Annotated in this window: 54 protein-coding genes, 1 riboswitch and 1 other annotated feature; of the genes, 42 read left to right on the forward strand and 12 right to left on the reverse strand. The window is 44.5% G+C overall.

The annotated features are described in order from the left end of the window. The first annotated feature begins 695 nt into the window (after positions 1-695). From V6C11_RS05670 to ligA, 5 genes are all read left to right on the forward strand, one after another. Entirely contained in the window at positions 696-932 is a 237-nt protein-coding gene (locus V6C11_RS05670) for a hypothetical protein (protein ID WP_333530129.1), read from the forward strand. Next, positions 898-1506, forward strand: coding sequence for a UbiD family decarboxylase (locus V6C11_RS05675; protein WP_333530130.1), 609 nt, complete (start codon positions 898-900; stop codon positions 1504-1506). The genes V6C11_RS05670 and V6C11_RS05675 overlap by 35 nt, the downstream gene beginning before the upstream one ends. Positions 1507-1768: 262 nt before the next feature. Then, positions 1769-3946: a DNA helicase PcrA gene (gene pcrA / locus V6C11_RS05680; RefSeq protein WP_333530132.1), complete on the forward strand. Its 2178-nt coding sequence runs from the start codon at positions 1769-1771 to the stop codon at positions 3944-3946. 29 nt (positions 3947-3975) lie between these two features. Next, positions 3976-4854 (forward strand): lipid II flippase Amj family protein, encoded by an 879-nt coding sequence (locus V6C11_RS05685; RefSeq protein ID WP_333530134.1) that lies wholly within the window; start codon positions 3976-3978, stop codon positions 4852-4854. 126 nt (positions 4855-4980) lie between these two features. Next, on the forward strand, positions 4981-7179 hold the full coding sequence (gene ligA, locus V6C11_RS05690; RefSeq protein WP_333530135.1) for an NAD-dependent DNA ligase LigA: 2199 nt from the start codon (positions 4981-4983) through the stop codon (positions 7177-7179). Between the two features lie 88 nt (positions 7180-7267). Here the strand turns inward: ligA and V6C11_RS05695 are convergent, their stop codons facing one another. After that, on the reverse strand, positions 7268-7930 hold the full coding sequence (locus V6C11_RS05695) for an MCP four helix bundle domain-containing protein (protein WP_333530136.1): 663 nt from the start codon (positions 7928-7930) through the stop codon (positions 7268-7270). Positions 7931-8310: 380 nt separating this feature from the next. Further along, the gene (locus V6C11_RS05700) at positions 8311-9294 is read right to left on the reverse strand and encodes an ABC transporter substrate-binding protein (RefSeq protein WP_333530137.1); all 984 of its coding nucleotides are present in this window, start codon (positions 9292-9294) and stop codon (positions 8311-8313) included. Positions 9295-9571: 277 nt separating this feature from the next. Continuing rightward, positions 9572-9821, reverse strand: a binding site (T-box leader). A 221-nt stretch (positions 9822-10042) separates the two neighbouring features. Between V6C11_RS05700 and V6C11_RS05705 the strand changes: the two genes are divergently transcribed. Both V6C11_RS05705 and V6C11_RS05710 read left to right on the forward strand, forming a co-directional pair. Further along, entirely contained in the window at positions 10043-11203 is a 1161-nt protein-coding gene (locus tag V6C11_RS05705; RefSeq protein ID WP_333530278.1) for an outer membrane protein assembly factor BamB family protein, read from the forward strand. Positions 11204-11208: 5 nt separating this feature from the next. Next, positions 11209-12588, forward strand: a complete 1380-nt coding sequence (locus V6C11_RS05710) for an S-layer homology domain-containing protein (protein ID WP_333530138.1) — start codon at positions 11209-11211, stop codon at positions 12586-12588. Between the two features lie 182 nt (positions 12589-12770). Here the strand turns inward: V6C11_RS05710 and V6C11_RS05715 are convergent, their stop codons facing one another. Next, positions 12771-13217, reverse strand: a complete 447-nt coding sequence (locus tag V6C11_RS05715) for a RidA family protein (protein WP_333530139.1) — start codon at positions 13215-13217, stop codon at positions 12771-12773. Positions 13218-13387: 170 nt separating this feature from the next. On the opposite strand from V6C11_RS05715, the gene gatC reads away from it, so the two are divergent. The 10 genes from gatC to V6C11_RS05765 all read left to right on the forward strand — a co-directional run bounded on the left by gatC (position 13388) and on the right by V6C11_RS05765 (position 25552). Then, positions 13388-13669: an Asp-tRNA(Asn)/Glu-tRNA(Gln) amidotransferase subunit GatC gene (gene gatC / locus V6C11_RS05720; RefSeq protein WP_333530140.1), complete on the forward strand. Its 282-nt coding sequence runs from the start codon at positions 13388-13390 to the stop codon at positions 13667-13669. Between the two features lie 18 nt (positions 13670-13687). Beyond that, positions 13688-15151 (forward strand): Asp-tRNA(Asn)/Glu-tRNA(Gln) amidotransferase subunit GatA, encoded by a 1464-nt coding sequence (gene gatA / locus V6C11_RS05725; RefSeq protein WP_333530141.1) that lies wholly within the window; start codon positions 13688-13690, stop codon positions 15149-15151. A gap of 4 nt (positions 15152-15155) precedes the next feature. Beyond that, positions 15156-16598 (forward strand): Asp-tRNA(Asn)/Glu-tRNA(Gln) amidotransferase subunit GatB, encoded by a 1443-nt coding sequence (gene gatB, locus V6C11_RS05730; protein WP_333530142.1) that lies wholly within the window; start codon positions 15156-15158, stop codon positions 16596-16598. A 266-nt stretch (positions 16599-16864) separates the two neighbouring features. Beyond that, the gene (nifV, locus tag V6C11_RS05735; protein ID WP_333530143.1) at positions 16865-17998 is read left to right on the forward strand and encodes a homocitrate synthase; all 1134 of its coding nucleotides are present in this window, start codon (positions 16865-16867) and stop codon (positions 17996-17998) included. 1 nt (position 17999) lies between these two features. Next, positions 18000-19256 (forward strand): 3-isopropylmalate dehydratase large subunit, encoded by a 1257-nt coding sequence (locus V6C11_RS05740; protein ID WP_333530145.1) that lies wholly within the window; start codon positions 18000-18002, stop codon positions 19254-19256. 9 nt (positions 19257-19265) lie between these two features. Beyond that, positions 19266-19766, forward strand: a complete 501-nt coding sequence (locus V6C11_RS05745) for a 3-isopropylmalate dehydratase small subunit (protein ID WP_333530146.1) — start codon at positions 19266-19268, stop codon at positions 19764-19766. Positions 19767-19923: 157 nt separating this feature from the next. Continuing rightward, positions 19924-20313, forward strand: coding sequence for a carbohydrate-binding protein (locus tag V6C11_RS05750; protein WP_333530147.1), 390 nt, complete (start codon positions 19924-19926; stop codon positions 20311-20313). Positions 20314-20492: 179 nt separating this feature from the next. Then, positions 20493-21713 carry a glycosyltransferase family 4 protein gene (locus V6C11_RS05755; protein ID WP_333530148.1) on the forward strand — a complete coding sequence of 407 codons (1221 nt, stop codon included), beginning with the start codon at positions 20493-20495 and terminating at the stop codon, positions 21711-21713. 26 nt (positions 21714-21739) lie between these two features. After that, positions 21740-24208 carry a mannose-1-phosphate guanyltransferase gene (locus tag V6C11_RS05760; RefSeq protein WP_333530149.1) on the forward strand — a complete coding sequence of 823 codons (2469 nt, stop codon included), beginning with the start codon at positions 21740-21742 and terminating at the stop codon, positions 24206-24208. A gap of 147 nt (positions 24209-24355) precedes the next feature. Next, positions 24356-25552: an alanyl-tRNA editing protein gene (locus V6C11_RS05765; protein ID WP_333530150.1), complete on the forward strand. Its 1197-nt coding sequence runs from the start codon at positions 24356-24358 to the stop codon at positions 25550-25552. Positions 25553-25598: 46 nt separating this feature from the next. Here the strand turns inward: V6C11_RS05765 and trmL are convergent, their stop codons facing one another. Genes trmL through V6C11_RS05780 form a run of 3 tightly spaced genes read right to left on the reverse strand, consistent with a single transcriptional unit; the run spans position 25599 to position 27104 of the window. Continuing rightward, a complete protein-coding gene (gene trmL / locus V6C11_RS05770) occupies positions 25599-26057 on the reverse strand; it encodes a tRNA (uridine(34)/cytosine(34)/5-carboxymethylaminomethyluridine(34)-2'-O)-methyltransferase TrmL (protein WP_333530151.1) in 459 nt (152 codons plus the stop codon). Then, positions 26042-26692 carry an endonuclease III gene (nth, locus tag V6C11_RS05775; RefSeq protein WP_333530152.1) on the reverse strand — a complete coding sequence of 217 codons (651 nt, stop codon included), beginning with the start codon at positions 26690-26692 and terminating at the stop codon, positions 26042-26044. Before nth ends, trmL begins: the two co-directional genes overlap by 16 nt. Further along, positions 26682-27104 carry a CoA-binding protein gene (locus V6C11_RS05780; RefSeq protein ID WP_333530153.1) on the reverse strand — a complete coding sequence of 141 codons (423 nt, stop codon included), beginning with the start codon at positions 27102-27104 and terminating at the stop codon, positions 26682-26684. Before V6C11_RS05780 ends, nth begins: the two co-directional genes overlap by 11 nt. A gap of 91 nt (positions 27105-27195) precedes the next feature. Here V6C11_RS05780 and V6C11_RS05785 point away from each other — a divergent pair, with 91 nt between their 5' ends. Next, entirely contained in the window at positions 27196-27492 is a 297-nt protein-coding gene (locus V6C11_RS05785) for a LysO family transporter (RefSeq protein WP_333530154.1), read from the forward strand. 4 nt (positions 27493-27496) lie between these two features. Beyond that, complete coding sequence (locus V6C11_RS05790; protein WP_333530155.1) at positions 27497-28096, forward strand: lysine exporter LysO family protein; 600 nt, start codon at positions 27497-27499, stop codon at positions 28094-28096. Between the two features lie 36 nt (positions 28097-28132). Here V6C11_RS05790 and V6C11_RS05795 read toward each other — a convergent pair whose 3' ends face one another. After that, positions 28133-28810, reverse strand: coding sequence for a CPBP family intramembrane glutamic endopeptidase (locus V6C11_RS05795; RefSeq protein ID WP_333530157.1), 678 nt, complete (start codon positions 28808-28810; stop codon positions 28133-28135). 193 nt (positions 28811-29003) lie between these two features. Here V6C11_RS05795 and V6C11_RS05800 point away from each other — a divergent pair, with 193 nt between their 5' ends. The 18 genes from V6C11_RS05800 (at position 29004) to V6C11_RS05885 (ending at position 48196) form a co-directional block, all read left to right on the forward strand. Further along, a complete protein-coding gene (locus V6C11_RS05800) occupies positions 29004-29699 on the forward strand; it encodes a DUF4912 domain-containing protein (protein ID WP_333530159.1) in 696 nt (231 codons plus the stop codon). A gap of 14 nt (positions 29700-29713) precedes the next feature. Beyond that, positions 29714-31327, forward strand: a complete 1614-nt coding sequence (locus V6C11_RS05805) for a glycoside hydrolase family 57 protein (protein WP_333530160.1) — start codon at positions 29714-29716, stop codon at positions 31325-31327. 222 nt (positions 31328-31549) lie between these two features. Next, positions 31550-32242: a bacillithiol biosynthesis deacetylase BshB1 gene (bshB1, locus tag V6C11_RS05810; protein ID WP_333530162.1), complete on the forward strand. Its 693-nt coding sequence runs from the start codon at positions 31550-31552 to the stop codon at positions 32240-32242. 2 nt (positions 32243-32244) lie between these two features. Beyond that, on the forward strand, positions 32245-33384 hold the full coding sequence (gene bshA / locus V6C11_RS05815; RefSeq protein WP_333530163.1) for an N-acetyl-alpha-D-glucosaminyl L-malate synthase BshA: 1140 nt from the start codon (positions 32245-32247) through the stop codon (positions 33382-33384). Then, a complete protein-coding gene (locus V6C11_RS05820) occupies positions 33384-33695 on the forward strand; it encodes a putative quinol monooxygenase (RefSeq protein WP_333530164.1) in 312 nt (103 codons plus the stop codon). Before bshA ends, V6C11_RS05820 begins: the two co-directional genes overlap by 1 nt. Positions 33696-33737: 42 nt before the next feature. After that, on the forward strand, positions 33738-34538 hold the full coding sequence (locus tag V6C11_RS05825; RefSeq protein WP_333530165.1) for a C40 family peptidase: 801 nt from the start codon (positions 33738-33740) through the stop codon (positions 34536-34538). A gap of 240 nt (positions 34539-34778) precedes the next feature. Continuing rightward, positions 34779-35468 carry a DUF2225 domain-containing protein gene (locus tag V6C11_RS05830; protein WP_333530166.1) on the forward strand — a complete coding sequence of 230 codons (690 nt, stop codon included), beginning with the start codon at positions 34779-34781 and terminating at the stop codon, positions 35466-35468. Positions 35469-35704: 236 nt separating this feature from the next. After that, entirely contained in the window at positions 35705-39310 is a 3606-nt protein-coding gene (locus V6C11_RS05835) for a DNA polymerase III subunit alpha (protein WP_333530167.1), read from the forward strand. Between the two features lie 116 nt (positions 39311-39426). After that, positions 39427-40122: a cation:proton antiporter regulatory subunit gene (locus V6C11_RS05840; protein ID WP_333530168.1), complete on the forward strand. Its 696-nt coding sequence runs from the start codon at positions 39427-39429 to the stop codon at positions 40120-40122. Positions 40123-40183: 61 nt separating this feature from the next. Continuing rightward, a complete protein-coding gene (gene mtrB / locus V6C11_RS05845) occupies positions 40184-40417 on the forward strand; it encodes a trp RNA-binding attenuation protein MtrB (protein ID WP_333530169.1) in 234 nt (77 codons plus the stop codon). A 156-nt stretch (positions 40418-40573) separates the two neighbouring features. Further along, complete coding sequence (locus V6C11_RS05850) at positions 40574-40765, forward strand: glutamate decarboxylase (RefSeq protein WP_333530170.1); 192 nt, start codon at positions 40574-40576, stop codon at positions 40763-40765. Positions 40766-40802: 37 nt separating this feature from the next. After that, positions 40803-41663: an acetyl-CoA carboxylase, carboxyltransferase subunit beta gene (gene accD, locus V6C11_RS05855; protein WP_333530279.1), complete on the forward strand. Its 861-nt coding sequence runs from the start codon at positions 40803-40805 to the stop codon at positions 41661-41663. Between the two features lie 11 nt (positions 41664-41674). Next, positions 41675-42619, forward strand: a complete 945-nt coding sequence (locus V6C11_RS05860) for an acetyl-CoA carboxylase carboxyltransferase subunit alpha (protein ID WP_333530171.1) — start codon at positions 41675-41677, stop codon at positions 42617-42619. A gap of 66 nt (positions 42620-42685) precedes the next feature. Continuing rightward, positions 42686-43648 carry a 6-phosphofructokinase gene (gene pfkA, locus V6C11_RS05865; protein ID WP_333530172.1) on the forward strand — a complete coding sequence of 321 codons (963 nt, stop codon included), beginning with the start codon at positions 42686-42688 and terminating at the stop codon, positions 43646-43648. 40 nt (positions 43649-43688) lie between these two features. Beyond that, positions 43689-45440, forward strand: a complete 1752-nt coding sequence (gene pyk / locus V6C11_RS05870) for a pyruvate kinase (RefSeq protein ID WP_333530173.1) — start codon at positions 43689-43691, stop codon at positions 45438-45440. 250 nt (positions 45441-45690) lie between these two features. After that, on the forward strand, positions 45691-46629 hold the full coding sequence (locus V6C11_RS05875; protein WP_333530174.1) for a DMT family transporter: 939 nt from the start codon (positions 45691-45693) through the stop codon (positions 46627-46629). A 21-nt stretch (positions 46630-46650) separates the two neighbouring features. Continuing rightward, on the forward strand, positions 46651-47250 hold the full coding sequence (locus V6C11_RS05880) for a DedA family protein (protein WP_333530175.1): 600 nt from the start codon (positions 46651-46653) through the stop codon (positions 47248-47250). 22 nt (positions 47251-47272) lie between these two features. Further along, positions 47273-48196, forward strand: a complete 924-nt coding sequence (locus tag V6C11_RS05885; protein ID WP_333530176.1) for an SGNH/GDSL hydrolase family protein — start codon at positions 47273-47275, stop codon at positions 48194-48196. An 89-nt stretch (positions 48197-48285) separates the two neighbouring features. On the opposite strand, the gene V6C11_RS05890 is transcribed toward V6C11_RS05885, so the two are convergent. Further along, a complete protein-coding gene (locus V6C11_RS05890) occupies positions 48286-48519 on the reverse strand; it encodes an SWIM zinc finger family protein (RefSeq protein ID WP_333530177.1) in 234 nt (77 codons plus the stop codon). A gap of 28 nt (positions 48520-48547) precedes the next feature. Continuing rightward, positions 48548-48712, reverse strand: coding sequence for a hypothetical protein (locus tag V6C11_RS05895; RefSeq protein WP_333530178.1), 165 nt, complete (start codon positions 48710-48712; stop codon positions 48548-48550). A gap of 167 nt (positions 48713-48879) precedes the next feature. Between V6C11_RS05895 and sigI the strand changes: the two genes are divergently transcribed. Then, complete coding sequence (sigI, locus tag V6C11_RS05900) at positions 48880-49635, forward strand: RNA polymerase sigma-I factor (protein WP_333530179.1); 756 nt, start codon at positions 48880-48882, stop codon at positions 49633-49635. Next, positions 49628-50800: an anti-sigma-I factor RsgI family protein gene (locus V6C11_RS05905; protein ID WP_333530180.1), complete on the forward strand. Its 1173-nt coding sequence runs from the start codon at positions 49628-49630 to the stop codon at positions 50798-50800. The genes sigI and V6C11_RS05905 overlap by 8 nt, the downstream gene beginning before the upstream one ends. A gap of 157 nt (positions 50801-50957) precedes the next feature. Here V6C11_RS05905 and corA read toward each other — a convergent pair whose 3' ends face one another. Together corA and V6C11_RS05915 are read right to left on the reverse strand one after the other, a co-directional pair. Further along, on the reverse strand, positions 50958-51926 hold the full coding sequence (gene corA, locus V6C11_RS05910; protein WP_333530181.1) for a magnesium/cobalt transporter CorA: 969 nt from the start codon (positions 51924-51926) through the stop codon (positions 50958-50960). Positions 51927-52101: 175 nt separating this feature from the next. After that, a riboswitch (M-box (ykoK) riboswitch) is annotated at positions 52102-52273 on the reverse strand. Positions 52274-52395: 122 nt separating this feature from the next. Then, positions 52396-53109 carry a hypothetical protein gene (locus V6C11_RS05915; protein WP_333530182.1) on the reverse strand — a complete coding sequence of 238 codons (714 nt, stop codon included), beginning with the start codon at positions 53107-53109 and terminating at the stop codon, positions 52396-52398. Positions 53110-53397: 288 nt separating this feature from the next. Between V6C11_RS05915 and V6C11_RS05920 the strand changes: the two genes are divergently transcribed. The 3 genes from V6C11_RS05920 to V6C11_RS05930 all read left to right on the forward strand — a co-directional run bounded on the left by V6C11_RS05920 (position 53398) and on the right by V6C11_RS05930 (position 56608). After that, entirely contained in the window at positions 53398-54438 is a 1041-nt protein-coding gene (locus tag V6C11_RS05920; protein ID WP_333530183.1) for a [Fe-Fe] hydrogenase large subunit C-terminal domain-containing protein, read from the forward strand. A gap of 32 nt (positions 54439-54470) precedes the next feature. Then, on the forward strand, positions 54471-55151 hold the full coding sequence (locus V6C11_RS05925) for a (Fe-S)-binding protein (RefSeq protein ID WP_333530184.1): 681 nt from the start codon (positions 54471-54473) through the stop codon (positions 55149-55151). 161 nt (positions 55152-55312) lie between these two features. After that, on the forward strand, positions 55313-56608 hold the full coding sequence (locus V6C11_RS05930; RefSeq protein WP_333530185.1) for a two-component system sensor histidine kinase NtrB: 1296 nt from the start codon (positions 55313-55315) through the stop codon (positions 56606-56608). 66 nt (positions 56609-56674) lie between these two features. On the opposite strand, the gene V6C11_RS05935 is transcribed toward V6C11_RS05930, so the two are convergent. Continuing rightward, positions 56675-57547, reverse strand: a complete 873-nt coding sequence (locus V6C11_RS05935; protein ID WP_333530186.1) for a substrate-binding domain-containing protein — start codon at positions 57545-57547, stop codon at positions 56675-56677. Positions 57548-57671: the final 124 nt, after the last annotated feature.

Below are 57671 nucleotides of genomic sequence, written 5' to 3' on the forward strand. Positions count from 1 at the left end.
AATATTTTCAGGAACACGAAAAAGAACAAAACAGTACGCAGTTTTTAAACATTAAAAAAACTCTGGAATGCCCTATTTGCAAGGCTTCCCGGAGTTTTTCTTTGGTTTAAGTGTCAAATATAGGATTGTCAAGAAATCCTATTAATTCTCTGTTAAATATCTCTCAAAATACCGTTTCAACGGTTGACCCATAATAAACCCGTGCAAAAAGTCCAAGGGAGCAGGGTCAAGGGTTATTTCCCGACACTTAATTACTAGACAAAAAGAAGATGGTTTGGTTTTGAAAATCTATCGTTTTATTGCGACATTATTTGCACTTATATGAATAAGAGGAATCTAATCGCAATGTATAGAAATATTAAATTTGTTCTGGCTAACTCATTAAGATGGGTTAATTTACAGTAAGAGAACGAGTGTAAGAAGTATTCGTTTCGGTTAAAGTACCGTTATCTGCTCTTGTGCCATAGCGGGTTGACCAATCGTAGGAATATCAACCCCTAAATTATTTTTTAATACCTAGATACAGAAGGTAACTTTGGTTTCAAAAAAATTGTTTTTTACCAGAAAAGATTCTCCCTGCTGAGGGGGTCTGAAATATAATTAGGTTTGAAAGATAATCGTAAAGTTTAATTGTTTAGGTGTTTTCGCAAGATAAATATGATGTTCAGTGTTGAAAACGTAGGTGGTGGTGGGTCATGAGAAAAATTACCATGGATAGATTAATTAACAAGGACAAAAAAGCCAAAACATTACAGTTGCAACTTGCTTCTTTAGCCAGTTTGTCAAAGGATAAACGGATCGACCGAAAAAAAAGGCAGCCCGAAGAACTTGATTTGTTGGCTATGGCCATTACAAAAAAATACGAAAAATACTTGAAAGAAGGGATATTGATCAAGGATGGTAGAAATTGGACATTCAATTTTCGAAAATAATATAAAAGAAATCCAAGAAAAAATCACTTTTATTCAAGACCAACCCATGGAGTCCTTTCAAAAGAATATAAAAGTTATCAGTTACCTAACTTTCTTGCTTGAGAAGTTAAATATTCGTCCTATCATCGTTGGCGGGCATGCGGTAGAAATATATACAATGGGTCACTATACGACTGTTGACGTAGACTTAGTTCTAAATGGACGAGAATTGGCGGCAAAGGTTTTTGAAATGGTAGGTTTCAAAAAGGCACCGGGCTACCGACATTGGTATCACGAAGAATTAGGACTCCCTTTGGAGATACCGGATGATGTTTTAGCTGGAAACATGGATCGGATTCTTCAGGTTACGGTGGAGGATGATTTTCATGTTTATGTTATCGGCATAGAGGATCTTATTCTTGATCGAGTTAGGGCTGCAGTATATTGGAAATCCTCCGCAGATCAGGAGTGGGCATTACTATTAATGAAATCCCAGTTTGAAGAAATAGATTTCGACTACCTTGAGAGCGAGGCTGGCAAAGAGCCAGATATTAATATCATTAAATTAGTTAAGAAATTAAAGAAAGAGGTCTAAATGTTTGAGACGCCTCTGTGAGGAAAAAATATTTTAAGCTAAGACCAATGCCGAAGGCATGGTCCTGGTCAAGCGGTTGGGCGCATTTTAAAAAGCGGAAGGCGAATGGCTAAAGCAGCACCACTGCACAGGTGGTGCTATTTTTTGGTTTAATCGAAAAAATAGTGTGACGGTAACAGCAGGTAATCGATACTTTCTTTCGAATAACAATGTTGATATAATGTACAGTGTTTTCTTTTAATATTACCATTTGGAGGATAAGATGGATATTTTGGCAAATCTTAATGCCGCCCAGGCAGAGGCGGTTCAACATACGGAAGGGCCACTTTTGGTGTTGGCCGGTGCTGGCTCGGGAAAAACCAGGGTGCTGACAAACCGGATTGCTCAGATTTTGAGCCAGGGGGTACGTCCCTACAATATCCTGGCCATTACCTTTACCAATAAGGCGGCCAATGAAATGAGAAACAGGGTGGAAAATTTGGTGCCCCAGGCGGCCAAAGATCTTTGGGTTACCACTTTCCATAGTGCCTGTCTGCGTATTCTGCGCAGGGAGATTGATGTACTGGGCTATGGTTCGAACTTTTCTATTTATGATGATGCGGACCAACAAACCGTGGTCAAAGAATGCCTGAGGGAATTAGATATTGATGAAAAACGCTTTCAACCCAGGGCTATGCTGGCGGCCATCTCCGGCGCGAAAAATAAACTGCAAACCCCGGAACAGTTTGATCGCCAGGCCCTTGAATACTTTGAACAGGTGGCGGCCAGGGTTTATCGCCTGTATCAGGAACGGTTATTTAAAAACAATGCACTGGATTTTGACGATTTAATCATGCTTACGGTGCGCTTGTTCAAAGAACACCCGGATGTTTTGGCTTATTACCAAAATAGATTTAAGTATATTCTGGTGGATGAGTACCAGGATACCAACCACACCCAGTATGTATTGGTCAACTTACTGGCAGAAAGCCACCGCAATATTTGTGTAGTGGGGGACCCCAACCAGTCCATTTATAAATGGCGGGGGGCGGATATTAACAATATCCTTGACTTTGAACATGGTTACCCAGAGGCCAAGGTGGTCAAGCTGGAGCAGAATTACCGCTCCACCGGCAACATTTTGCAGGCGGCCAATGCTCTGATTAAAAACAACCTGGAAGCGAAGGAAATGAAACTCTGGACCGCCCAGGAGGCAGGAACTCTGCTGCATATTTTCCGGGCCGAGAACGAACGGTTTGAAGCCATGTATATTGCCGACCGGGTCAAAGACCTGCATTTTTCCCACAACCGTAAATACCGGGACATGGTCATTCTTTACCGAACCCATGCCCAATCCCGGGTTTTTGAAGAAGTTTTCCTACGCCAGGGAATTCCCTATAGCATCTTTGGCGGCCTAAAGTTCTATGATCGTAAGGAAATTAAGGACCTGCTGTCCTATCTCAGGGTAATTGTCAACCCAGTGGACAGCCAAAGCCTGCTGCGCATTATCAATGTACCAAAGCGGGGGGTGGGAGCTGCTTCCCTGGAAAAAATAAACAATTTTGCTGCTTCCCGGGATCTCACGGTCCTCATGTCTTTGGCCCTGGTGGATGATATTGCCGGGATACCAGCTAAGGCCCGCAAGCAATGCCGGGAACTGACTGACACCATCGCCAGTCTTAGAAAACAGGCGGAATTCCTTTCGGTAACAGAAATTACCGAAGAGGTTCTCAACCGAACTGGTTACAAGGCCGAACTGGAACTGGAAAATACCGTGGAAGCCAGAACCAGGCTGGAGAACTTGCAGGAATTCCTTACGGTAACCAAGGAATTCGACAAACAACAGGGAGAAGAAGCCGGGGGCCTGGCAGATTTCCTAGCCACCATTTCTTTGGTCACGGATTTAGACCGGCATGACCCGGCAAGTGACCAGATTACCCTAATGACCCTGCACAGTGCCAAGGGCTTGGAGTATCCGGTGGTCTTTTTGACTGGCATGGAGGAAGGGGTGTTCCCCCACAGCCGAACCCTTTACGACGAAGGGGAATTGGAAGAAGAACGCCGCTTAGCCTATGTGGGTATTACCCGGGCTGAAGAGGAGCTTTATATTACCCACTGCTGGGAAAGAACCCTGTTTGGCAGAACCAACATGAATGCCAAATCCCGGTTTTTAGAAGAAATCCCAGCGGAACTGACCGTTGGCCAAACGCCGGTGAAAAAATCCCTAGGAATTTCCGGTCAGCCAATCAAGCCAGGACTAGCCAATAAAACCAGTACAGCGGCAACCCCTACCACCCCTATGGACTTTAAGTTAGGGGACAAGGTACGTCATGCCAAGTGGGGGGACGGGGTTATCGTCAAGGTAAAGGGAGACGGCGGCAACGCCGAACTGACGGTGGCCTTCCCGGAACTGGGTCTGAAAACCCTGATTGCCCAGTTTGCACCACTAGAAAAGATCTAATCTGGAAACAATAATGGCGGAGGAAGAATATGGATCGCTTAATTGCCGTGGTGGTTTTAACCGCCATCATCCATTTAATTAATACCTTGATTTATGCAGTGCGACCAGCCGGGGTTATTACCAAACGGCTGGCCACTGCTTATTCCCTATTTAATGTCATCTTTTTAATTGCTCAGACCGCCAACATGCTGCAGGCACCGTTGCTTTCATCGATTATTGAGCATGCCATCGCCCGTGGGAACGAGGCTGCCGGTGCCGGGGCTAATTTGCTGGAAAACGCGATCTATCAACAGGAATTAGGGATTTTAAATATACAAATCCGTACGGTAATTTTGGGGGCAACCCTGGGTACACTGCTTGGTGCCGTCTTTATCCCCGCCTTTGTGACTGTCTTTACCCGCGGCATTGATCTCTTTGATCAGGTAAAATCGGTGCCTAAAATGATTGGTTTGGTGTTATTTTCACCCAAAAAAGCGGCCAAAATGATCCGGGCAACCATCAAGATACCCGGCAGACAGTACTTTCGTCGGGCCATACGGGAAAAATTGACCATCCCCAGAAAGTTTTTGGTCTTGAACATAATCGTAACGGGTGTCTATACAACGTCCGTACTTTCTTCACTCTATGCCGGGGCCTTATTTCCGGAATTCCGTGCCACGGCAACACTTCTTTCAGGCATTGTCAATGGTATCGCTACCATTTTATTTGCCACCGTGGTGGACCCCACGGCAGCAGGCATTACCGACCAGGCTTTGCGGGAAGAGCGGCCAGAGCAAGATGTGCAGCAAATGTCCTTTTATCTGGCGGTAACACGTTTGTTGGGAACCCTCTTAGCACAGTTGTTTTTTGTCCCGGCTGCCTATGTGATTAAATACGTGGCAGAGATTATCGCTTTTAATTTTAGATAGGGGTGAGGGTGTGGCAGAGCGAAACCATCAAATTAGGGGGAAACGAGCTCTTTAATCATGACTTAAGTACGCTTATTTATGCAGAAGCCGTTGGTTTTAAGTAAAGAAGCAGGAGGAGCTATTTTTATGGATATCGTTGATCGCATTAAAGAGCTGAGGGAGAAGATTGAGTACCATAATAAAAAATATTACGAAGAAGATACACCGGAAATAGGCGATTATGAATATGATTTGATGCTTCGGGAATTAAAGGACCTTGAACAACAATACCCAGAATTAGCAACTCCGGAATCACCCACCAAGAAAGTAGGAGGGAAAGCGAAAAGGGGAGCCAAAAAAATTGCCCACGACGTTCCGATGCTTTCATTGGATGATCGGTTTTCAAGGGAAGAAGTAGCGGAATTTATTGCAAAGATACAAAATGAGGTCAAAGACCCAGTATTTATTGTAGAATACAAAATCGACGGACTCGCCGTGGCGTTACGATATCGGGACGGAAAATTTTTGGAAGGTATGACGCGTGGCGATGGCGTAAGCTATGGGGAAGATATTACCGAAAACCTTAAGATGATCGATAGTGTGCCGCTCAGAATGCATGAAAAACTTCCATATCTCGAGGTACGTGGGGAAGTTTACATGAATAACGAAGTTTTTGAGGCAGTCAATGAGAGACAGGAAGAGATAGGGGCTAAAATCTTTGCCAATCCTAGAAATTGTGCGGCAGGCACGATGAGGCAATTAGACCCGAATGTAGTGGCAGAAAGAGATTTATCGATTCTCGTCTTTAATCTTCAGGCGGTTCAGGGGAAAGAATTTACTTCTCACGCGGAGACCCTTGACTGGTTGACCGCCCAAGGTTTCCCAGTACCCAAATATTTTAAGTGTACGAAGGAAGAAGAAGTTTGGGATGCTATTACCTTAATTGGAGAAACCCGTGGTGATCTGCCATTCGGAATTGATGGTGCGGTAGTAAAATTGGATAACCTAGCCGATCGTGAAAAACTGGGAGCTAGTTCAAAGGTGCCGAGATGGGCCATTGCATACAAGTACCCGCCGGAAGAAAAAGCGACGAAGGTGTTGCATATTGAGGTAAACGTTGGCCGGACCGGTAGATTAACACCCTTAGCCATATTGGAACCTGTTCGATTAGCGGGTACCACCGTCTCTCGTGCGTCACTGCATAATCAGGATCAAATTGATCGACTGGATATACGTATTGGAGACACGGTAATCGTACGTAAAGCTGCGGAAATCATTCCGGAGATTGTTCGGGTAATTAAAGATCAACGGCCCGAAGGTACGGTTCCTTTTCAAATTCCCGATCGATGTCCTGTCTGCGGCGCTCCTGCTTTTCGGGGTGACAACGTAGCTGATATCCGTTGCAGCGGAATTAACTGCCCGGCGCAGCTTGCACGACTCATTATACACTTTGCATCCAGGGGGGCAATGGATATAGAGGGCCTAGGTCCGGCAGCGGTTCATTCACTCATGGAGAAGGGATATTTAAAGGATATTGCGGATATATATTATCTCAAAAACCATCGGGAAGAATTTGTTGCGAATGGGATTACTCCGCGACCCCGTAAAAAGGTAGCTTCGGATGCGCGGCCCCAAAAGCAAAAGGAGAATCCGTATCAATCTAGCACCGATAATCTGCTTACGGCGATCGAACTTTCAAAGGATCAAAACCTGGAACGTCTTATAAATGGTTTTGGCATACCCAATATTGGTAAGCACACAGGGCGTATTTTAGAGGAAAACTTTCCTGACCTAGATGCTATTGCAAAGATTCGTTATGATAAGTATAAACAGTTGAAGGATAAAGAGAAGCAATTAAGGAAAGAGCGCAATAAAATTGAAAAGACGCTGAAGACTTCTGCCAGCCCAGAGGATTTAGAACGGCTTAATGAAGTGAATAAGCAACTACGTGAGGTTGAGAAAGAACGAAAGGCAAACGGAGACATCAAAGGGATTGGAGAAGTAGGTATAAAAGCAATTTCTGACTTTTTTTCTGAGCCTCAAACCAAAGCGATACTTGAACGTCTTGAAAAAGCCGGTGTTAATTTGAAATCAAGATCTTCAAGTAACGTAATGGATAATCGGCTGGAGGGTGCAACCTTTGTTCTTACAGGGACTTTGCCGACAATGAGTAGGGAAGAAGCGACAAGGTTAATTGAAGAACATGGAGGACGTGTTGTTGCAAGTTTATCCGGTAAGACAACCTATCTTCTTGCAGGTGAAAATCCGGGTGGGAAATTAGCAAAGGCGCAAAGTCTAAATGTAGAGGTTATTACGGAAGATAAATTAATGGCAATGTTAGTTTGATTGTATATAGAAACAATAAAAATCAGCCACCCAAGTCTTGGCATCAATCCAAATTATGATCAGTTGGGGTCAAAGGCTTATGAATTTTTCATTCCTTTCTACGCATTAAGTTAATCAATTCCCGAAATTCATTTGACGATGTCCATAGTACAATGATTACGATAAGAAGGATGGTAACTAGGTTTGAAAAAAGTATTAATAGGATTGTATATTCAAATAGATTAAAAGAACTCTGAGAAGCTCTTTGCGATTTCTTGTTATTATATATAATAATCTTATTAATGGTATCATTCGCTTCATACCAAATAGGGTAAGCCACTTTTATTTGTCTATTGGTAATATCATACTTTTTCTCTTTGCCAGCCTCAATGATTGTAGGTAATTTATCAAGGTATTCATGCCAGTTTTTTTCAAAGTATGCATATAAATCAGCCTCTTCCGAATTAGAAATATAGTGTTCTTCATAAATTTCAAGTTTTTCTTGTATTTCCTTTAATAAGGGTTTTAGTTCTTCGTTTTCAATCCTAGACATTTCCTGTGGGTTGTTTTCTAGGGTTAGTCTTAATACGATACTGGGAATATCTGAAACTGCACCATTAATCCACCCCATAAGCTGCAGATTGGGGACCCAAGTTTGTGCGATCTCTTTAGCATTCGAATGCATATTTAATAAATTTTTAATTGTAAATGTAGTAGAGGCTACGATAATTAAAATGATTAATAAAAAAGCCATGAAATACTTCTTACTCATGCCGGACTCCATTTCCCTTGTTTGTTATTTTGCTATGCTATTAAATAATATAACATGTTCGGAAATTTACTTAAACAAAAAACATTTTCTGTAAGGCTATGTCCTGTGTGGGTGGGGGAAAGGCTCTGGCAGTGTCAGCAAGAAAACCGGCTAGGTGGCAGTGGGAGAAAACCCCGGTTCTAAGTATGATAAGGCTGTGCCGTTGGGAGTGCCTGTTTTGAACGAACAGACGTTTGTTGAATTGCTGGGGAATAGCTGCGGGCTGATGGCCTTGGGTCATGGGTTAAGCCCTTAGCCATCAGCCCGCAGCTATGTCATGCTGAGCGTTCGCAAAAAATCCGAGTATATGCTACCTAATGAAAGTACGTGCAAAGATAAATTTACTCAATCACTTTCTTTGCCTTCGCCTTCACTGATTCTGGTATGGTGACTCCCATTCTTGCCGCTGCCTCTAGGTTCAGCACCAGATCGGTGCCGCTCTGGCTTTGGATAGCCATATCCTGGGGTTTTTCACCACTTAATATCCTTAGAGCCATTTCACCGGTGGTGCGGCCTAGCTGGTAGTAGTCGATGCCAATGGTAGCCAGGGCACCGTTTTCAACGGAACTTACTTCACCCGTGATAACAGGTATTTTGTTATCTTCCGCTACCTTTAGTACAGCGGCTATGGAGGAAATAACCATGTTGTCGGTGGGCAGATAGATGGCATCCACCTGATTCGTTAAGGACTGGGCGGCTTGCATTACTTCACTGCTGGCATTTACTGTGACCTTTTTTAATTGCAAACCCAATTCAGGGGCAGCCTGGTCGGCCACATCAACTTGGATCTGGGAATTAATTTCACTGGCGTTATAGATAATCCCTACTTTTTTTGCATTGGGTACAATTTCTTGAATCAGCTTTAACTGATCTTTTACTGGGTTCATGTCTGTGGTGCCGGTTACGTTCGTGTCCGGCTTCTCCGCGCTTTTAACCAGTTTGGCACTTATTGGATCGGTAACCGCTGTGATTAAAATGGGAATGTCACTGCTTTCATTGGCCATCATCATGGCAGAGGGGGTAGCAATGGCCAGCACAAGATCGCTGCGCTCCTGGACAAACTTGCGGGCAATGGTCTGTAGGTTTCCTTGATCACCCTGGGCATTTTGATAATCAACCGTAAGTTTTTCACCCTCTGCGTAACCCTGCTCCTTAAGCAGGTCTAAAAATCCTTGTCTGGTTGCATCTAAGGAGGGATGTTCGACGATTTGGATAATCCCGAGTTTTACCTTGTCGGTTTCTTGGGCTTTATTAGTTTCATTGCCACAGCCGGTCAAGCCTAAAGCAATCAATAACATGACGGATAATAATAATAGCTTTTTCATTTTTTTACCTCCAAGAATTTTGTTAGAATTTCCATGCACAAAAGCAACTAAGGTTGTTTTCATTTTGTGCTTTAAGGGCTTGGTGCCAGTGTCGTTTTCTTTAGAATCAGGAAGCAGGAAAGTTTCGAAAACAACGCCCCCTTTCAGACAAATAAAAAACTCCCCGTCCCCTAAAGGGACGAAGAGTTACTCCGCGGTACCACCCAAATTGGCTAATAGCCCAGCTCATAGGTACAGGAAAATAAACCCATCCCGGTAATAAAAAAGCACTTCATCCCCAAGGGACGAAATGCTTGATTTCGCGGTACCACCCTAATTGCAAAAGCCGCTTTACCGATACGGGACTTACAGTCCAATACCTTTTCCCTTTTAACGGCAGGAATCCCCGGCCACACCTAATTCATCCGTTCAGTGCGGCAACTCCGGAGGGAACTTCAATCAACCATACCTTGAAGAAGCTTCCAGTCTCGACTTCTTCTCCCTGGAAGGCTGGACTCTGATCTACTTTTCTCCATCATTGTCGATGATGTATCTTGTTAATCAATAAACTAACATAACTTATTTTGTTCGTCAATAGCATTTTTATCCACCAAGTGATAGCGGTTAGTTGTTTGGCCATGGCAGGACTTTTTTCCGTTGTTTTGCTTTAGGGGGTTATTGGCCCAGGAGGAAAATAATTGCTATGGAGGAAGGAGATAACTAGCTTGTTCAAGAAATGAAAGGAATGGGGGTTGATGCTGTGACGCTAATGAAACGGGCATTGTTTCTAACTTTGATGCTTTTTTTATTTGTTAATAATGCCGAGGCTGCGGGTAGATTTTATCCCTATGGGGAAGTGAAATGGACGGTGGAGAAGGCCGGGAAGTTATCGGCGGATGTTACCATTACGGATAATGGTCTCCTTTATACTCCGGTGGGCAATAAAATCATATGCTATGACTGGAACCGTGGCACCAAGCTTTGGGAAAGAAAGATGGATGTGGGAGGAAAAATTACAGAACCACTTTTGATACAAAACCAAACGATTTATGTTACTGGAACGGATGGTATTCAGCAAATGAGGCCCAATGGGAATGTTACCTGGCTTTACCGCCTGCTGCCCAAAGCGAAGGGAACAAAAAGCAGTGGGGTGGTGGCCAAAGGGCCCAATGATCTAATATTTCTGGGGCTGGCCGATGGTCTCTATGCCCTGGAACCGCTGAAAAATTATCAGTGGCGTTATTCCGATGATAAAAATATGGTGGCAGCACTGGGTGATGATCGGGCGGTTTATCTTTGTCTGGGGGATCAACAAGGAAGTTTTACCCTACAGGCCATTGATCAGCGGGGTGAAAAACGTTGGCAAAGGAGTCTGGGGGGTATCAAGGATATTAAAATGCAGTTGGGGTCCGATGACACCCTTTATGCCGTAACGAATCCGGAGAAGTTAGAGCGAAATTCAGTGGCCAAAGTAAGATGTTATGACAAGGTGAATGGTGAGGAGCTTTGGTCCTACGCCGTTAGGTCAGAAAGCCTTACAGATATTAGCTTGGCCGGGGATGATTTACTGTTCTTTTGTGGTAATGGCAAACTTTATTGCCTGAACAACAATGGGACATTGCAATGGGATCTACCGCTGCTTAATGTTTCCTCGGGTGCTGCTGTGGATGCAGCGAAGAAACGTATTTATGTAGGCAGTACCGATGGAAGAATTTTTTGTGTTGGCTTTGCCGGTCGTGTGCTATGGGAAAAAGAGATCGACAAAACCACTGGCCAAACCCTGGCCAAGGGTGGCGGTGTCATGATTGATACTGGCAAGGATGAAAAGGATACCATTACCAAAGCACCCATCCTGTTGCCTGATGGCAGTATCTTTGTTTACACAGATAAAGGAAAGATGTATCGATTTGTTGATACCTTTGGGGGGTAAGGACGATGAAAAATTTTTTCAAGAATATAGCTGCCCTATTGCTATTGACATGGTGTCTTCTTCAGCCCACGGCGGTTTGGGCACAGGGGGGTCAGGCTGCTGCTGTTGATTTAAAGGATATCCAACAGCACTGGGCCAAGCCGGCCATTGAAAAAATAACAGCCATAGGGCTGATGTCCGGCTTCGAGGATAGCACCTTTCGTCCTAATCAGCCGATCAGTTATCTTGAGGCCATCACCAGCAGCTTGGACGGTGCCGGCTATGCAGCCCAGGTTAAAAAAATGAAACGGCCTAAAAATAGTCCGGCCAGTGCCTATCCGGTGCCAGCCCAGCAAAATTATGTTGATTTTGCCGTACAGCAAAATTTTCTCCCTGCTGCCATGTTAAATAATTTACGGTACGATGAACCCATCAGCCGGGGAGAATTGGCTTTTTTGCTGGCCAAGGTGTTGTACCTTGAGGTACCCGAAAAAACGATTGGCTTTACAGATCATGCCAATATACCAAAGGAATATATGCCTGCGGTGCAGGCCCTGAGTCAGCTAAAAATTATGTCCGGCTACCCGGACGGAACCTTTCGCATTAAAGATCAGGTGACCCGGGGTGAGTTGGCAGCCATTCTCAGTAAGTTTTATGAACAGGGCTGGCTTTACCTGGATGCCAAAAGAAAGGCCAGCGGTTGGATTGCTGATGTTACGGAGGATAAGAATGGGTTAGTTGTCCAGCTTAACTCCCTTAAAGGTACGCAAAAAATCTCGGTTAATGCCAACTGCAAAGTCTATTGGCAGGGACACCCGATACAATTAAAGGATTGTATCAATTATCGGCTGGAGGGTATTTTGGATAACAAAAGAAAGCTGGCCTATGTGGAACTGATTGACCGAAGGAATTTCTCCCCGGTACAAAGGGAAGTATATGGCAGTTATCTGCGGCAAGCGGCAGGGGAACCGCTGCTTCTCACGGTGAAGGATTTATTGAATGAAGAAGTAGATTTTCCTGTGGCCTGGGATGCAGAAATCAGTGATGAAAAATCTAAAAGCAAAACCAGCAAAGACCTGCTGACAAAACTTAAGCCCGGTCAATTCTTAAAGCTGGGTCTTACCTCCGGCGGTACGGTAAAGTCCTTAACCATCTTGGAGGTAAAGAATATCAGCGGTGAAATTGACCGTATCAACCGGGCACTGTATCTGGTGAAAAAGAAAAGTGGCAGCAGCAAAAAATATGTACCAGATCACTTTTACAGTTGGGATGCCGGGCGCATCGTTGACAAAGAGGGAGAGGATGCCGGAGATCCCGATGAAAAGGACAAGGTGAAAATCCTTTATATCGGCGAACCTTTCTATGAAAGGGTGCTGGAGATTCAGGTACTGGAGCGGGTGGATTAACTAAAAGATACAAAGAACGGCGGAAGCATAGTGGGTAGAGGCGGCGAATATTGCACCAACGGGGGATAACGATAGCACCTGGCAATTCTAGAGTGGTATCCTTCCTAAGTGAAAAACTACTCGTTGGCTAATAGCTAACAGCTAAAAACAAGGACATGCATACGGCATGTCCTTTGTTCAGCCTATTTTCCACCGCAGCCACAACCGCCGTCGCCGCTTGAGGCGTGTCCATGGCCATGTCCATGGCCTGGTGCAGCAATTACTTCAATTTCTACTCCAACATCCCTGGGTAGACGGGCAACTTGCACCAGGGAGCGGGCAGGAGAGGGATTGGGGAAGTACTCAGCGTAAATCTCATTGATTTTTTCAAAATCATTCATATCCTTGATAAACACAGTGGTTTTCACCACTTGATCCATACGGGCACCGGCGGCCTCCAAAATAGCCTTGACGTTTTCCAGGCTACGACGAGTCTGATCCTGAATGTCACCGGCAACCAGATTGCCAGTGGCAGGGTCAAAGGGGATTTGGCCGGATGTAAAGATAAAAGGGCCAAAAGAAATGGCCTGGGAGTAAGGGCCAATGGCAGCCGGGGCTTTGTCAGTACGAATAACCTTTTTCTCGTGCATAAGCATGCCTCCTTTAAAAAAATATAAAACCTAAAACTAGATTACCCCAATTCCAATATTATAACAGCTAATTTTAAATTTAAAAGATTTCAAATTTATGGTTATATTGCGTTTTATTTGAAAAACTTGGTATAATACTTAACAGTTTTGAGCAAAGGAAGTGTTCTTGATTGATTAGTAAAAAAGATGTTGAGCATGTGGCCTTGCTGGCTCGGCTGGCATTAGAGGAAGAAGAAAAAGAGCTGTACACCCGGCAATTAAATAAAATCCTGGATGCTGCCAAGGCATTACAGGAACTGAATACCGATCATGTGCCTCCTACCGCCCACGTTCTCCCCCTTCAAAATGTCTTTAGGGAAGACAAAATTGGCCAACATATTGACCCCAAAGAAGCCCTGGCCAATGCCCCGGACAAGGAAGAAAACTTCTTTAAGGTACCGAAAATTGTTTAAGAAATAGGAGGGAGATATTTGGAGCTCTTTCAACTCACCGCTCACCAACTTCAACAAATGTTATTAAAAAAAGACATTTCCGCCTTGGATATAACCGAGGTTGTTTTTAAGCGTATTGAACAGGTTGAAGATAAAGTAAAATCCTATCTTACCCTGACCAGGGATCAGGCCGAAGCAAAGGCCCGGCAGGTGGACAAGAAAATTGCCGCCGGGGAACCAATTGGCCCCCTGGCAGGAATCCCCATTGCCATCAAAGACAACCTGTGTACCGAGGGTGTTCGTACCACCTGTGCTTCCAAAATACTGCAAGATTTCATCCCCCCCTACTCAGCCACCTCGGTGCAAAGGGTCCAGGCAGCAGATATGGTGCTGGTGGGGAAAACCAACCTGGACGAATTTGCCATGGGTTCCTCCACCGAAAACTCCGGCTTTCATTTAACGCACAACCCCTGGGATATTGGCAGGGTTCCCGGTGGTTCCAGCGGTGGTTCGGCCGCCGCTGTGGCAGCGGGAGAGGCCATTGTTTCCCTGGGGTCTGATACCGGTGGTTCCATCCGGCAGCCGGCGGCCTTTTGTGGTGTGGTGGGCATGAAACCCACCTACGGCGCTGTATCTCGCTATGGATTGGTAGCCTATGCCTCTTCACTGGATCAAATCGGACCCTTTACCCGGGATGTCACCGATATGGCCCAGGTTCTGAATGTGATCTGCGGCCATGACCCCATGGACAGTACCTCTGCCAATATCAAGCAACCGGATTATACTCAGTATCTAATAAATGATATTAAAGGGATGAAAATTGGTGTACCCCGGGAATACATGGCGGATGGCATTGACCATCCGGTGAAGGAAAAGATTAATGCAGCCATTGAAAAGCTAACTGAATTGGGTGCCTTTGTGGAGGAAACCAGTCTGCCCCATACAGATTACGCCATGCCAGCCTATTACCTAATTGCCACCGCTGAGGCCAGCTCAAATCTAGCTCGCTACGATGGGGTGCGTTACGGCTATCGGGTGAAAGATGCCCACGACCTGGTGGACATGTTTATGCGCAGCCGCAGCCAGGGTTTTGGTGACGAGGTAAAACGTCGGATTATGTTGGGTACCTATTCCCTTTCCGCTGGTTATTACGATGCCTACTACCTCAAGGCTTTAAAGGTACGAACCTTGATCAAACAAGACTTTGATCAGGCCTTTACCAAATACGATGCCTTGCTATCACCCACATCTCCCAGCACGGCTTTTAAAATAGGAGCCATGGTTAATGACCCGATTCAAATGTATCTACAGGATGTTTGCACCATACCCGTGAACTTGGCAGGTATTCCAGCCCTTTCCCTTCCCTGTGGTTTAGCCAATGATTTACCTGTGGGCCTGCAACTGATGGGGAAAGCCTTTGCTGAAGGAACCCTGTTAAGGATTGCCTACACCTTGGAGCAAAACTCTGATTATACTAGGCTCCGGCCAGTTATAGGGGGATAAGCCATTGACTAAGACCTATGAAACCGTTATTGGCATTGAAGTACATGTTGAACTAAAAACGAACACTAAGATTTTTTGCAACTCCACCACCGAATTTGGCGGTGAGCCCAACCATCATGCTTGCCCGGTGTGTTTAGGCCTGCCTGGAACGCTGCCGGTCCTCAATAAAAAGGTTGTGGAATATGCGGTTAGGGCAGCTTTGGCTTTAAATTGCCAAGTGGCCAGCTTTTCTAAATTCGACCGAAAAAATTACTATTACCCGGACCTGCCAAAAAACTATCAGATCTCCCAGTATGATCTGCCCATTGCCGAGCATGGCTACTTGGATATCAAGGTGGGCGACCAGGAAAAACGTATTGGCATTACCCGCTTGCATCTGGAAGAGGATGCCGGCAAACTGGTGCACCAGGGTAATATTGTAACCACACCCTATTCCCTGGTGGATTACAACCGTACCGGTGTGCCCCTCATTGAAATCGTTTCTGAACCGGACCTGAGGTCTTCGGAGGAAGCCCGGGCCTATGTGGAAAAACTGAAGGCCATTATTCAATACACCGGGGTGTCCGATTGTCGTATGGAAGAGGGCAGCCTGCGCTGTGACGTCAACGTCTCGGTTCGTCCAGTAGGCCAAAGGGAATTTGGCACAAAGGCAGAAATAAAAAACCTCAATTCTTTTCGGGCCTTGCAAAGGGCCCTGGAATTTGAAGTAGAAAGGCAAATTAAAGTATTAAATTCCGGGGGTAAGGTTATTCAAGAAACCCGTACCTGGGATGAGGCCAAGGGTATGACCATTTCCATGCGCAGTAAGGAGCAGGCCCATGATTACCGTTATTTTCCTGACCCCGATCTGGTACCCTTGGTGCTGGATCATCAGTGGATTGACTTTATTCGTGAATCCTTGCCGGAACTTCCTGACCAGCGTCGCACACGCTATATGCAGGCATATGGGCTGCCGGAATATGATGCCTCTGTCCTCACCTTAACCAAAGAAATGTCTGACTACTTTGAAGAGGTAATCAAATACTATGATCATCCAAAGGTCATTAGCAACTGGCTGATGGGGGATCTAAGCCGTCTTTTGAATGCCAGCGGCATCGATATCACCCAATGCAAAATAAAACCAGCCAGGTTGGCTGAAATGTTAAAACTTATGGACCAAGGAACCATTAGCGGCAAAATCGCTAAAACTGTCTTTGAAGAAATGTTCAACTCTGGCAAGGACCCGGCAGTTATTGTCCAGGAAAAGGGTCTGGTGCAAATTTCGGATGCAGGTGCCATTGCTTCTGTGGTGGCAGAAGTTATCGCTGCCAACCCTAAATCTGTACAGGATTATCAAGCCGGTAAGACCCAAGCCATTGGTTTCCTGGTGGGGCAAGTCATGAAGGCCACCAGGGGTAAAGCGAATCCCGAACTGGTTAATCGAATTCTCCTTGAAAAACTATCGTAGAAGAAGTACGAACCAAATTAAATCTACTGTCTAAAAAACAGAACAACATAAAGAAACTGTACAAATAAAGTGACTAAAAAACAAAACATAATTACAAGGCAAAAATAGAAGAAATGAAGAGGAAAATTTAAAAAAAAGCAGAATATACCTATAAACAGAAAATCCGAATGTATACAGTATAAATGCCACTTCTGAATACCCATAATCGTGTCATTTATGATAAGATTAACAACATAGTTTGACTTGGAGCTGGAGGTGTTTCTTAAATGGATAAAAGAAAAATATGGATAGTCGATACTACACTGCGTGATGGCGAACAAACCGCCGGCGTGGTGTTTGCAAACAAGGAAAAAGTACGCATAGCGAAATTTCTTGATGAGCTGGGTGTTGACCAGATTGAAGCGGGCATTCCAACCATGGGTGGGGATGAACAAGAGGCCATTAAACAAATTTGCAAGCTGGGCCTAAAGGCCAGCATTATGGGGTGGAACCGACCAGTGATCAAGGATATCGAAGATTCCTTGGCCTGTGGTGTGGATGCTTTGGCTATCTCGATTTCCACCTCGGATATTCACATTAAACATAAACTAAAAACCAGCCGTGAATGGGTACTTGAGCACATGGTTCGGGCCACAGAGTTTGCCAAAAAAGAAGGGGTATATATATCTGTTAACGCAGAGGATGCCTCCCGTAGTGATATGGACTTTTTGATTGAATTTGCTAAGGCTGCCAAACAGGCCGGCGCAGACAGGCTTCGCTATTGTGATACGGTGGGTATTTTAGAGCCCTTTACCTGTTACGATAATATCAAAAAATTAAAAGAAGCAGTGGATATTGAAGTTGAGATGCATACCCACAATGATTTTGGTATGGCTACAGCCAATGCCTTTGCCGGTGTCAAGGCCGGTGCCAATTGGGTGGGTGTAACGATTACAGGTTTGGGCGAAAGGGCTGGCAACTCGCCTTTGGAAGAAGTAGTTATGGCCCTGAAGCACCTCTATGACATCGACTTAAATTTTAAGACCGAGATGTTACGTGAAGTGGCCGAATATGTTGCCATGGCTTCTGGTCGTGAGCTGCACTGCAGCAAGGCCATTGTAGGTTCGAATATGTTTGCCCACGAGTCTGGTATTCATGCCGACGGTGCAATCAAAAACCCCAAAACCTACGAGGCTTTCCAACCTGAAGAAGTGGGCCTGGAGCGTCAAATTGTCATTGGCAAGCACTCTGGCAGTGCTTCTTTAAGAATGAAATTTGCTGAGTACGGCATTGACCTTTCCAAGGAACAGGCCGAGGAATTATTACCCAAGATACGTTCTGCTGCGGTATCGTTAAAACGTACCTTGTTTGATAAAGAACTGGTTTATATATACGAAGATCATTTTGGAAAGAGGGATTAATTTGGGCAAAACAATCATTGAGAAGATACTATCTTCCCACAGTGGCCAAGATTGCCAGGCCAATGACATCGTAGTAGCCCAGGTTGACTTCGTCATGGGGCAGGATGGTACTTCCCCACTGGCTATTCGGGCCTATGAAAATATGGATGGGAAGGAACTGTTCGATCCAGAGAAGGTTGCTTTGGTCATAGATCATAGTTCACCCAGCCCCTTAGAAGGGGTTTCTGCCCTGCATACGATTATGCGGAAATTTGCCAAGCAAAAGGGCTGCCGCCTTTATGATATCGGTGAAGGTGTTTGCCACCAGCTAATTCCTGAAAGCGGTAAGGTTGGTCCGGGCAGTCTGGTTATCGGCGCAGATAGTCATACCTGCACCTATGGGGCTTTAAATGCCTTTTCCACCGGAGTTGGCTCCACCGATCTGTCTGGTGGGCTGGTCTCTGGTAAGATGTGGTTTAAAGTTCCTGAAACAATCAAATTTGTTTGCCATGGTGTACTGCCCAAGGGAGTCTATGCCAAGGATTTGATTCTTTACTTGATCGGTCAAGTCACTGCCGATGGCTGCACCTACATGGCGGCGGAATACACTGGCGAAGCCATTGCTGCCCTATCCATGGAAGGGCGTTTTACAGTGGCTAATATGGCCATTGAAATGGGAGCCAAAGCTGGTCTGATGGAAGCCGATGAAAAAACCTATAATTGGCTTAAACTTCATAGTGATCAAGAGTTTACAGCGGTTTCCGCAGATGAAGATGCCAACTACTATAAAGTACTGGAGTTTGATGTTTCCAACCTGGAGCCTCAGGTGGCTAAACCCCATCGGGTAGATAATGTAGCACCCTTGTCTGAAGTAAAGGGAAAACCGATTCAACAGGCGGTCTTAGGAACCTGTACCAACGGACGCTTGGAAGATTTGCGGATTGCCGCCTCAATTTTAGCCGGCAAACGGATTCACCCGGATGTTCGATTTATTGTGGCACCCGCTTCCCGTAAGATCTACCTGGAAGCGATGGAAGAAGGCGTCATTCAGCGACTGGTAGAAGCCGGTGCAGCAATAGTGACACCTGGTTGTGGTCCCTGTGTAGGCACCCATAATGGTGTTCCTTCGGACGGTGAAACGGTTATATCTACGGCTAACCGCAATTTCAAGGGACGTATGGGTAACAGTAATGCCGAAATTTATCTTGCTTCCCCGGCTGCGGTGGCAGCATCGGCATTGACCGGTGTTATTAGTGATCCCAGAGACTTTGTAAAGTAGGTGAAGCCGATGAAATTTCAAGGAAAAAGTCATAAGTTTGGCAACGATGTCAATACCGACTATATCATCTCAGGTAAATATAAATTTAAGACCCTCGATATGAATGAATTGGCAAAGCATGTCATGGAGGATTTAGATCCCGATTTTTACAATAAAGTTACTGCCGGTGATTTTATCGTTGCTGGCAGCAACTTTGGCTGCGGTTCCTCCAGGGAGCAAGCACCCCTGGCCATTAAACATGCCAATATCAGTGCAGTTTTAGCTAAATCCTTTGCTCGAATTTTTTACCGCAATGCCATTAACACTGGTTTACCCGTACTGGAATGCGACACAGATCTAATTGACCCAGGTGACGTACTGGATGTTGACCTGACCCAGGGCACCATCATTAACCGGACCAAGGATATTGAAATTGCCGTAAAGCCATTACCAAATGTTATGATCAAAATTCTTAATGATGGTGGATTGGCACCTCATTTTCGTAAATACGGCGGGTTTAATTTTGATTAGTAGAAAGCTTGAAAGTAAAACAAAACCACCCTTGGGTGGTTTTGTTTTTTGAAAAAATGGATGGTTTTGCCCAAAGTCATAATAATTACCTCCAATAAAGATTGATGGGTTTTCAGATAATAATGATGATTTCCAATGTAAATGAGGAGGTGTTTTAATGTCAAATAGAACTAATTTTGGAGAACCATCCATGGGTGCCTATCGGTTAAGGGAAATGCATGAAGCCCAATTCCCCCAAGGTGTGGTGGTGGATCCCACACCCATTACTGCTGGACAAGATATATTGGTATTTTACGATGGGCTGTTAGCCAAGGAAGGTGCTCAGGAGGTATACCTGCACTGTGGTTTCGGCAACAGCAATCAATGGAATGCTGTTCATGATCACAGAATGGCGAAAACCGGTTATGGTTTTGTCAAAACCTTGACCATGCCAGATGCTCATGCCCAGTTTAGTTTTTGTTTCCATGACAATGCCATGAACTGGGATAATAATTCAGGTAAAAACTGGGTTTTCCAGGTTCACAATGGTACCATGAACTGTCATTAATAAAAAACCCCTACCGAAAAATCGGTAGGGGTTTTTAAGAATCTATAGCGAGCCGCCGGTTGTTGAAAAGCGGATCGATGATCGCAAATCTTTTACCGTCAGGTCATAAAAACTATCCGAATGGTAAATACTAGCTACTATTAATTTGTCGAAGGGTGTGTGAAAGATTGAGGGTAGTTATGTTTTCTTGGGAGTACCCGCCCTTAAGTGTTGGTGGGTTGGCTCAGCATGTCTATGATCTAACGAGTGCCATGGCAAAACAGCAGCAGGAGATTCATTTAATAACCCGTGGCAACCCTGATACACCAGCCTATGAAGAAGTGAACGGAGTGCATGTTTACCGGGTAAACCCCTTTAAGGTATCTTCTACAGACTTCATTACCTGGGTCATGCAATTGAATATGGCCATGATTGAAAAAGCCACTTCATTGTTTCAGGAATTGGATCAGATTGATATTATCCATGCCCATGATTGGTTAGTGGCCTATGCTGCAAAGGTATGTAAACATTCCTATAAAATCCCCTTGATTGCTACCATCCATGCCACTGAGTGGGGGAGAAATAACGGACTACACAATGATCTGCAAAGACACATTAGTGATATTGAATGGTGGTTAACCTATGAATCCTGGCGAGTAATATGCTGCAGTCAATACATGCGGGGACAGCTTTATCATATTTTTCAGCTTCCAGAGGACAAATTAAATGTTATACCCAATGGGGTTGAGCCAAAGGGGTTTCAATACAACCCTCAAAGCCCCATAAAACGAAGTTCCTATGCAAATCCCCAAGAGAAAATTGTTTATTATGTGGGGCGGTTGGTACCTGAAAAGGGAGTCCAAATATTAATAGAAGCGATTCCTAAAATATTACATTACCACCCCGATACAAAATTTGTGATAGCTGGGAAAGGACCCTTTGAAGGAAACTTAAGAAATAAAGCCGCGGAAATGGGTGTTTTCAATAAGGTATACTTCACAGGTTACGTGGATGATATGACCCGTAATAGTTTATATCATTTTGCAGACGTGGCGGTTTTTCCCAGCCTTTATGAACCCTTTGGCATTGTGGCCCTGGAAGCAATGGCAGCCCAAACAACGGTGGTGGTATCGGATAATGGTGGTCTGGGGGAAATTATCCAACACGGGATTAATGGCATGAAGTCCTATACGGGCAATGCCAATTCATTGGCGGACAGTATTTTGCATTGTTTATTGGATAACAACTCAGCCCAGCAAATGAAAAAAACAGCTTACCGTGATGTTCTTGAGAAATACAACTGGCAGACCATTGCCCGGCAAACCTTAGAGGAATACCGGAAGGTTAAAGATGCTGACCAAGGGGCTCCTTGGAAAGTATTTAACCGTACTAAACTATATGGCCAGGTTGTAAGGCAATAAATACACGAGACAATGGAGTGATTTCTTTGAAGGCTATTATTATGGCGGGTGGCGAAGGTACGAGGCTAAGGCCTTTGACATGTGGTCTGCCCAAACCCATGATGCCGGTATGTAATCGCCCGATGATGGAACATATAATTGAGTTATTAAAAAAGCATGGCATATCCGAAATCGGAGTAACCTTACAATATCTGCCCGAGGCCATCAAAGGTTATTTTGGTAACGGTTCAGAGTTTGAGGTGTTTATGCGTTATTACGTGGAGGAAGTACCACTGGGAACGGCTGGCAGTGTTAAAAATGCCCAGGAATTTCTCGATGAAACCTTTGTGGTGATCAGTGGTGATGCCTTAACGGATTTGGACCTAAGTAAAGCCATAGCGTTTCACCGAAAAAAAGGTGCCATTGCCACATTGGTCTTAACACCAGTGGCGATCCCACTGGAATATGGCGTAGTCATCACAGACAAAGAAGCCAGGATCACACAATTTTTAGAAAAACCCGGTTGGGGTGAGGTTTTTAGTGATACGGTTAATACCGGTATTTATATTTTAGAACCGGAAGTTCTTGACTATTTCAAACCAGGACAAAAATTTGACTTTAGTAAAGATTTATTTCCTATTTTATTAAAAGAAAAACAGCCCTTGTTTGGCGTTTCCTTAGCTGGCTATTGGTGTGATATTGGCAATCTGCAACAATATGTCCAGGCACATCAAGATTGTTTAACTGGAAAGGTATCCATAAATATACCGGGCCAACAATTGGCACCGGGGGTTTGGGTGGGGGAAAACACACAAATCCAGCCCGGTGCTGAAATTAAAGGGCCAATACTAATTGGGGATAATTGTAAAATTGGTTCGGGTGCTTTGATCGATACCTATTCGGTCATTGGTAACAATTGCCTCATGGGTGAACAGGCTACGGTAAAGAGAAGTGTCCTTTGGGACAATGTTTACCTGGGCCATGGATCAGCCTTGAGAGGTGCTGTACTGGGGAGCAGCGTCAAAATAAATGCCAATGCCTCGGTATACGAAGGTGCTGTCATTGGCAGTGGCTCCATTATTAAAGAACGGGCATTGTTGAAGCCGGATGTAAAACTTTGGCCGGATAAAGTGGTGGAGGCAGGGGCAACTGTCGCAAGCAGCCTGGTTTGGGGCACTGCCAAGCCGAAAAGTCTCTTTGGCCTTGAGGGAATCACAGGTCTAACCAATATTGATATTACTCCCGAATTTGCCACCCGGGTTGGTGCGGCCTTTGGTACGAATATGCCGATTGGCACCAGGATTGGGTTATCCTGTGACCGTTATGCTGTCTCCCAGATGATCAAAGAGGCACTGGCCTGTGGCCTACAGTCCACTGGTATTGAAGTGGTGGATTTTAACACAGGAACCACCCCCATGCATCGGTATGCGGTACAGAGTAACCAGTGTCAAGCAGGTATTCACGTAAGGGTTAGTTCAAAGTGGGTGGATAAGATCAATCTGCTTTTTACCAATGAAAGGGGCGGCAACATATCCAGGGGCCAGGAACGGAAGATAGAAAACACCTTGGCCAGGGAAGATGTCCGTAGAGTAGAGGTACAAAGGATTCTGCCTCCTATCACCATACCTCAAGTGGCAGACTCCTATATGGAGCATTTGCTTGGGGGTATTCATACCGAGACCTTTAAGAAGATTGGCCAACGTGTGGTTTTATTATACGACCGGCATAGTTTAGACCCCTTTGTGGCCGGCACACTTGCTTCTTTAGGCATCACCTTGGATAATCTGGAGGTAGATCAGACCCCGCAGGAACCGAGGAATTGGTACTGGTATGAGAATTATTTGCAAGACTTGGCCACAGCCGTACAGAATAAAGGCGGAGTCGCCGGGGCAGTTATTGATCCCAATGGCGATCGGTTAATCCTGCTGGATGGCTTGGGTAATGTGATTAGTGATGAGATGCTGACAGCCCTCATTTCGCTGATCATTTTAAAAGAAAATGCCGGGCCTGTTATTGTGCCGGTAACGGCACCCAAAGCCATCGATGAACTGGCTCATAGGTACCGGGGCAGTGTTGTTCGTACAAAAACCTCACAGCAAGACTTTCTGAATAAGATCATGAATCATCAAATATTAAATAATGAGACAGCGCAACATTATTTAATGAATTTTGATGCCCTATTAGCCTTGCTCAAGATACTTGAGTTTTGTGCCAGGGAAGGTATTTCCCTGGAGGAATTGATGAAAGAAATACCAAGCTTTTTTTTAAATCAAAAAGAGGTGGAGGTTCCCTGGGAAGCCAAAGGAAGGGTTATTCGAAGCATAATCGAAGAGCAAGCCAATGAAATGGAGCTATTGGATGGGGTTAAAGTATATCATAATAATGGTTGGGCTCTGGTCTTACCTGATCCCGAAGAACCCCTCTGTAGAATATTTACCGAAGGGGACTCCATGGAGATTGCAGAAGAATTAACTCATTTCTATACCCATAAGATCAGGCAAATCGTTTCAAGCTAGACTGGAATAATGCGGCTGTGAGGTGTTCTCACTGCCGCATTTTATTATTATATGTAATAAAGTTGACAATGCGATAACAAGGAATTTTCAAAACTTTGTCGAAAGGTATGTTCAATAGTTCACAATCCTGGAGAGGGGATGATAGCTTTGACAGGAATATATCAGGTGGATCCCTACCTGCTGCAATATAGAACTTGTGTTAAGGGGTTTATCGAGGAAGAAGGAAAGACCGGTATTTTATTTGAAGAAACCATCTTTTACCCGGAGGGTGGCGGCCAACCCTCCGATCGGGGAAACCTGGTCTGTGTTGCCCGCCGCACTTCCCATGAGGTAATCTATGTGGAGCAAAGGCCGGAGGGGATTGTCCACTGGATTGCAGGGGATATCATACCTGTTGTAGGGGCGGAGGTTTTAATGACCGTAGATGCAGAAATGCGTCGGGATCATATGCAGCAGCATCATGGCCAGCATATTCTATCCGCTGTTTTTGAACGTGATTACCATTGGGAAACAGTGGGCTTTCATTTGGGAAGTGAGATCTCCACCATCGACTTGGCAGTGGGAGATATTTCACCGGAGGTTCTCCAAGCGGTAGAGCTTGAGGTTAATCGAATTATTATGGAAAACATTCCGGTAAAAACAGAGTGTTTTCAGCGGGAGGAGCTTAGTAAGGATTTAATAAAGAAACTTCCGATGGATCAAAGGGAAGTTCGCTTGGTCATCATATCGGGTATTGATGAAAACGCCTGTTGTGGCACTCATCCCAGGAGTACAGGTGAAGTTGGTCCATGTAAAATTTTAAAAACCGAACGAATTAGGGGGAATGTGAGGCTATACTTTATTTGTGGCGCAAGAACGATTACCTGGATGGGCAAAACTTTGGCAGAGTTACAACAATTGGAGAAGGTCATAGGTGCTTCTGGCAGTGAAGCCATTGGAAGATTGGCAAAGAGAGAGGCGGAACTTAAGAAACTCCAGAAGGAACGCAAGGAATTGCTAGGCCTAAAGTATCGATATATGGCAGAGGAATTAGCAGCGGAGGCATTTTTTACAGGTGAGACAAGGATTTTGCTGAAGTATTTTCCCCAAGGGGATATGGATCTGCTGCGTGGCATAGCTGCCGCCTGGTGCAATCAGCCTAAACAAGTAGCTGTACTTTTGGGTGGAACGGGACCCTTTGATGTTGTACTTGCCAGGGGCCAGGAGGTAACAACTGCCATGAATACCTTAGCAACGGAACTATGGCCGATCCTCAAAGGTAAAGGCGGCGGCAATGCGGAGCTGGTTCAAGGAAAGGCCGAGGAATTGCCACTGGAGAAAGTAAAGTTAGCCCTTAGCCGTTAGTCCTTCGTTTAAAGCCAAAGCTAAAATGCCACCCGGCAGGGTGGCATTATGTCATGTTCGGAAAGTTATGCTGTCTGAGGGCTTCGAAGATGGCGATGGCTACGGAGTTTGATAAATTTAAAGACCGTACCTCCCCTAACATGGGGATTCTTAAGCAATGGTCCGGGTTAGCTGCTAAAAGCTCCTTGGGTAGCCCGGCAGTTTCTTTACCAAAGACAAGAAAATCATTTTCTCCGAAGGATGCCTGGTGATAAGGTCTGCCGCCTTTGGTGGTAAAATACCAGAAGCATCCCTCGGGATATTGCTGCTGTAGGGCGGCAAAGCTTTTGTGATAATGTAGGTCCAGTAAATGCCAGTAGTCTAAACCGGCTCTTTTTAAATAACGATCATCGGTAGAAAAACCCAGGGGTTCTACTAGGTGCAGGCTGGCACCAGTGATCGAGCAGGTACGGGCAATGTTGCCGGTATTAGCTGGAATTTCCGGCTCTACTAAAACGATGTGCATGAAATCTCCTCTTTCTTAGGAGCCGTTGGGCAAAGATCAACTAAAGGGCATTGGCAGCAGCGGGGTTTGCGGGCATCACAAACCTTTCTGCCATGCTGAATTAGCCAGTGATGGCAGGGTTGCCACAATTCGGGCGGTATTTTCCCGCATAATTCTTTTTCAACTTGTTCCGGTGTTTTACCAGAGGCAAGACCCAGGCGATGGGCCAAGCGTTGAACATGGGTATCCACCGGAAAGGTTTGATGTCCAAAGGCGACTCCTAAAACGACATTTGCTGTTTTTCTGCCCACACCGGGCAGTTTTTCTAATTCATCACGATTTTGAGGAATTTCTCCGTGGTAATTTTCCACCAGCAGGCGGCTGGTTGCCACAAGAAATTTACTTTTGTTTCGGAAGAGTCCGCAACCCTTAATATGTTCTGCCAGTTCATCCGGTGTTAAGGCAGCCATGGCTTCCGGCGTATTGTACCTCTCAAAAAGCTTGGCGGTGATTTTATTTACCTGGGCATCCGTGCTTTGGGCGGATAAGATTACCGCCACCAGCAATTCAAAGGGTGTGCGATATTTCAAATCTGTGCTGGCATTGGGATAGGTATTGGCCAAACGGCCAAGGATTTGTTCTACCCTATTTGTCATCGGGAAAAAGCCTGCAATGATCAACCTTAATGCATAGGTTTTGAATAAATTCTAGCCCGGCAGCGGTGGCTAGCTGTGCCGCAGCATCATTCGAGATACCTAGTTGAAGCCAAATAGCCTTGGGTTTTAAGGGGAGCGCTTCCTCTACCACCGGGGGGGTATCTTCACTCTTTCTAAATACATTGACCATGTCCACCTGGTAAGGAATATCCGCCAGGGTTTTATAAGCCTTTTCGCCCAGAACTTCGGCTATTCTTGGGTGTACAGGGATGATCCGATAACCATGCTGCTGTAGGTATTGGGCCACCTTATAGCTATCCCGATGGGGCTTGTCCGAGAGACCAACCACGGCAATGGTTTTGCACTGGGTTAAGAGCTCCTTAATTCTTTCATCGCTGGGGTTTTGATACATGTAGGTTCCTCCTTTAGATAAATGATTGACCAGGATTTTCCTGGCGTGCTAAAGTATTATTGTTTGTTATTTTAGACAGGGGGTGATGATATTGGTTCCAGTACTAGTTGCGGTGGCCCTGGGTGTACTTGTGGGGCACTTAAATATATTGGCTCTCGGCTCAAAGACAATTGGCAAGTTTACAACCCTTTGTCTTATTATCATGCTATTGACCATGGGTGCTCAGTTGGGTGCCAATGATAAATTACTGGCTGATTTGGGTCGTATGGGATATCAAGCACTGCTTTTAGCACTCGGCAGCATTATCGGCAGTGTTTTCTTTGTTCGTTTGGCAGAAAACCAGATCAACCGTCAATTACGTCGTCCGAATAGTGAAGGAAGTGAATAATACCATGACCTGGATTATACTGGGTGCTGTGGTGCTGGGCATAGCCCTGGGAAATTGGATAATACCAGAACAATATGTACAACACATGGGTGGGGTTACCACAACCGCCCTTTACCTATTGCTTTTTGCCATTGGTATTGACCTTGGCCGTCAGAAGGAAGTCTGGATTAGGCTGTGGAATATGGGCTGGCGCATCGTATTGTTACCCCTTCTGGTGGCTGTGGGAAGTCTTGCCGGGGCCTCTATCACTGGCTTGTTCATAGGGTTGCCATTCAATGAGGCTTCTGCCATCGGTGCAGGTTTTGGCTGGTACACCTTATCAGGTGTTTTACTAACAGAGATATATAATGTGGAAACTGGAACCTTAGCATTCATTACCAATGTGGCCCGTGAATTACTAACCTTTATTACTGTGCCCTTGGTGGCCCGGCATATTGGCAGACTTTCAGCAGTGGCTCCCGGTGGTGCAACCACCATGGATACCACCTTACCATTGATTACCAAAGCCACTGGCTCAGATATGGCCGTCATTGCATTTATTAACGGCTCCATATTAACTGCTCTGGTTCCCCTGCTAGTACCGTTCTTGATTAACCTCTCCTAGAGATAATAACACATCAACAGGGGTGTTTCCAGCACTTTAACTGCCAAGGTATACCATAATCAGCCGGGCACTGTTGACCAGACCGTGTGCTATGATGCCGGGCAAGAGGGAGCCGGTGATATAATATATTGCGGCTAGACCGGCTCCCACCACGGCTATTTGGACAAACCAAATGCCGCTTAAATGAGCCAAGGAAAAGAAGAGAGCGCTGATGACGATACCAAACAGCCAACCCCAGCGTTTGGCAAAGGCTTGCAAGGCCATACCTCGATAATAGATCTCCTCGGCAAAGGGTACCAAAATACCTCCGATAAAGAGTGGCCAAAGCAAATCCAGTGGTCTTTTGGCGTCAGCAGTGGCTTTTACCAAAGGATTGGTACCGATATCCGCAGCCAAAAAAGCAACCAGAGCACGCTGGCTACCTTCGGCTAATATAAAAAGCAGAACCCCTCCCACAACCCCAAAAACAACCTGTCTGCCTAAATCCCGAAAATGCAGTCCAAGCTTAGCAATACTGCTTTTCCTGGATACGAAATAAAGAGTAAGGCTTATCAAAATCAGCCGATCCAAAATTTCCACCAGCCGGGGTGAAATCCCCGGCACAAGAGGCAGTACGAGCTTAGCAAACAGGTAGACCAGGGCTATACGAAAAATAAATACCCATATTACATCGGTTATGCCCCAAATATTTTTAAAATTATTGTTATCTAACATAAAAAACCCCCAGTAAGGCAATCTTTATCATAATCAGTCATTTATAACCAGTGATGAAAAATTATAAAGGCAATTTTGCTGGGCAATACTAAGTGAAGTCTCGCTTTAGGTTTAAAATTTCCTCAATCCGTCCTTTTTAGTATAAAAGGGGTTAACGTTTGCATGTAATATTTTGCCAAGGAGGGTAAAGAAAATGGACAATTTTTGGATTTCGTTCCCCGTACTCCTAGCATTGGCAGCATTGGTTTTTTTCTTACTACCTCGATTCGACAAAACTGCCGATGTCCTGAAAAAACCTGAGTTACCGCAAAGAAATCGGGAGGAAGAATTTGCCCAGGAGATTTCCCCTATAAAATCAGCTGAGTCGGTATCTCATATCGAAGAAGATCCATTTATACCCCATTATTATGGTGTCAATCGCTTGGTGGCAGTGGCCAAGGATCCCAATTGGTTATATTCCTACTGGGAGGTAAGCAACGGAAAAATAAAGGAGTTTATCCATTTGTATGGGGAAGAAGCCTGGCAAACCTCCAAACAAGTGCTTCGGGTTTATGACATTACTGGCACGACAAAGGATGACCCTTGCAGTTGGCAGGAGATTAGCCCGGATCCCTTTGCGGATAACTGGTTTGTGGAGGTTGGTCAGCCGGAACACAGCTTTTTCCTGGAGTTAGGACGTATATTAGCCGACGGCAGATATATTAAATTGCTGACTTCCAACACGGTGTCAACGCCCCGGGCATCGATTTCGGAACGTACGGATGAGCAGTGGGTGGGGATTGATGAACTTTATAATAAACGCATTTTTTATGGTTTTAGCTCGACTATGCTGACTGATATGGGAATTGAATCCCCAGAGTGTAGTTCAAAAAAACATAATAATTCTTAAAGGGGGTTTGTTCCTTGGCAAAGGGTTACTTGTCAATCGTATTGCATGCGCATTTACCCTATGTAAGACATCCGGAAAGCGAAAAATACCTGGAGGAAAATTGGTTTTATGAAGCCTTAACGGAAACCTATATTCCTATGGTCGATGTGTTTAATAGACTATCCTATGAAAATATACCCTTCCGTTTAACTTTTTCTATTTCGCCGCCTTTGTTATCGATGTTTACGGACCCATTATTACAGGAACGATATATTCGGTATCTTAATAAATTAATGGAACTGGCCCAAAAGGAAGAAGCCCGTACCGATGGTACACCCTTTCACAGTGCAGCTTTAATGTATAAGAGAAGGTTCCAACGGGCCTATGATATTTTTGTTCATGAAAATAATTGTAATTTGATGAATGCCTTTAGGCAGTTACAAGAAAATGGGCATTTGGAAATTACTACTTGTGCTGCCACCCATGGGTTCTTACCGATTATGATGACGAATCGAGAAGCTGTCAGGGCCCAAATTGAAACTGCGGTTAATTTACATAAAAAACATTTGGGTCGTGCACCGGAAGGCATTTGGTTACCGGAATGCGGTTATAGTCCCGGTGTGGATGAGCATTTAAAGGAGTATGGACTGAAATATTTTTTTACCGACAGCCATGGATTATTATATGCCTATCACCGCCCCCGCTTTGGCAATTTTGCACCAATTTTTTGTCCCACCGGGGTTGCGGCCTTTGCCAGGGATATTGAAAGTTCCAAACAGGTTTGGAGTTCTGACGAGGGTTATCCTGGCGATGCGGATTACCGTGAATTTTACCGTGATATTGGCTATGATCTTGATTTTGATTATATAAAGGAATACATTCACCCGGATGGGATAAGGACTCATACCGGCTTGAAGTACCACCGTATTACAGGCAGGGTAGATCTGTCTGACAAACAGCCCTATTACCCTGATTGGGCTATGCGGAAGGCAGAAATACATGCAGGAAACTTTCTTTTTAACAGGGAGAAGCAAATTGAGCATCTAGCCTCTTTAATGGAACGACAGCCGATCATCGTGGCACCCTATGATGCAGAGTTATTTGGTCACTGGTGGTTTGAAGGACCCAGTTGGCTGGAATTCTTGATCCGAAAGATGGCCGGTAACCCGACGGTTAAATTAATTACCCCCTCCGATTACCTGCGCCAGTATACCAGTAATCAAGTAACCATACCCTGTCAATCCACCTGGGGTAGTGCTGGTTATAACGAAGTCTGGTTAAATGAAAAAAATCATTGGATTTATCGCCACCTGCACATGGCGGCGGATCGCATGACAGAATTGGCCGACATGTTTCCACAGGCCGAAGGAAATCTGCGACGGGCCTTAAACCAGGCGGCGAGGGAGCTTTTATTGGCACAAAGCAGCGACTGGGCCTTTATTATTTCCACTGGTACCATGGTTTCTTACGCCATACGCAGAACAAAACAGCATTTAGCGAATTTTTTAAGGCTCTATAATGAAATAAAATACTGCCGGATTGATGAAGGATTTGTAGCTCACCTGGAGTGGCAAAACAATATTTTCCCGGATATTGATTACCGTTCCTGGCGAAGCAGGAATTATCGGCAGCAAGCGGCTATTTGTTAACCTGCGTTTAACCATCCGTCTTTGTCATTGAGCGGTAGTGAAGTATAAAGGGTATACCCAAGATCCTTTGCTGCCGCTCGGATAACATTTAATTGCTTATCCTTGGTGCCGCTTACAGCACGGAAATTCAGCCGTGTTATTATTTTTAGGTGCAAGGAATTTTTAACTAACTACCGAATAACTTTAGGCAAAGGGAGTTGGTGAACTATAGAGATCGATGTATTGGCAATTGGGGCACACCCAGACGATGTCGAGGTGGGGGCGGGGGGTTTAGTGGCAAGGTTTGTTCACCAGGGAATCAGGGTAGGGATTGTTGATCTTGCCGCGGGTGAAATGTCAACAAATGGCACGGTAGAGGAGCGCCGCCAAGAGGCACAAAGGGCGGCCCTGATGCTGGGTGCAGTATGGCGCAAATGTTTAGGTTTGCCCGATCGGGATATTGCCTTGATAAAAGAGAACGTTCAAGCATTGGTGACATTGATTCGTGAGAGCAAACCCCAATTAATTATTTGTCCCTATTGGGAGGATCGACACCCTGATCATGTAAATGCTGCAAAATTAACGGCTGAGGCTAATTTTGATGCAGGGTTAAAAAGGATTGCCCCGCATTTACCACCCCATCGTGCTAAATATATTTGGCATTATTTTTTGTCCACGGCAGTGGAACCACAGTTTGTTGTGGATGTGAGTCCCTTTTATGAGATAAAAAGAGCCGCCATTAAGGCACACCAAACACAATTTGGCAAAGACAGGGAGCAACAGACCTTTTTAAATACTGGTCCTGGGAGTATGCTTTCCATAATTGAAAGTAGAGATCGCTTTTATGGTGCACGAACAGGATGTATGTATGGTGAAGGATTTATTACAACCGCTCCTTTGGCAGTGAAGGATCCTTCTCTCTTAATGGGGGTGTAGTAATGAACATCGGTATACTATGCCATGCAACCTGCGGGGGAAGTGGTGTGGTAGCTGCAGAAATAGGGAAGAACTTAGCCACTAAAGGACATCAGGTTCATTTTATCTCCATCGGTCATCCCTTTCGCCTGAGAAATTATCAAAAAAATATTTTTATCCATGAGGTAGGAGCCTTTCATCACCCACTTTTTGAGGTTCCTCCTTATTTTATTAGTCAAGTGAATAAAACAGTAGAGGTATTAAGGAGCTGCCAATTGGATCTGCTGCACGCCCATTATGCAGTACCTCACTCCCTAGGGGCACATTTGGCCAGGCAAATTCTTGGTCAATATATTCCGCTTATTACCACTCTGCATGGTACCGATACCTCACTGGTGGGGGCCCACGAAGAGTTTTATGAGACTACCCGCTATAGCTTGGAAGTCAGTGATTTAGTTACCGTGGTTTCTAATTTTTTATCTGAACAAACTCGTAAAACATTTAATTATACAAAGGAACTACCCGTTTTTTATAATTTTGTTGATACGGAGGCCTTCCGACCCTCCCGGGGAATGGAACGGAAACTTCTTGCCAATGAAGATGAAGGGATCATCATACATATATCAAATTTTCGACCGCTCAAAAGGGTGCTTGATGTGATTCATGTCTTTAACCAAGTAAGGCAAAAACGCAGGGCTCGGTTAGTCCTAATCGGTGATGGTCCTGATATGCCTGCGGTACAAAAGCTTACACAAAATTTAGGTTTGGTTCGGGAAGTTACCTTCCTTGGTCAGGTGGATCATGTTGCACCTATTTTGGCATTGGCAGATGTCATGTTATTTCCCTCCAGTTGTGAGAGTTTTGGCCTAGCGGCACTGGAAGCTTTAGCCTGCGGTGTTCCTGTGGTGGCCTCCCGATCCGGGGGGATTCCAGAGGTTGTCGAGCATGGTCAAGTGGGTTTTCTCACAGAGGTGGGAAATGTGGCGGAAATGACCAAATACACCTTACTGTTATTGGAAAATAAGGATTTAAAGGAAAAGATGTCGCTCAATGCCAGGAACCATGCCGTTCTTAAGTTTAATGCGGCATATTGGGTGGAAAAATATGAAGGTATTTACCAGTTCGTATTACAACAAAAACCAGCTTTCAGAGGAGGATTATGATGCAAGTTATCACATTTGGAAAATTTGAAGCCCAGGAAGGTCACGGGGATGAACTTCGGAACGTCATCCAGGAACATATGAAATGTTTAAATAATCAACCAGGACTGGTGCATGGATATGTGGCTAGGTCTCAAGGGAACGGTAATAAGTTTGTGGTGATCTCTATCTGGGAGAATGAAGAAGCGCAGCAAGCAGCAATGGGCAAATTAAGCAGTGACCCCGGGGCCACTGCTGGATTTCTTCAACTCATGCAATTGATAGAGGGTCAACCGGACTTTGGAAATTATGTTGTAGAGAGCATAACCAAATAAACTGCCGAATATTGTGTAATAAAAGGGCAGAGGGATGATTCTATGATGGATCTCAGAGAGGTAGAAGTGGGGACCACTGTAATCACGTCGGTGTCTGTGGCTGATATCTTGGAACAACCTGAGGCAGGGGTTCCCCTGGTTACTCAACAGTTAATGGGGTGGCCAGCCCTTGTTATGGGTGTTGAGGGGGATTGGCTTCATCTACAATGTCACGACGGTTCCCCCGGCTGGGGCAAGGTGGATCATTTCTGTCTCTCAAAGTGGCCCCAGGAAGCTGTAGCCATACAGGTTACTAAGCCTGCGGCCGGATTAAGCCGTCACCCCTTATGCACCAGCGATCGTTTTTGTACGTTATTTATGGGAAGTATATTGCCGGTGGTGGGACAGGAAAACCAAAGATTAAGGGTTGTCTTACCGGGAAAAAAGTATGCATTTTTAGACAAGGATGCCACGAACATGATGCCCCAGGGTGGATTTGGCCAAAGCAAAGGTGTATTAATGGCCGCAGGACTCTTAGCCGGGGCTCCTTACCTTTGGGGGGGCATGACCGTGCGGGGTTTTGATTGTTCTGGCCTTACTTATATGGCCTATTTCAGCAATGGCTACCAACTACCCAGGGATTGTCAGGATCAGTTTAAGGTAGGTAAGCCTGTGCAAAAAGAGGAACTTACAGAGGGGGATCTGGTGTTCTTCTCTACCATTGAGCCGGGTCCCTCACATGTCGGGATATACCAGGGGGATGGTTTATTTATCAATGCCCGCAGTAAAGAAGGAGTAACGGTTACCTCCTTTAATGATCATTTTTTTAGCGGGCGATATTTAGGTGCGAGAAGATACCTTTAGCCGGCAGCTATTAGCCGTTAGCGGCATCAGCAAAGAAGGAAAACTTTGTGTCACCCTGAGGGACAGTGAAGGATCTTGGCGTTAACCTATCTAATGAAGGAAAGATCCGTCGCTATCGCTCGGGATGCCATAGGTTTATGGTAGTCCGGTAATTAGGCTAAAAGCGAATGACTAAAATTGACCAATCCGTTTCAGTTATTTGCTATAATATAGGTATCATGTTTTTTGGAGAGGAATATTATGCAAATTAATGAAGATATGATCTTCCAGGTAAAAGTAACTTGCCCGAATTGTGGACAAGAATTTATGCATCCTGAAGTTAAAACTAGATACATTGTGGTAGAAAAGCAGGACAGTGATCTTTGTGCCCATTACACAGGCATTAACCCGGTATTTTATGATGTTATGGTCTGTCGTTATTGTGGCTTTTCCTTTACGAAGGAAACAAACAAAGCCCTCTCGGAACAGGAAAAAACCACAATCAACACGATCTTAGCCAACTGGCCTAAGGATGGGGCGCAATACGGCGGCCTGAGAACCCTCGACCAAGCCATTAAGGTTTATAATAAGGCCATTGTTTGTCAGGAACTAAGAAATGCCAAGGATTCTGTGAAGGGTTCTTTATACCTTCGCTTGGGCTGGCTTTATCGTTATCAGGGCAATAAAAATAATGAAGATCAGTCCCTGCTGCGGGCCTTAGAATTTATGAGACGAGCCTACGAAAGGGAGACTTCATCAGACGCCAAAAAGGAATTGCGTATGATGTATTTAATTGGGGATCTGTCATACCGAAGTGGTGATTTTGGGGGGGCAGTCAAGTGGTTTCATTCCGTTACCAACCATCCCGCAGCTAACAGCTATCCAGTTTTCAGCAGAATGGCTCGATCCCGTTGGCAGGATATCCGTGAACAAATGCAGCGACAGAAATAAATTTTATAGATTACCGTTAGACTGTGCGACAGGGAGATCAATCTCTCTGTCGCATTTCTTACACTGGCAGAAATATAAGATTTTAAAGATCATATTATTAAGAAAAGCTAAGGCTCGCTTGTCTGTGCCCTTTAGGGTATGGCCTAAAGGGCACAGGTAAGCGAGCCTTAGCTTTTCTAAGTTGCAAAATTCATGTTAAAATAATTTAAAAGTAATGCATTTTACTGGAGGGGTAAGTGGTGTCAGAGAATCAATTTGTCCATCTTCACCTTCATAGTGAATATAGCCTTTTGGATGGGGCAACCAGGATCGGTCAGGTGGCCAGGCAGGCTAAGGAAAGTGGTATGGATGCACTGGCCATTACTGATCACGGCTGCATGTTTGGGGTAATTGACTTTTATAAGGCCTGCCAGAAAGAAGGGGTTAAACCGATTCTTGGCTGCGAAGTTTATGTGGCACCGCGACGCAGAATGGATCGGGTGCCCAAGCTGGATGATCAGCCGAACCATTTGGTACTATTGGCGGAAAACCAAGAGGGTTATAAAAACTTACTAAAACTAGTATCCCTTGGCTATACCGAGGGTTTTTATTATAAGCCCAGGGTGGATAAGGAAATTCTGAAGTGCTATAGTAAAGGTCTGATTGCCCTCAGCGGCTGTTTGGCCGGGGAAGTTGCCGATAAAATTCTTGGCGGCCAATTGGACAAGGCCCGTCAGGCCGCCTCAGACTATTTAGAGATCTTTGGTAGGAATAACTTTTTTTTGGAATTACAGGACCACGGCTATCAAGAGCAACGACTGGTAAACCGGGAGTTGCTGAAGATTGCCAATGAGTTACAAATCCCGCTGGTGGCAACGAACGATGTCCATTACTTAAAGCGGGAACATGCAGATATTCAGGATGTATTACTTTGCATCCAAACGGGGAAAAGCGTTAATACACCTGGCCGGATGAAATTTGAAGGCCAGGAAATGTATTTAAAAAGCCCCCATGAAATGAACCTGCTCTTTGGGGAGATCCCGGAGGCTTTAAGTAATACCGTAAGGATTGCTCAGCGCTGTCAAGTGGATTTGACCTTTGGCCAGTACCACTTGCCTTACTTTAAGGTACCCGAAGGGTCTAGTCCGGCCCAGTATCTAAGGGAAAGGTGCCTGGAAGGTGTAATCAAAAGATATGGCCATTGCAGTGGACAGGTGCAGGAAAGACTGGAATATGAACTAGGTGTCATTGGCCAAATGGGATACGATGAGTATTTTTTAATTGTTTGGGACTTCATCCGTTATGCCAGGGAAAAGGGCATTGCCGTTGGTCCCGGGCGGGGCTCTGCCGCGGGCAGCATTGTTGCTTACTCATTGGGTATCACCAATATTGACCCTCTTAAATATAGTCTGTTATTTGAACGGTTTTTAAACCCGGAGCGTATTTCCATGCCGGATATAGACATTGATTTTGACTATGAACGGCGGGGCGAAGTGATTGATTATATTGTGCAAAAATATGGCACGGACCGGGTGGCCCAGATCATTACCTTTGGCACCATGGCTGCCCGGGCAGCCATTCGGGATGTCGGTCGGGCCTTGGATATACCCTATGGTGAGGTGGACCGGGTAGCCAAACTGGTGCCGATGGAACTAAATATTACCATTGCCAAGGCTTTAGCCAATTCACCGGATTTAAAGGCAGCCTATGACCAGGACCCAGAGGTTAAACGCCTGGTGGATACTGCTGCAGAATTAGAAGGGATGCCCCGGCATGCCTCTACTCACGCTGCGGGGATCGTGATTTCGAAAGATCCATTGGTAGAATATTTACCCCTGAACAAAACCTCCGACGGTTTAGTGACCACCCAATTTCCCATGACTACCGTCGAGGAACTGGGTTTGCTTAAGATGGATTTGTTGGGTCTGCGCAATTTGACTGTCATTGCCGAGGCCGTGGAGCTAATTAAGCAAATTCGAGGCGTTCAGCTGGATATAAATGAAATTCCCCTGGTGGATCAAGCTGCCTTTGATATGTTAACCAGGGGTGAGGGAATTGGCGTATTCCAATTGGAAAGCAGTGGTATGCGCAACATTCTCAGGGAACTAAAGCCCAATGCCTTTGAAGATATTGTTGCCCTGGTCGCCCTTTACCGCCCGGGTCCCCTGGGCAGTGGCATGGTAGAGGATTTTATTCAACGGAAACATGGGCAAACCAAGGTGGATTATTTTCATCGGGATTTAGAGCCTATTTTAAAAGAGACCTATGGTGTTATCCTATATCAGGAACAGGTAATGCTGATAGCCAGAGTCATGGCAGGCTACTCCTTGGGTCAGGCCGATTCTTTACGTAAGGCCATGGGCAAAAAGATTGCCAGGATTATGGCCATGCATCGGGATTGGTTTATTAATGGCAGCACCGTGGATGAAAAGGGAAAACCGTTATTGTACCCCATTCCCGGAGCGGTGGCCAGGGGCTATGACCGGCAGTTGGCGGAAAAAATGTTTGACCTGATGGAATACTTTGCCGGCTACGGCTTTAATAAATCTCACTCCGCTGCCTATGCCCTGGTTTCTTACCAAACAGCTTATCTGAAAGCCAACTACCCGGTGGAATATATGGCAGCCCTTTTGACCTCCGTGAGGGATAATACCGACAAAGTGGTCCTCTACATTGAGGAATGCCGACGCATGGGTCTACAAGTATTGCCGCCGGACATTAACCATAGTAAGGAAAACTTTACCGTAGCCAATGGGGCCATCCGTTTTGGCTTGGCAGCGGTGAAAAATGTTGGTTGGGGTGTGGTACAGGAGATTATCAAGGTACGTCAAAAGGAAGGGCCTTTTACCAGCTTTTTTGACCTATGCGGACGTTTAGACACTCGCTTGGCCAACCGCAGAGTATTGGAAAGTTTAATCAAGGCCGGAGCCCTGGATGCCTTTGGCTACCGGTCGCAATTAATTGCCGGTTTAGAAATGGGCATTGAGCATGCCGCACGTTCCCAACGGGATAGGGAAAGGGGACAAGTGAGCCTTTTTGATCTAATACCGGAAAGTTCGGCCCAGATGCTGGCAATGGAACTTCCCTCGGTTCCTAAATTAACGGCTCGGGAACAACTGGAAATGGAAAAAGAAGCCCTGGGACTTTATATCTCAGGTCATCCCTTGGCCGAATACAGCTGGTTGTTAGATCATTTGGAAGTACAAAGAGTGGTGCATCTGAGTGAACTTCCGGACGGTCAGCCTCTATTACTGGCGGGGGTTATTTCAACCATGAAAAGGATTACCTCACGCAAGGGTGCCCCCATGGCCTTTATTACCCTTGAAGATTTAACAGGGAGCTGTGAGGTGGTTGTCTTCCCAGAGGTTTATCGTCGCCATTTGAGCATATTGGATCTGCGGGAATCACTTTTGTTCAGGGGAAGAGTTAGTAATAACGGTGAAGAGGCCAAGATTTTGTTAGAAGAGCTTCAACCTCTGGAAAAAATAACCAGCGAGTTATGGCTGAAGATCACAGACGCCACTGAAAAACCACAGGAATTGGCGGAAGTGCTGGCAGCACATCCCGGGCAGACGCCAGTCTTTCTCTTTTATCCCAGTACCAGGCACAAGGTACAGTGGGAAAAGGGAGTTTCTCTCAGCACCGAGCTAAAGCTGTCATTACAAAGGCTTTTCCAGGCAGAAAACCTTCGAATTCGTTTGACACACCCGATTAAAGTTCCCGTGGCTGCAGCTAGAGATACCACGCACTTTAGAGAAACACCGAACCAGTATAGCACTGGCACCCAAACAGCGGGCTTTCAACCATCCGGTTCCTTTGATCCTGACACTTACCCAGTGCCGAAGAGTTTACTGGAACTGTAATTAACCATTAGGCCGAAGGCTAAAAGACATGACCATTTTTTACCATCCCGAGAAACTTGTGAGAGACCTAGACTCATTGATATAATCTTCTCATTACATAACAATGGGGTTATAAAATGAACCTGATTTTCCTGGTGTCTTTTATACTCGTCCTTTTTATTATTGTGGAGATATCAGCCATTGCCCTTAAATTGACCGGGATGGATTTGCATATTGCTCGTTTCCAAGCCCTTTCTGCCCTGGTAACGGTGGGTTATACTACCTCTGAGTCGGAACAGGTGGTCAAACACCATGTACGACGGCGTCTGATCATGGTTCTGATGATTTTGGGTTATTTGGGAACAGCCACCATTGTCTCTGCCCTGATTGGATTAATGCGTCACCCCCTGACATTAATTCAGGCCAGTATCGCCATCATGATCGTGCTATTGGCCGTAAGCGTTGCTTCTAGCCGCAGCATCAGGGGTAGGCTGGATAGGGGAATTGAAAGGCGACTAGCCCGTCATTTGACCCTGCAAAAAAAGACGGTGGAGGAGGTACTCCATTTAGATAGGGAGTATGGGGTGGCAGAGGTTCGTTTAAAGGATCATAATCCTTTGGCAGGTAAATGCATTGCGGATAGCAAGATCCGCGACCAGGAACTTTTTATCCTGGCAATCGATAGACAAGGAGATTTTTTGCACTCCCCAAGGGGTAAGCAGGTCCTCCGGGGCGGAGATAAACTGATCGTCTATGGCAGACTAAAAAATATTTATCACTTGCTTTGCTGGGATTGCCAAAAGGATGACGAAGATAACCCGCTTGTAAATTAATTGCAGATATGATAAGATGAATCAACTGTAAAAAAGAGGAAATTGCTTGAGGTGAACATAATTGGCTGAAAATATTAATATCGTTGCGGGTGATTATATTGTAGTGAAGGCCCTGGAAAATGGGGTAACCCTGATTGGCTTAACCAGAGGTGGTGTAACGAAATTCCACCATTCAGAAAAACTTGATAAAGGTGAAATCGTGATTGCTCAGTTTACCGAGCATACTTCAGCCGTTAAAATACGTGGTCGGGCGGAGGTTTTGACCAAGCATGGCAAAATCTCAACAGATGACTAGTTGGCAACCAGCATATGCAAAACTGTATCCAGAGCTATTACTCTGGATATACTTATTTTTATAGTATAAAAAAAGAGGAATCACCGTGTATTTATAGAAAGAACTATACGAATATCCATGGGTATTCTACTATGTAATCAAGGGGGCCATTTATAAGTGTGGACAGTCGTATATATTGCGCCCAATCGTAAACAAGCTGAGAGATTACAAAAGGCACTATCACAAGAAGGGCTACTGGTAAAATTACGCAATATCGGACTGCCGAACGGCAATGATAATGGTTCTGTGGAAATTTTAGTACCAGAATCTGAGCTGGATGAGGCATTGGAGATTATTAACACCATATAGATACGCGGGGAACTAAGGGAGAGGTGAGTCTTTGGTCCTGGAAATATTTCGTAAGTCTAAATATGTAACTGTACGCCCCGATAAAGCAGAACAAAATCAAGAAACTGAAAGAAGAGACATTCCCGAAGGCTTATGGGTTAAATGTTCAAGATGTAATGAAATTATTTATACCAAAGAGCTGGATAAGAATTTTAAAGTTTGTCATAAGTGCAATTTCCACTTTCGTTTAAATGCCAAGGAACGCATTCGTATGACCCTGGATGAAGGTTCCTTTATAGAATTTGACAATGAGTTAACTACCGTAAATCCCTTAAATTTTCCCGAGTATGAAGAAAAAATGCAGACGATACAAGAAACCACCGGCTTGCAAGAGGCTGTGGTCACCGGACAGGGGACCATCGGAGGGAACCCGATAATTATAGGGATTTTGGACTCCCATTTTTTTATGGGAAGCATGGGGTCTGTGGTGGGTGAAAAAATCACAAGAGCCATAGAAACAGCCATTAAGAAAAAATTGCCCGTGGTTTTATTTTCTTCCTCTGGTGGGGCTAGGATGCAGGAGGGTATTTTGTCCTTGATGCAGATGGCCAAGACCTCTGCCGCCCTGGCCAAATTGGACGAGGCAGGGTTATTGTTTATCTCTGTTTTCACTGATCCCACAACGGGTGGGGTAACGGCTAGTTTTGCTTCCTTAGGAGACATTATTGTGGCAGAACCCGGAGCCATCATAGCATTTACTGGTCCGAGGGTTATCGAACAAACAATTCGCCAAAAATTGCCCGAGGGTTTTCAACGGGCCGAATTTATGCGTCAACATGGCATGGTGGATATGATTGTAAATCGTCCGCAGCTAAAAGAAACCTTGGCTAACATTCTGGCACTTCATAGGACGAATTAAAGGAGGCCTGTATGGCGTTAGATTTTGAAAGGCCTTTATTGGAGTTAGAGGCCAAGATTGAAGAACTTAAAAGGTTTACCAACGAAAAAGGCATCGATTTTTCCGATGAGATTATTCTTCTGGAGAAAAAGTCCAGGGATATGAAGGAAAAGATATATCGTAATCTAGATCCTTGGCAAAAGGTGCAAATTGCCAGGCATGCTGCCCGTCCCAATACCAAGGACTATATAACGGCTCTTTTCCACGATTTTTTGGAGTTCCACGGTGACCGCCTTTATGGTGATGATCCCGCTGTAATGGGTGGTATTGCCCGCTATAAGAGTATTCCCGTAACAGTAATAGGGCATTTAAAGGGACATGATACCAAGGAAAATGTCTATCGGAATTTCGGTATGGCTCACCCCGAAGGATTTCGCAAGGCCTTGCGTTTAATGAAACAAGCGGAAAAATTTAACCGTCCGGTAATCTGCTTTATTGACACCGCAGGTGCCTACTGTGGTATGGGTGCGGAAGAAAGGGGCCAAGGTGAGGCCATTGCCAAAAATCTTATGGTCATGTCTGCTTTAAGAATTCCCATCGTCTCTGTTGTCATTGGTGAAGGTGGCAGTGGCGGGGCCTTGGCCCTTGGAGTTGCCAACAAAATTCTCATGCAGGAACATGCTATCTTTTCAGTAAGCTCACCGGAGGCCGCAGCCAGCATCCTTTGGAAAGACGGTACCAAGGCGAAAGAAGCAGCGGAGGTATTAAATCTTACTGCCCAGGATTTGCTAAGATTTGGTGTTATCGATGAGATTCTTCCTGAGCCATTGGGTGGTGCCCACAGTGATTTAGCGGCAACCTATCAGATTGTTGATAAGTCTTTGGCACATAACTTAACAGAACTTATGAAAATACCCGTTGAAGAATTGGTAGAAGCACGGTATAGAAAATTCCGTTCCATCGGTCAAACTGGATAAAATATTGTATAAGCCTGCCGTTTCACGGCAGGCTATAGGTGATTGGGACATAGGGAGGGTTGTTACATGCAGAGAATTGGTGTACTAACCAGTGGCGGGGATGCTTCGGGCATGAATTCTTGTATACGTGCGGTGGTGCGTAAGGCTATCTACCATGGCCTGGAGGTCATGGGTGTCCACCGGGGCTATAGCGGTCTTATAGAAGGTGATATGTGTCCCATGAACCTTAGTTCTGTGGCAGATATTATTGGCCGTGGTGGTACCGTTTTACATACAGCTCGATCCGAAAGATACAAAACGAAAGAAGGCCGGTCCCAGGTCATGGAAAATGTGCAGCGTTTTGGGATTCAGGGACTGGTGGTTATTGGTGGCGATGGTTCCTTTATGGGGGCGCAGTTGTTACATCAAGAATATGGGCTGCCAATAATTGGTGTACCTGCCACCATCGATAATGATATTTCAGGCACGGATTATACCATCGGTTTTGATACGGCGGTAAATAATGTGGTGGAGGCCATCAATAAGATTCGGGACACCGCAACATCCCATGAGCGTACCTTTGTAATTGAAGTAATGGGGAGAGATTCAGGCAATATTGCCCTGGCCGCTGGTTTGGCTGGTGGGGCAGAAAGCATATTAATCCCGGAAATTCCTTTCAATATAGATGATATTTCTAAAAAACTCCTTAACGGTATTAAAAGGGGTAAACTACACTCGATCATCTTAGTTGCCGAAGGTGCAGCCAGTGGACTGGATATTGGTAATATAATTAAAGAAAAAATAGGTTTTGATACCAAGGTATCCATTCTCGGACACCTACAGCGGGGTGGTACACCTTCTTCCTTTGATCGGATACTGGCTGCCAGATTAGGTGCCAAAGCAGTAGAGTTACTGATGGCAGGGGAATCGAATAAAATGATAGGCATGAGGTCCGGGGAGATTTTAGCCACTGATTTAAATGAAATCATTGGCAAGCGTCGCCCCATTGATAAAGAGATGTATGATCTTGCCAAAATACTATCGATATAGAAATTACTTGCAAGGGATTCTGCATAAGGAGGGGTCTTTGATGAGACGTACTAAAATTGTATGTACCATCGGTCCTGCCAGTGAAAACATTGAGATTTTGAAAAAAATGATGCTGTCTGGAATGAATGTAGCAAGATTGAATTTTTCCCATGGTACCCATGAAGATCACGCGAATAGAATTGCTGCCATTCGTCGGGCGGCCCAAGAAGTAGGTCAAAACATTGCTCTTATGCTTGATACCAAAGGTCCTGAGATTCGCCTCAAGACATTTGCTAACCCACCGGTTGTCTTAAAGCAGGATCAACGTTTCACCTTAACGACTCGAGAAGTGTCCGGTGATAATACCATTGTATCCGTGACCTACCAGGATTTGCCCAAGGATGTTCAGCCAGGCAGTAGGGTTGCTGTGGCAGATGGGGTCATTGAAATGGTTGTGGAGCAGGTTGAAGGTACGGAAGTCCACTGCAGGGTAATCAATGGTGGTCAGCTTACCAACCAAAAGGGTGTCAATTTACCTGGCGTCATGGTAAACTTACCCTCTATTACCGAAAAGGATATCGCTGATATTATTTTTGGTTTGGAACAAAGGGTGGATTTTATTGCCGCTTCCTTCATTCGTAAACCCGCAGATGTTTTGGCCATACGTCAGATCATTGAGGAAAATGGTGCGGATGTTGATATCATAGCCAAGATTGAAAGCCGTGAGGGTGTTGAGAATCTGGCGGATATAATTAATGTGGCAGATGGAATTATGGTAGCCAGGGGAGACTTGGGTGTTGAAATTCCCGCAGAAGAAGTGCCTGTGCTGCAAAAAACAATGATCGAAATGTGCAATAAGGCAGGTAAGCCAGTCATAACCGCTACCCAAATGCTGGAATCCATGACCCAAAATCCGAGACCCACCAGGGCAGAGGCCAGTGATGTGGCGAATGCCATCTTTGATGGCAGCGATGCGATTATGCTTTCCGGTGAGACGGCTGCTGGCAAATATCCCGTGCAAACGGTGGAAACTATGGCCCGCATCGCCCAAAGGGCAGAGTTGGCAGTGAATTTTGATGATCTCCTTGAACTCAGGGGTGCAGCCCTGCAAAGGACAGTCACGGATGGAATCAGCCATGCGGTTTGCACCGTTGCCAAGGATCTGGGTGTAAGTGCCATCGTCACAGCCACGGCCAGTGGCCATACTGCTCGGATGATTGCCAAGTACCGTCCGAAGGTACCCGTTATCGCGGTAACACCTAGAACGAGTGTGTTAAGGAAACTGGCTCTGGTTTGGGGTGTGATTCCCTTGCTGATCCAAGATGTGCACGGTACCGATGAAATGATCAACACCTCCGTGGAGGCTGCGCTGGCCTCCGGGAATATTGCCGCAGGGGATCTCATCGTCATTACCGCTGGTGTGCCGGTGGGTGTTCACGGCACCACCAATATGATGAAGGTGCATACAGTGGGTACACTGTTAGCCCAGGGTACAGGTATTGGCCAAAGGGCAGTGACCGGCAGGGTGCGCATTTGTCGCACACCGCAGGAGGCGGAACAAAAGGTTCGTCCCGGAGATATTCTTGTTACCGTATCCACTGACCGCGAATTTGTACCAGCTATGCAAAGGGCCACGGCTATCATTACAGAGGAGGGTGGACTTACCTCTCATGCTGCCATCGTAGGTTTGGAATTTGGCATACCTGTGATTGTCGGTATGGATAATGCCACCAGCATTCTACCGGATGATGAAATTATTACGGTGGATAGCCAGCGGGGGCTGGTTTATGGCGGGATTGCCAGGGTTTTATAGTTTGCGAAATTTATTTTGATACCGATAAAGCATATCCCGGCAGCTATAGCAGGGTTATGCTTTATTTTAATTAGCCATCAGCCTAACTCCCCCTGTCACTATCGTGACATTGTCCTCTTAGGGGGGCAGCGAAGCTGACGGGGGAGTTTTCCGACAACATGTCTCAAACAGCTACTCAAAGAGCGAGTTGTTTTAAGGGGGATAAAGGCTAGTAGCTAACAGCTTAATCTAACTAATTGGAGAACTCACAATGAAAAACTACATTCACTTGTTACTCATCTCAGTCTCTTTTTTCTGGGGAACTTCCTTTGCCGCCGCTAAGATTGGCATGGCTGAACTTCATCCATTAAACCTTGTCATATTACGTTTTATCATTGCCTCTATAATTTTTGGACTTATTTTGCTCAGGCGTCGGGACCGAACACTGGAATTAAGGGATATACCGACTTTTCTTATTTTGGGATTTATTGGTATAACCTCGTATTTTTACATTCAGTTTACAGGATTACAATATACCACCACCATCCATTCGGCCTTAATCATTGCCACCGGCCCCATTATTGTTGGGATTATTAGTGTTGTGCTGCATATTGAAAAAATTAACAAGTCAATGGTTTGGGGAATCGCTATGGCCTTTAGCGGGGTAGCTCTGGTAATTTCCGGGGGAGATATAGCGGAGATTTTTCAGGCTAAAACCATTAAAGGGGATTTGATGCTTTTTTCCAACGCCATTGTTTGGGCTGGCTTTACCCTTTATGGAAAGAAAATTTTGATTAAATACAGCCCTTTGCTGGCAATGGCTTATATTCATATCTTTGGAACCTTACTTCTCTTGCCACTGGCAGTGGTTCCTAGTATATTTGCCCCTGTAACCCTGGCTAAGCAGATCGTCACCTTATCCTGGCCCACAGTAACAGCTGTCCTATACCTTGCAGTTTTTTGTTCTGTCTTTTCCTACTATGTATGGTATGAGGGTGTTGAGAAAATCGGTGCAGTTCGAACTGCTGTGTTCGGATACTTTAATCCGCTTTTTGCGTCGTTAACGGGTGTTTTATTACTGAATGAAAAGGTAACTGCAGTAACAATCTTTGGCGGTTGCCTGGTAATGCTAGGGGTATATCTAACCAGCGAATTGAAGCAAACCAAGCCCACCCAGAAAACAAATATTAAGGGACTAGAACAGCCATAATAAACTGGGGAGGCGAAAAAGTTGTCTGAACAAATCTTAGACATTTTAACGAGTCTAGGTTTACCCGGTTTATTTGTTGGCGTTTTTTTGGAAGCCCTGGGCCTTCCTTTTCCCGGCAGCGTCTTAGTTGCACTAACAGGTTTTTTATGCCGTCAGGGTGAATTTAATATTATTATTGCTTGGTTGGTGGCCTTGGCAGGTTATTTAATGGGTTCGATTGCTGCCTTTGTACTTGGTCGTTATGTTGGGGAGCCCTTCCTTACCAAATGGGGAAGATATCTGCAACTTACGCCGGAGAGATTTGCCAAGGCCCAGGAGCTATTAACTAAATCTGCTCCTGGTTTTATTATCGGGGGACGGTTTATTCCCACTGTTGGTAACTTAACACCTTACATCGCAGGCATTAGCGGTCTTTCGTTGATCAAGTTTCTTTTCTTTGACCTCATTCATGCCGTATTATGGCTCACTGCCTTTTTGGGTGGTGGAGCGCTGCTCGGTCAAAATTGGCCCAGGCTGATGGAGGCTCCGGGGATTAAATATTTATGGATACTGGCGGTGGTTTTGCTGGGAGTATATTTAATTCGGCATTATTTGCCTGGCTTACAGCGTAATAGAATTTGAGTTTAATCGGGAGGGAAGATAAATGATTCGTGTTGTGCAGGGAGATTTACAACAGCTAAGTAAATTATATCCTAAACCTGATCGGGTGCTGCAGGCAAACCAGAAAGAGAACATCCAACAGGAAATCAGGACAGTGATGGCTAGGGCACTGAAGGCTGCCACAGAACAAGGCTTAGAGACTCTTATGCTGCCAGTGGTAAATACCAGGGAGCAGGAGATTTCGGTGGCGGAAATGGCACCCCTGATGGTTTCCGAAGCCCGGCGGCACATGTCCTTACATACCGGTTTAAGGGAATTAACCTTCGCTTTGCCAGATGAGGCAGGGGTGCATTTTTTTGAGGAAGTTATCAATCGAAATAAGGTCGTATGTTTAGGTGACAGCATTACCTATGGTTATCCAGATGGACCGGGTTTTTCCTGGGTCACCAAAGTGATTGACAACGCAGGTTATCCTATGTTAAACCGTGGTATCAATGGAGAGACCACAGGACAGATGTTGGATCGACTGCAAAGGGATGTTATTTCTGAAAAACCGGCCTATTTAATCTTTGCCGGAGGGCATAACGATGGTTGGCAGAAGGTTTCCTTGCCAAGGGTTCAGCACAATATCCAGCAGGTGGTGGAGTCGGCACTGCGGCAGGGTATCTGCCCCATAATGGTTTTACCCTCCCCCTTAAACATTGAACAACTCTTGCAATGCTTCGATGGGACTCGCCAGGATGCAGAGGAATATCATGAAAACTTAGGCCAAATTCGCCAGTGGATTGATCAATATGCCAAGGAAAGGGAGTTCCTTACCTTAGATTTTCACACCCCGCTACTCCTTACGGGTACCGATCAGGGAGACCCCCGCTACCTGTTGGACGGCGGACATCCCACCCACGAGGGCTACCACCTCCTTGGCCAGGCAGCAATCCAGCAATTGGCCAACCGATTACATTTTTAAAGTGAGGCGGGGGGACAGGTTCTTTGTCCCGCCCTGCTAGCACAAGGGGACGGTTCTTTTGTGCTAGCCGAATGGTCAAGACCTTTTCATTAGTCCACTCCTAACACTTGCCGCAGGGCTAAAATGTGGCGGCATTTAAAAGAGCTGTCGCGACGGGACCGCCAGCGAAAGGTACAGCAATCACAGCTACCCACGGTGGTGGTCAATTCCCAACGGCAGTCAGCCTCTATTACAGAGCCACTGTTGGGGCCAGTTACATAGACCACGAGGTCTTCCACGGCGTAGGGCTCAAAAAGTTTAATCTCAACATGACCTTTATTCACGTCTAAATCCACCTTTCTTTATTCTGTTCTATAATATTGTATCATAGTAAATGACTTCCGTGCCGCAGGCAGTACCAGCAAAGAATGAAAACTTTATGTTATCCTGAGCGATAGTGAAGGTATTACGGCAATCCAATTGTTGGCTGTTTAACATTAATTGGAAGCAGTGGTTATGTCTTTTTATATTGCACATATCTACCTGCCCCTGTAAAATTATAAGGACAACCTCTGCAAATTTAAATAGGGCAGGGGTTTTTTCTATTACCCAACCCCTTCATTACCTACTAAAAAGGATTACCTGGGTCGTATTCTATAGTAGGGAAAAAAGGATATCAGAGGGGAGTAGTTGGGTCAGGAGGAGTGACCAATTTGACATTGGAACAATATACGGCACTGTACCTGAACCAGGCTAGAAATGGCGATGCGAATGTAAGGGAAAATATATTGGAGCAGGCCAAACCTTTTATTCAGGGTGTCTGTGTAAAATACTGCAATCGTTGTTTGGAATGGGGCAGGGATGAGGAATTAAGTGTTGGTCTCATGGCCTTTAACGAAGCCATTGATCGATTTGAAGAAGCAAAGAAAATACCCTTTCTAGGTTTTGCCAGGATCGTTATCAAGAGTCGCCTTTCGGACTATTTTCGCAAGGAGTCCCGGCATAGACATCAACCCCTGGAATATCAGATTGCCGATAATGCGCCTATGCACCATGAAACTGCCCAGGCTTGGGAAATATATTTGCACGAGGCAGAAATGCGAGAGCGTCAAGAGGAAGTTCTGGAATTTCAAAAGGAGCTTTCTCAATATGGTATAAGCGTCAGTGAACTGGTGGATGCCTCACCTAAACATAGGGATTCCAGAGAAAATCTTATTTCAGTTGCCAGTATTCTTGTGGAAAAGGATTTACTTATGGAACATCTGCTTCGTACCGGACGGCTGCCTGTAAAGGAACTAGCTTTGGTTTCGGGTCTTCATCGTAAAACAATTGAAAAGGGCCGGCGCTATATCATAGCGATGGCACTTTTATTGAACCATAGAGACAGATTTATCTATCTTTTTTCTTATTTGAAATTAACTGGTTGGTCAGAAAGAAAGGAGGGAAGCAATAATGACTAAGATCACGGGAATTTTAGTACAGAAAAAGGGACCCATTGGTGTACTGATGACCTCAGAGGGATATTTTGTAAGGGTGCTGCTTACCGGTAAGAATCATATCCTGGGTCAGGAAATTCTAGGTCTAAAATATCCCTCCTTAATTCAAGGAATGGCTGCGGCCTCTGTGCTGGTGGTGGTGCTCATTGGTATTTGGAGCAAATTTTTGATTAGTCCTGCTGCTGCCTATGTGGCGTTGGATATTAACCCCAGTGTGGAACTTGCTGTTAATAAATCGGGCACGGTTATTAAAGCCAGTGGACTCAATGAAGATGGCATGGCACTGTTAGAAAAGGTTACCCCTAAGAAAATGGAAATTTATCAAGCGGTGGAAATGCTGCTGAAAGAAGCAGTAAATTGCAATTATTTAAATGATAATAATAATATTGTTTTGGCAACTGTTATTCCTTCAACTAAGAACCAAACTGTGGTTGATCAAGATAAATTGGAATCGACCGTTCAAATATCCGTGGCCGAGATACCTGCTCCGATTAAAGTGGTTACCGAGAGTGCCACTAAACAAGATCACAGATTAGCTGAGGCAAAGGGACTTTCGGTGGGGCGCTATCTGATTTACCAAGGCAGCAGCCAGAAGGGCGGAAAAATCAATTTGGATGAATTAAAGACAAAGGGTTTGGGGGAATTAGAGAAGGAAAAGGGTATAGAAATTCAGCAATACCTGCCTCATCCTAAAGCCAAAGCGAAGGTAGGAATTAAAGTTATGCCAAGTTCAGGTTCACAGGAATTCCAATTCAAGGAGAAGATGAACCAAGAAAAATATCCCAACAAAAACCTACCCCCGGGACAGTTAATGAAACAGGAGTCCGGCAAATCCTCAGTCAATTGGAGGGTATTACCAAATCACCCTGTAAATAAAGAAATTCAATCAAGGGGTGATGATAGGGATGAAGGCAAACTAAAAGAAACAAGGGAAAATGATAACCAAAAGCGACGGGATGACCGTCGCCAAAGCCATATGGATAATAAAAAAAGCAAGGATAAGGAGCAAAGACCTGCCCAACCCAACGCTCAAAAGAAAGAACGAAAGGAGCAGGAGAAGGAGCAGAAAGAGAAAGAAAAGAAGATAAAAGACCAAAAGAAGAATGAGCAGAAAGAGATAAGAAGATAAAGACCTTGAAAAATAGGTGCTGAACCCTGCGTGGCGACTCCCCCGTTAGCTTCGCTGCCATCCCCTCTCCGAGGGGAATGGCACGCTTATGGCATTTTCAAAGTAGCAATAGTTAACGCAAAAAAACACCTCCACCAAGTAACTGGCGGAGGTGTTTTTACAGCCATTTCTTTTGGCGAAAAAGAATGACCATCCAAAGTGATACGAGTATAAGACCCAGTGTTATGCTTACCGTAGCCCAGATGGAGTTTTGATCCGGTAAAGGAACGTTCATACCAAAAAACCCAGTTACAAAGGTCAATGGCATGAAAATAGTAGATATTACCGTAAGAACTCGCATGGTTTCGTTCGTCCGAGCACTGATGATGGAGGAATAGGTGGCTAAGGCACCATCTGTTAGATCCTTATAGCCATCAATGGTATCAGAAATTCGTTCTAAATGATCCTTTAAATCCAGATAGTAGGGTTGATTATCTTCGCTGACGGTAAAGGAACTGCTGCTGATACTATAAAAGATTCGCCGCTGGGGCGTAATGGCTCGTCGCATGGTTAAGATTGTTCTTTTCAAGGCAAGAAACTCATCGGTGGTTTCCCGACTGGGTCTTTCGTATATTTCATCTTCCAAGTCTTCGATACGATCACCAATTCGATCCAGTACAGGGAAGTACTCGTCCACTAAGCCATCGATGATTGAATAGAGGAAAAAATCCCTTCCTTTATTAGAAAGCTTGCAGTCTCCGAGGCATATCTTGGCCATACGCCCCAGGCTAGGCAAAGTGTTTTTGTGAACGGTAACCACATAATTTTCACCTAAAAAAATGTTTAGCTGAACCAGCATAATTTCTTCGTCCCGTTCTTCGTTGTAGCGAATGGCGTGCATCATGAGGAAATAGAAATCATCATATTTATCAAGCTTAGCCCGGGGACTGTAATGCATACAGTCCTCAATGGTCAGTTCATGGAAATCGAAAGCGTTGGCAACGTATTTAATCTCTTCTTCGGAGAAATTATAGAGGTCCACCCAGAGAAAGTTTTTCTTGTTAGTCAAAAAAGGGTGCAGGTTATCCAAACTAATATCATGACGCATTTTATCGGTGCTTTGGTCATACATGTAGGTTTTAATCATAGTACCACCCCCAATAGAAGATGCTCTTACCCAGAAAAGCCTCTTATGGTAAGAATGAAACAGCAATTTAAAGTTTTAACCCTGGGATACGGGTCATCCATCCTTACCACCTCCTATTGGAAAATAAAAAAACCTTCACAAAAACAGAAGGTAAATAGCACCCAAAGGGCACCAAAGCCTTCCCCACTCGTACAAGTTTTAGCACGTACATAGCTAGGGCAATGAATTGTCCCAGCCACATTAGGTAAAACCTTAAGCCGGTAGTACCTGTTAACCCGTTAGAGTCTCTCGACATTTCCGGGTAGTGGCATCTGTCTATGTAGAAGCCTCACCTAACGAAGAAAAATATGCTATTAAATTAAATATAGGACATGGATTTAAATGTGTCAACCTTTTAACAAAAGTTTGAGCCATTTTGACCTATATTGCGTAAAAAATATTTAAAATATTTGATTATCTGCGTTTTTCTCTATTTACCTTGGGTCTTCATGGCCCTATGCTGCATTAAAATGTTTTCAATTAATGAAGGGCTTAGTTTGAGCCACTGGCCAATTGATACGATCAGGGAATCAGCCTGACGGGGAATAAACTCCGGAGAGGTTGCCACAGTGGTAATCTCCACTGTTTCTTCAAACACAGGTAAATCCTCCGCTTTTAATAAATGATAGTGTATGGTTTTTGGTTTGTTTCCGGGCAGGAGACAATTTAATTCTATATTCAGTACGTTATCCTTAAGGTAAAAATTGTTTAATTGTTCCGTGGTAAAGATATCATATACTAAATTTTCCTTTGTTAAATCCACCGCATTATCTGGAAAAACCCAAAAAATTTCAGAGACTAACCCTTCTCGGATGGAGTGCCACAAAAAGTTCTGACAGCCCAGCATTTTTAAGTTGGATAAATCACGAAGACGATGGCCGTATAAATCACTGTGGGCATCAATATGAATAACGGTATTGTTTAATTTACCATTTAACCACCACCTAAGGTGACTTTGCATGTGATTAGAAAATATAAAACGTTTTTCACTCCAAAAAATATTTTTTTGCTTTATAATAGATAGTAGTTGGCTAGGATCAGCAAGGGCATATATGTCATCACAGCTGGGTCGGTGATTTGTCACAGCTTCCTTTATGATGGGATAAACAAAGTAATCAAGATCAAGGTCCAAATAAAGTGCCATCAGGGTACCTCCTAAATTATGCAGTAATTAATTATAACACGCTTTTTAACCAAGCATGGTTTATGTCAGTAACTTACACAGTTGTTACGAAACGGAACATAAAAGAAGAACACAAAAGTATTGTTGCAATAAACGCAAATAAAATATTTCTGGGTGCACTCATCCTTGCTAGTTTATGGGTGTTTTTTTACGCTGGCATTATTTTTGCATTGATATTTTTGTATGGAATTATAATATAATATAACTAGTAACAATCCGAAGTACTTGTTTTGTGAGACTATTTGCATAATGAAAAAATACCATATGCACGATTTTTCGGGGGTGATTATCATTGCCTTAATTACGACTGATCATGAAAAATGCAGAAAATGTTATGCCTGCGTCAGGGCATGTCCTGTCAAGACAATTTCCATTAATAAAGGTCTACCAGAAATTGTTGAGGAAGGTTGTCTTGGGTGTGGTCAGTGTGTTTTGGCCTGTTCCATCGGAGCCAAACAGGTACAGGATGATACACCTCTTATTCAACAATGGATAGCAGATGGTCAGCCTGTGGCAGCAATCGTTGCCCCTTCCTATGCAGCGTCCTTTGATGTAGCAGGGGGTAAATTGGTGGCTTCCCTTAAATCACTTGGTTTTTCAAGTATTCAGGAAGTGGCCTATGGGGCAGGTGTATGTGCTAAGGAACAAGAAGAGCTCTTGAGAAAGACAGATAAAACCTTAATATCAACACCTTGTGCAGCAGTGGTGCAATTGATTGAGAAACATTTTCCTAACCTGGTAAAGTACCTTTCTCCTGTGGATTCTCCTATGTTAATACAGGCAAAAATTATTAAATCGGTTTATCCTAATTATAAGGTTGCTTTTATTGGGCCTTGCCTATCAAAAAAATATGAATCCACGGACGTTAATACAGGTGGGTATGTAGATGCGGTAATTACCTTTAAAGAACTGGACCAATGGTATCAACAGGCTGGTATCGACTGGCAGCAACTAACAGATGAACCCTGGGAAAACCCAAAGCCTGAAATTGCAAGGACCTTTCCTATCAGCGGAGGGCTTTTAAAAACATCCGGTATCCAAGAGGACGTTTCCCGTATGGAAATTGTGGTGACAGAGGGGGCACGTCGTTGTATTGAGGTATTAAAGGCCATTGACAAAGGAGATTTTAGTCCTAAATTTGTCGATATGCTGGTATGTGAAGGGTGTGTAATGGGGCCTGGGATGGTCAGTGAAAAACCCTATGTGGTAAGGGCCCAACAGATTTGCAATACGGTTCACCAAAACAATAATTTAGACAATAAAGAAATTTTGCGGCCAGGGAGAAACTGAATTTTAGCAGGACTTTTCAAGCAAAACCAATTATGAAGAAGGATTTTACCTCCGATCAGGTTTGGCAAACCCTCAAAGAAACTGGCAAAATAAGTCCTCGGGATCTGATTAACTGTGGTGCCTGTGGTTATGATACCTGCTGGGAAAAGGCGGTTGCCTGTTTGCAAGGTATGGCGGAAAAGGAAATGTGTCTACCCTTTCTGTTAAGTCAGGTTCCGGCCCTAACCTCTAGTCTTATGGAAATGAGCAGTAAGTTAATGCTTTCGATGGAATCAATTAATTTTTCAACCTTAACCCTTAAGGGAACCACCTCTAAAATGAATGTTCGCAATCAATACTTGGAGGCCTTAATAAACGAAACCAATACCAATGCCAAGGATGCAACGGAATTGGCCAAAAAGGTCTTAAATATTGTATCTCGATACCAGTGTTCATCCTGTCAGGATTCTGGGGAGGCAGTTGCCATCAGTTCCGATTTAGAGGTAATTAAAAAAATTGCTGCAGAAACAAAGCTGCAATCCGAACAGGCCACCATTGCACTTGCGGATATTACCAATGTCCTGACCAGCCTAAGGGAAGATAGTGTGACGATCTTAGAACAGGAAAGGGCAATAAAAATTGTCACAAGCTCTTTAGAACAAATCGTAGCAACCTATGATCAACTGCTTAATATTGGATCGGCCATGGCCAACATTGGTAGAAACTACGAATAGATTATAAAACAGCCTTTTTTCTGAAGGGCTGTTTTTATTTGGTTTCGACAGTAACTATCCTTTTTCTTCGCAGGAGAATAGCAATATTAGTATAATTTTTATTTTTAATTAATTATAATTGTATTTGTTAGGGGCAATTTTTGATCTTGTGATGAGATGGGGTGTACCTATTGAAAAATAAATTTTTTCCAGGCATAATACTGTGTTCTCTTATTTTTAGCCTTTTTAATTTTCCAGTTTATTGCTATGGGGAACCAAGTATAGAAGATTTACAGGGATTCTACAAGATTAACAAGGAGTTAGTATGGGGCTTTTTGTTTTGCTGTATGATTGCTATTTTCTCCACGGTGTTTTTATGCTATAAACACACTCAACTACTGAAGGCACAGAACTCCCTTAAACTATCGGAGCAACGGTTTTCTAAAATGTTTCATGATAGTCCGAATATACAAGCCATCGTTAGACTCAATGATTATGTTATCGTGGATGTAAATAAAAATGTAGAACGGTTTTTTGGTCTTCCTAGAGAAAGAATCCTTGGACGTTCTATGTTAGATCTTAATATTTTTGTGGATGAAGAACAACGCAACGAATTTTTAACGGAGTTGTCCAAGGAAGGAAAAAATTATAATAAGGAAATTACAGTTTGTACCAGGGAGGGGACCCAGAGGATTCTTCAGGGTTCGGGTGTTGTTGTAAATATGGCCGGGGAACAATGTATGTTGTTATCCCATAGGGATATCACAGAATCAATAGAGATGGAAAGAGAGATCAAGAAACTGGAACGCTTCAATCTAATTGGTCAGGTGGCAGCGGGGATCGGACATGAAATCCGTAATCCCTTAACTACGGTTAGAGGGTTTTTACAGTTGTTTCAAGCAAAGCAGGAAAGTTGTCAGAATTTTAAGGATCAATTTAGATTGATGATAGAAGAGTTGGATCGGGCAAATGCTATTATCACTGAGTTTCTTACCTTGGCTAGAAATAAACCGGAAAGGGTGGAAACGAAAAACCTTAATGATGTCATTACAAAAATTTTGCCATTAATGCAAGCCCAGGCCACTAAAGAAGAAAAACATGTCTATGCCGTACTGGATAAGGTGCCGGACCTGCCACTGGATGAAAATGAAATAAGACAAGTGATATATAATTTAGTTCGTAATGGCCTAGAAGCGATGCACGAGGGTGGGAATATTACTATCCGCACCTACACCAGGCAACCCCATGTAATATTATCTATTCGGGATGAAGGGGAAGGGATCAAGGATGAAATCATGAAAAAACTTGGAACACCCTTTTATACCACAAAGGATGGCGGCACCGGACTAGGTCTGGCGATCTGTTATAGTATTGCCGAAAGGCACCGTGCTTCAATTGATGTAAAAACAGGACCCTTTGGTACCGACTTTATCATCAAGTTTCCCTATGATAAAATATTTAGTGCAGAAGTAAGCTGATTGAATGCACGTTACAATATTAGAAGGGAGTGTCGCTTGACACTCCCTTCTAATATTGTTTAAAGCTTATTTGTTGGCATCAGCAAAGAATAAAGGTTCACCATATTGATCTACACCAAACTTAGCAATAATATCTTGGGTTTCCTTAGCTACCATAAAGTCTACAAAGGCCTTGCCGCCTTCGGCATTTACCTTATCAAATTTCTCTGGGTTTACATTCATTACGTGGTAGATATTTAATAAGGATTTGTCACCTTGTAATAGGATCGTTAATTTTAGATTATCCTTTTGGGCTAAATAGGTTGCCCGGTCAGTAAGGGTATAGCCTTGTTTTTCAGAGGCAATATTTAGTGTTGCGCCCATACCAGTACCGGATTCTTGATACCAATTTTGACCTTTAGGTTCTATCTGGGCTTCCTTCCAAAGATCCAGTTCCTTTTTGTGGGTACCGGAATCATCGCCCCGGGATACAAAGATAGCACCATTATCAGCAATCATTTTTACGGCTTCAGCAGTAGTATTTGCGTTTTTAATGCCCGCAGGGTCATTTTCGGGTCCCACAATAACAAAGTCGTTGTGCATAACCAGACTGTAGTTGATGGCAACACCACTATCCACCAGGGGTTGCTCGGATTTGGGAGCGTGGGTCAGCAATACATCGGCTTCACCCTTTTCACCCATTTGTAGGGCGGCACCAGTACCCACAGCAATAATTTTTAGGTTGTGGCCGGTTTGTTTTTCAAATTCGGGCTTTAATACATCCAGCAAGCCACTGTCCTGGGTGCTGGTGGTTGTGGCCAGAATAACATCTTTTACTGCCGGTGCTGGGGCTTCCTGTTTGGCGTCTTCCTGAGGGGCTTTTTGTTGAGTACAGCCAACAAATACCAGCATGACCATTGACAGCAACAAAGCAATAAATGTTGTCGAACGTTTCTTCATAATAAAACCTCCAGTTAAAGTAATAATATAAAATTAATTAGGATAGGGACTATTTATATGCTGTTTCACCTCCCAGTAAACATAAAAAAACCGCGCACTGGTATGGAAAACAGTACATGGTTTA

This window comes from Desulfotomaculum sp. 1211_IL3151 (assembly GCF_036763075.1).
GTDB lineage: Bacteria > Bacillota > Desulfotomaculia > Desulfotomaculales > Desulfotomaculaceae > Desulfotomaculum.

What these genes read in the sequence shown, in the direction of transcription:
- V6C11_RS05670 (WP_333530129.1), top strand. Translation starts at nt 696, where the DNA reads ATGAGAAAAATTACCATGGATAGATTAATTAACAAGGACAAAAAAGCC.
- V6C11_RS05675 (WP_333530130.1), top strand. Translation starts at nt 898, where the DNA reads ATGGTAGAAATTGGACATTCAATTTTCGAAAATAATATAAAAGAAATC.
- pcrA (WP_333530132.1), top strand. Translation starts at nt 1,769, where the DNA reads ATGGATATTTTGGCAAATCTTAATGCCGCCCAGGCAGAGGCGGTTCAA.
- V6C11_RS05685 (WP_333530134.1), top strand. Translation starts at nt 3,976, where the DNA reads ATGGATCGCTTAATTGCCGTGGTGGTTTTAACCGCCATCATCCATTTA.
- ligA (WP_333530135.1), top strand. Translation starts at nt 4,981, where the DNA reads ATGGATATCGTTGATCGCATTAAAGAGCTGAGGGAGAAGATTGAGTAC.
- V6C11_RS05695 (WP_333530136.1), bottom strand. Translation starts at nt 7,930, where the DNA reads ATGAGTAAGAAGTATTTCATGGCTTTTTTATTAATCATTTTAATTATC.
- V6C11_RS05700 (WP_333530137.1), bottom strand. Translation starts at nt 9,294, where the DNA reads ATGAAAAAGCTATTATTATTATCCGTCATGTTATTGATTGCTTTAGGC.
- V6C11_RS05705 (WP_333530278.1), top strand. Translation starts at nt 10,043, where the DNA reads ATGAAACGGGCATTGTTTCTAACTTTGATGCTTTTTTTATTTGTTAAT.
- V6C11_RS05710 (WP_333530138.1), top strand. Translation starts at nt 11,209, where the DNA reads ATGAAAAATTTTTTCAAGAATATAGCTGCCCTATTGCTATTGACATGG.
- V6C11_RS05715 (WP_333530139.1), bottom strand. Translation starts at nt 13,217, where the DNA reads ATGCACGAGAAAAAGGTTATTCGTACTGACAAAGCCCCGGCTGCCATT.
- nifV (WP_333530143.1), top strand. Translation starts at nt 16,865, where the DNA reads ATGGATAAAAGAAAAATATGGATAGTCGATACTACACTGCGTGATGGC.
- V6C11_RS05745 (WP_333530146.1), top strand. Translation starts at nt 19,266, where the DNA reads ATGAAATTTCAAGGAAAAAGTCATAAGTTTGGCAACGATGTCAATACC.
- V6C11_RS05750 (WP_333530147.1), top strand. Translation starts at nt 19,924, where the DNA reads ATGTCAAATAGAACTAATTTTGGAGAACCATCCATGGGTGCCTATCGG.
- V6C11_RS05755 (WP_333530148.1), top strand. Translation starts at nt 20,493, where the DNA reads ATGTTTTCTTGGGAGTACCCGCCCTTAAGTGTTGGTGGGTTGGCTCAG.
- trmL (WP_333530151.1), bottom strand. Translation starts at nt 26,057, where the DNA reads ATGCACATCGTTTTAGTAGAGCCGGAAATTCCAGCTAATACCGGCAAC.
- nth (WP_333530152.1), bottom strand. Translation starts at nt 26,692, where the DNA reads ATGACAAATAGGGTAGAACAAATCCTTGGCCGTTTGGCCAATACCTAT.
- V6C11_RS05780 (WP_333530153.1), bottom strand. Translation starts at nt 27,104, where the DNA reads ATGTATCAAAACCCCAGCGATGAAAGAATTAAGGAGCTCTTAACCCAG.
- V6C11_RS05790 (WP_333530155.1), top strand. Translation starts at nt 27,497, where the DNA reads ATGACCTGGATTATACTGGGTGCTGTGGTGCTGGGCATAGCCCTGGGA.
- V6C11_RS05795 (WP_333530157.1), bottom strand. Translation starts at nt 28,810, where the DNA reads ATGTTAGATAACAATAATTTTAAAAATATTTGGGGCATAACCGATGTA.
- V6C11_RS05800 (WP_333530159.1), top strand. Translation starts at nt 29,004, where the DNA reads ATGGACAATTTTTGGATTTCGTTCCCCGTACTCCTAGCATTGGCAGCA.
- bshA (WP_333530163.1), top strand. Translation starts at nt 32,245, where the DNA reads ATGAACATCGGTATACTATGCCATGCAACCTGCGGGGGAAGTGGTGTG.
- V6C11_RS05820 (WP_333530164.1), top strand. Translation starts at nt 33,384, where the DNA reads ATGCAAGTTATCACATTTGGAAAATTTGAAGCCCAGGAAGGTCACGGG.
- V6C11_RS05825 (WP_333530165.1), top strand. Translation starts at nt 33,738, where the DNA reads ATGATGGATCTCAGAGAGGTAGAAGTGGGGACCACTGTAATCACGTCG.
- V6C11_RS05830 (WP_333530166.1), top strand. Translation starts at nt 34,779, where the DNA reads ATGCAAATTAATGAAGATATGATCTTCCAGGTAAAAGTAACTTGCCCG.
- V6C11_RS05840 (WP_333530168.1), top strand. Translation starts at nt 39,427, where the DNA reads ATGAACCTGATTTTCCTGGTGTCTTTTATACTCGTCCTTTTTATTATT.
- V6C11_RS05860 (WP_333530171.1), top strand. Translation starts at nt 41,675, where the DNA reads ATGGCGTTAGATTTTGAAAGGCCTTTATTGGAGTTAGAGGCCAAGATT.
- pfkA (WP_333530172.1), top strand. Translation starts at nt 42,686, where the DNA reads ATGCAGAGAATTGGTGTACTAACCAGTGGCGGGGATGCTTCGGGCATG.
- pyk (WP_333530173.1), top strand. Translation starts at nt 43,689, where the DNA reads ATGAGACGTACTAAAATTGTATGTACCATCGGTCCTGCCAGTGAAAAC.
- V6C11_RS05875 (WP_333530174.1), top strand. Translation starts at nt 45,691, where the DNA reads ATGAAAAACTACATTCACTTGTTACTCATCTCAGTCTCTTTTTTCTGG.
- V6C11_RS05885 (WP_333530176.1), top strand. Translation starts at nt 47,273, where the DNA reads ATGATTCGTGTTGTGCAGGGAGATTTACAACAGCTAAGTAAATTATAT.
- V6C11_RS05895 (WP_333530178.1), bottom strand. Translation starts at nt 48,712, where the DNA reads ATGTGCAATATAAAAAGACATAACCACTGCTTCCAATTAATGTTAAAC.
- V6C11_RS05905 (WP_333530180.1), top strand. Translation starts at nt 49,628, where the DNA reads ATGACTAAGATCACGGGAATTTTAGTACAGAAAAAGGGACCCATTGGT.
- corA (WP_333530181.1), bottom strand. Translation starts at nt 51,926, where the DNA reads ATGATTAAAACCTACATGTATGACCAAAGCACCGATAAAATGCGTCAT.
- V6C11_RS05915 (WP_333530182.1), bottom strand. Translation starts at nt 53,109, where the DNA reads ATGGCACTTTATTTGGACCTTGATCTTGATTACTTTGTTTATCCCATC.
- V6C11_RS05920 (WP_333530183.1), top strand. Translation starts at nt 53,398, where the DNA reads ATGAAAAAATACCATATGCACGATTTTTCGGGGGTGATTATCATTGCC.
- V6C11_RS05925 (WP_333530184.1), top strand. Translation starts at nt 54,471, where the DNA reads ATGAAGAAGGATTTTACCTCCGATCAGGTTTGGCAAACCCTCAAAGAA.
- V6C11_RS05935 (WP_333530186.1), bottom strand. Translation starts at nt 57,547, where the DNA reads ATGAAGAAACGTTCGACAACATTTATTGCTTTGTTGCTGTCAATGGTC.